At 46.3% G+C, this 57,671-nt stretch carries 38 protein-coding genes, 1 pseudogene and 1 CRISPR repeat array; of the genes and pseudogenes, 17 read left to right on the forward strand and 22 right to left on the reverse strand.

The genetic code is table 11. The annotated features are described in order from the left end of the window. Nucleotides 1-741: 741 nt before the first annotated feature. Nucleotides 742-4,053, forward strand: a complete 3,312-nt coding sequence (gene carB / locus QUA58_RS17190; protein ID WP_333253234.1) for a carbamoyl-phosphate synthase large subunit — start codon at nt 742-744, stop codon at nt 4,051-4,053. A 221-nt stretch (nt 4,054-4,274) separates the two neighbouring features. Here carB and QUA58_RS17195 read toward each other — a convergent pair whose 3' ends face one another. Together QUA58_RS17195 and QUA58_RS17200 are read right to left on the reverse strand one after the other, a co-directional pair. Continuing rightward, nucleotides 4,275-4,514: a DUF6737 family protein gene (locus tag QUA58_RS17195; RefSeq protein WP_194009231.1), complete on the reverse strand. Its 240-nt coding sequence runs from the start codon at nt 4,512-4,514 to the stop codon at nt 4,275-4,277. 53 nt (nt 4,515-4,567) lie between these two features. Then, nucleotides 4,568-5,170 (reverse strand): Uma2 family endonuclease, encoded by a 603-nt coding sequence (locus QUA58_RS17200; RefSeq protein ID WP_333394998.1) that lies wholly within the window; start codon nt 5,168-5,170, stop codon nt 4,568-4,570. 247 nt (nt 5,171-5,417) lie between these two features. Between QUA58_RS17200 and QUA58_RS17205 the strand changes: the two genes are divergently transcribed. The 6 genes from QUA58_RS17205 to QUA58_RS17230 all read left to right on the forward strand — a co-directional run bounded on the left by QUA58_RS17205 (nt 5,418) and on the right by QUA58_RS17230 (nt 13,245). Then, nucleotides 5,418-6,080 (forward strand): VWA domain-containing protein, encoded by a 663-nt coding sequence (locus QUA58_RS17205; RefSeq protein ID WP_333253210.1) that lies wholly within the window; start codon nt 5,418-5,420, stop codon nt 6,078-6,080. A gap of 212 nt (nt 6,081-6,292) precedes the next feature. Next, nucleotides 6,293-7,066 (forward strand): PP2C family serine/threonine-protein phosphatase, encoded by a 774-nt coding sequence (locus tag QUA58_RS17210; RefSeq protein WP_333395000.1) that lies wholly within the window; start codon nt 6,293-6,295, stop codon nt 7,064-7,066. A gap of 38 nt (nt 7,067-7,104) precedes the next feature. Beyond that, nucleotides 7,105-7,902, forward strand: a complete 798-nt coding sequence (locus QUA58_RS17215) for a hypothetical protein (RefSeq protein WP_333395001.1) — start codon at nt 7,105-7,107, stop codon at nt 7,900-7,902. A 150-nt stretch (nt 7,903-8,052) separates the two neighbouring features. Then, on the forward strand, nt 8,053-8,745 hold the full coding sequence (locus QUA58_RS17220) for a hypothetical protein (protein WP_333395002.1): 693 nt from the start codon (nt 8,053-8,055) through the stop codon (nt 8,743-8,745). 351 nt (nt 8,746-9,096) lie between these two features. Beyond that, complete coding sequence (locus QUA58_RS17225) at nt 9,097-10,863, forward strand: NACHT C-terminal helical domain 2-containing protein (protein ID WP_333395003.1); 1,767 nt, start codon at nt 9,097-9,099, stop codon at nt 10,861-10,863. A 264-nt stretch (nt 10,864-11,127) separates the two neighbouring features. Further along, nucleotides 11,128-13,245: a DNA-binding protein gene (locus QUA58_RS17230; protein ID WP_333395004.1), complete on the forward strand. Its 2,118-nt coding sequence runs from the start codon at nt 11,128-11,130 to the stop codon at nt 13,243-13,245. 279 nt (nt 13,246-13,524) lie between these two features. Beyond that, nucleotides 13,525-18,757: a CRISPR direct-repeat array (repeat unit 37 nt; unit sequence GCCGCAATTAACCAAACTCCCTATCAGGGATTGAAAC). Nucleotides 18,758-18,863: 106 nt separating this feature from the next. On the opposite strand, the gene QUA58_RS17235 is transcribed toward QUA58_RS17230, so the two are convergent. Beyond that, nucleotides 18,864-19,970: a precorrin-8X methylmutase gene (locus QUA58_RS17235; RefSeq protein WP_333395006.1), complete on the reverse strand. Its 1,107-nt coding sequence runs from the start codon at nt 19,968-19,970 to the stop codon at nt 18,864-18,866. Between the two features lie 292 nt (nt 19,971-20,262). Here QUA58_RS17235 and QUA58_RS17240 point away from each other — a divergent pair, with 292 nt between their 5' ends. From QUA58_RS17240 to QUA58_RS17255, 4 genes and pseudogenes are all read left to right on the forward strand, one after another. Beyond that, on the forward strand, nt 20,263-21,351 hold the full coding sequence (locus tag QUA58_RS17240) for a flagellar assembly protein H (RefSeq protein WP_333395007.1): 1,089 nt from the start codon (nt 20,263-20,265) through the stop codon (nt 21,349-21,351). Between the two features lie 349 nt (nt 21,352-21,700). Beyond that, nucleotides 21,701-22,886, forward strand: a pseudogene (locus tag QUA58_RS17245) (RNA-guided endonuclease InsQ/TnpB family protein). 212 nt (nt 22,887-23,098) lie between these two features. Next, nucleotides 23,099-25,012, forward strand: a complete 1,914-nt coding sequence (locus QUA58_RS17250; RefSeq protein WP_333395008.1) for a heavy metal translocating P-type ATPase — start codon at nt 23,099-23,101, stop codon at nt 25,010-25,012. Between the two features lie 297 nt (nt 25,013-25,309). Beyond that, complete coding sequence (locus QUA58_RS17255) at nt 25,310-27,370, forward strand: elongation factor G (RefSeq protein ID WP_333395010.1); 2,061 nt, start codon at nt 25,310-25,312, stop codon at nt 27,368-27,370. Nucleotides 27,371-27,428: 58 nt separating this feature from the next. On the opposite strand, the gene QUA58_RS17260 is transcribed toward QUA58_RS17255, so the two are convergent. The 8 genes from QUA58_RS17260 to petP form a co-directional block, all read right to left on the reverse strand. Continuing rightward, nucleotides 27,429-27,833 (reverse strand): HEPN domain-containing protein, encoded by a 405-nt coding sequence (locus tag QUA58_RS17260; RefSeq protein ID WP_333395012.1) that lies wholly within the window; start codon nt 27,831-27,833, stop codon nt 27,429-27,431. A gap of 1 nt (nt 27,834) precedes the next feature. Next, nucleotides 27,835-28,215 carry a peptidase gene (locus tag QUA58_RS17265; protein ID WP_333395014.1) on the reverse strand — a complete coding sequence of 127 codons (381 nt, stop codon included), beginning with the start codon at nt 28,213-28,215 and terminating at the stop codon, nt 27,835-27,837. Between the two features lie 100 nt (nt 28,216-28,315). Continuing rightward, the gene (locus QUA58_RS17270) at nt 28,316-29,647 is read right to left on the reverse strand and encodes a hypothetical protein (protein WP_333395015.1); all 1,332 of its coding nucleotides are present in this window, start codon (nt 29,645-29,647) and stop codon (nt 28,316-28,318) included. A 160-nt stretch (nt 29,648-29,807) separates the two neighbouring features. Next, nucleotides 29,808-30,233, reverse strand: coding sequence for a hypothetical protein (locus QUA58_RS17275; protein ID WP_333395016.1), 426 nt, complete (start codon nt 30,231-30,233; stop codon nt 29,808-29,810). A 6-nt stretch (nt 30,234-30,239) separates the two neighbouring features. Continuing rightward, nucleotides 30,240-31,829 (reverse strand): CHAT domain-containing protein, encoded by a 1,590-nt coding sequence (locus QUA58_RS17280; protein ID WP_333395017.1) that lies wholly within the window; start codon nt 31,827-31,829, stop codon nt 30,240-30,242. After that, a complete protein-coding gene (locus QUA58_RS17285) occupies nt 31,826-33,190 on the reverse strand; it encodes a tetratricopeptide repeat protein (protein WP_333395018.1) in 1,365 nt (454 codons plus the stop codon). The genes QUA58_RS17280 and QUA58_RS17285 overlap by 4 nt, the downstream gene beginning before the upstream one ends. A 213-nt stretch (nt 33,191-33,403) precedes the next feature. Further along, a complete protein-coding gene (locus QUA58_RS17290; protein ID WP_333395019.1) occupies nt 33,404-34,498 on the reverse strand; it encodes a Get3/ArsA fold putative tail anchor-mediating ATPase NosAFP in 1,095 nt (364 codons plus the stop codon). Nucleotides 34,499-34,753: 255 nt separating this feature from the next. Beyond that, nucleotides 34,754-34,954: a cytochrome b6f subunit PetP gene (petP, locus tag QUA58_RS17295; RefSeq protein ID WP_172186826.1), complete on the reverse strand. Its 201-nt coding sequence runs from the start codon at nt 34,952-34,954 to the stop codon at nt 34,754-34,756. Between the two features lie 100 nt (nt 34,955-35,054). On the opposite strand from petP, the gene QUA58_RS17300 reads away from it, so the two are divergent. The 3 genes from QUA58_RS17300 (at nt 35,055) to QUA58_RS17310 (ending at nt 38,780) form a co-directional block, all read left to right on the forward strand. After that, nucleotides 35,055-35,399: a hypothetical protein gene (locus tag QUA58_RS17300; protein WP_333395020.1), complete on the forward strand. Its 345-nt coding sequence runs from the start codon at nt 35,055-35,057 to the stop codon at nt 35,397-35,399. A gap of 225 nt (nt 35,400-35,624) precedes the next feature. After that, the gene (locus tag QUA58_RS17305; protein ID WP_333255074.1) at nt 35,625-36,731 is read left to right on the forward strand and encodes a FecR domain-containing protein; all 1,107 of its coding nucleotides are present in this window, start codon (nt 35,625-35,627) and stop codon (nt 36,729-36,731) included. A 234-nt stretch (nt 36,732-36,965) separates the two neighbouring features. Beyond that, nucleotides 36,966-38,780 carry an adenylate/guanylate cyclase domain-containing protein gene (locus QUA58_RS17310; protein ID WP_333255072.1) on the forward strand — a complete coding sequence of 605 codons (1,815 nt, stop codon included), beginning with the start codon at nt 36,966-36,968 and terminating at the stop codon, nt 38,778-38,780. Between the two features lie 241 nt (nt 38,781-39,021). Here QUA58_RS17310 and glsA read toward each other — a convergent pair whose 3' ends face one another. Further along, nucleotides 39,022-39,948: a glutaminase A gene (glsA, locus tag QUA58_RS17315; RefSeq protein ID WP_333255070.1), complete on the reverse strand. Its 927-nt coding sequence runs from the start codon at nt 39,946-39,948 to the stop codon at nt 39,022-39,024. Nucleotides 39,949-40,523: 575 nt separating this feature from the next. On the opposite strand from glsA, the gene QUA58_RS17320 reads away from it, so the two are divergent. Then, nucleotides 40,524-40,865, forward strand: coding sequence for a hypothetical protein (locus QUA58_RS17320; RefSeq protein WP_333255069.1), 342 nt, complete (start codon nt 40,524-40,526; stop codon nt 40,863-40,865). Here the strand turns inward: QUA58_RS17320 and QUA58_RS17325 are convergent. Both QUA58_RS17325 and pap read right to left on the reverse strand, forming a co-directional pair. Then, a complete protein-coding gene (locus QUA58_RS17325; RefSeq protein WP_333255068.1) occupies nt 40,862-41,932 on the reverse strand; it encodes a YdcF family protein in 1,071 nt (356 codons plus the stop codon). The genes QUA58_RS17320 and QUA58_RS17325 overlap by 4 nt on opposite strands. Before the next feature lie 272 nt (nt 41,933-42,204). Then, entirely contained in the window at nt 42,205-43,692 is a 1,488-nt protein-coding gene (gene pap / locus QUA58_RS17330) for a polyphosphate:AMP phosphotransferase (RefSeq protein WP_333255066.1), read from the reverse strand. 753 nt (nt 43,693-44,445) lie between these two features. Here pap and QUA58_RS17335 point away from each other — a divergent pair. Beyond that, a complete protein-coding gene (locus QUA58_RS17335) occupies nt 44,446-45,429 on the forward strand; it encodes a GNAT family N-acetyltransferase (RefSeq protein WP_333395022.1) in 984 nt (327 codons plus the stop codon). A 144-nt stretch (nt 45,430-45,573) separates the two neighbouring features. On the opposite strand, the gene QUA58_RS17340 is transcribed toward QUA58_RS17335, so the two are convergent. From QUA58_RS17340 to QUA58_RS17370, 7 genes are all read right to left on the reverse strand, one after another. Then, nucleotides 45,574-46,473: an ABC transporter ATP-binding protein gene (locus QUA58_RS17340; protein WP_333395023.1), complete on the reverse strand. Its 900-nt coding sequence runs from the start codon at nt 46,471-46,473 to the stop codon at nt 45,574-45,576. A 126-nt stretch (nt 46,474-46,599) separates the two neighbouring features. Then, on the reverse strand, nt 46,600-47,373 hold the full coding sequence (locus tag QUA58_RS17345) for an ABC transporter permease (RefSeq protein WP_333395025.1): 774 nt from the start codon (nt 47,371-47,373) through the stop codon (nt 46,600-46,602). A 512-nt stretch (nt 47,374-47,885) separates the two neighbouring features. Beyond that, nucleotides 47,886-48,950, reverse strand: a complete 1,065-nt coding sequence (locus QUA58_RS17350; RefSeq protein ID WP_333395026.1) for a hypothetical protein — start codon at nt 48,948-48,950, stop codon at nt 47,886-47,888. A 500-nt stretch (nt 48,951-49,450) separates the two neighbouring features. After that, nucleotides 49,451-50,194, reverse strand: coding sequence for a hypothetical protein (locus QUA58_RS17355; RefSeq protein WP_333255054.1), 744 nt, complete (start codon nt 50,192-50,194; stop codon nt 49,451-49,453). Between the two features lie 68 nt (nt 50,195-50,262). Then, nucleotides 50,263-50,430, reverse strand: coding sequence for a hypothetical protein (locus QUA58_RS17360; RefSeq protein WP_333395028.1), 168 nt, complete (start codon nt 50,428-50,430; stop codon nt 50,263-50,265). After that, on the reverse strand, nt 50,399-51,424 hold the full coding sequence (locus QUA58_RS17365) for an ABC transporter permease (protein ID WP_333255050.1): 1,026 nt from the start codon (nt 51,422-51,424) through the stop codon (nt 50,399-50,401). Before QUA58_RS17365 ends, QUA58_RS17360 begins: the two co-directional genes overlap by 32 nt. Before the next feature lie 207 nt (nt 51,425-51,631). After that, the gene (locus QUA58_RS17370) at nt 51,632-51,976 is read right to left on the reverse strand and encodes a hypothetical protein (protein WP_333255048.1); all 345 of its coding nucleotides are present in this window, start codon (nt 51,974-51,976) and stop codon (nt 51,632-51,634) included. 818 nt (nt 51,977-52,794) lie between these two features. On the opposite strand from QUA58_RS17370, the gene QUA58_RS17375 reads away from it, so the two are divergent. Then, nucleotides 52,795-56,187 carry a PAS domain S-box protein gene (locus QUA58_RS17375; RefSeq protein WP_445301884.1) on the forward strand — a complete coding sequence of 1,131 codons (3,393 nt, stop codon included), beginning with the start codon at nt 52,795-52,797 and terminating at the stop codon, nt 56,185-56,187. 374 nt (nt 56,188-56,561) lie between these two features. Here the strand turns inward: QUA58_RS17375 and QUA58_RS17380 are convergent, their stop codons facing one another. Beyond that, the gene (locus tag QUA58_RS17380; RefSeq protein ID WP_333255044.1) at nt 56,562-57,629 is read right to left on the reverse strand and encodes an ABC transporter permease; all 1,068 of its coding nucleotides are present in this window, start codon (nt 57,627-57,629) and stop codon (nt 56,562-56,564) included. Between the last annotated feature and the right edge of the window lie 42 nt (nt 57,630-57,671).

Here is a 57,671-nt window from a genome sequence, read left to right on the forward strand (position 1 = left end):
ACATGGTCTTCAACAGTTTGAAGCTATCTTCATTGGTTGGAAAACCGCTCTAGCTGGACTTGTGTGTACACGGTAGCCTTAAGAAGGGGAGTAGGGGTTGACTTTGAGAAGACTCTTGTCCCCCCTTTCTTAAGGGGGGCTAGGGGGGATCTAGATTTAATGGTCAAACAGCAGTCTCTGGCTGGGTTTGACCTTAAGTTGACACCAATGGACACGGCAGTGCCGTGTCCTCCTTTTGGGGTAGGGACACCGCACCGTGCCGTGTCCTCAATTCCCGCACATTGCTGGATCTAAGATTGTCACATCCTCCGAGGCCGATGGCTGGGAGCTTGCAGCCCGTGCTACGGGAAATTTCATCATCCAACCCGGTTAATTCTACCCGTTCCCCACAGTCAGGACACGCCTTGGCCGAAGTCTCTACAATGATTAATCCGGCGGAATACAGGGATTGTGTATTTTAGAACACGATTTGACCGCAACACTTAAAATAGTCTTGATTTACCGATCGACTGCACCCTTTTCTCATCAATATTTCTGGTTAGCTGGGGGTGTCTGTCAGCCCCAGTTGCGAGGTTCTACTTCCAAAATGCTGATAATGGTGCACAATTTCAAATTAACAACAAAACTTGCACTATTTTGAGTAAGCTTTTGGTGGAACAGCTCAGAAAGCCTGTTTCTAAGACTGATGCTGCCAAATATCAAATTAATCCTCAACCTTGTCCAATTACTAATTACGAACCTATGCCCCGTCGTCAAGACTTAAAAAAGATTCTTCTCATTGGTTCCGGCCCAATTGTTATCGGTCAAGCGTGCGAATTTGACTATTCAGGAACACAAGCTTGCAAAGCTTTGCGAGAAGAAGGCTTTGAAGTAGTGTTGGTGAATTCCAACCCGGCAACAATTATGACCGATCCGGAAACTGCCGATCGCATTTACATCGAACCTCTAACGCCAGCCATCCTCGAACAAATCATCGCTAAAGAAAGACCTCAAGCAATTTTACCGACAATGGGCGGTCAAACGGCGCTAAATTTAGCTGTGGCAGTCGCTAAAAATGGCGTTTTAGAAAAGTACAACGTCGAGTTGATTGGTGCTAAGTTGCCAGCAATTGAAATGGCAGAAGATCGCCTATTATTTAAGGAAGCGATGGCGCGAATTGGGGTCGCAGTTTGCCCTTCGGGAATTGCCAACACTCTCGACGAAGCCAAAGCAATTGGCCACCAAATCGGCAGTTATCCGTTAATTATTCGTCCTGCTTTTACAATGGGCGGCACGGGAGGCGGCATTTCTTACAATCAAGAAGAGTTTGAAGAAATGGCGCAAGGCGGGATTGATGCCAGTCCAGTATCGCAAATTTTGATCGAACAATCTTTGATTGGTTGGAAAGAGTACGAACTCGAAGTAATGCGGGATTTGGCAGATAATGTAGTGATTATTTGTTCGATCGAGAATCTCGACCCGATGGGCGTCCACACCGGCGATTCTATCACCGTCGCCCCGGCGCAAACTCTCACAGACAAAGAATATCAGCGTCTGCGAGATGCTTCGGTGAAAATTATCCGCGAAATCGGAGTTGAAACTGGCGGTTCCAACATTCAATTTGCTGTCAATCCAGTCAACGGAGATTTCATCGTTATTGAAATGAACCCTCGGGTTTCCCGTTCCTCCGCGTTGGCCTCAAAAGCAACTGGTTTCCCGATTGCAAAAATGGCGGCAAAATTAGCGGTAGGTTACAGCCTAGACGAAATTTCCAACGATATTACCAAGAAAACTCCGGCGTCTTTTGAGCCGACAATTGACTACGTGGTGACGAAGATTCCCCGATTTGCCTTTGAAAAGTTCCCCGGTTCCGAACCGACTCTGACAACGCAAATGAAGTCAGTAGGAGAGGTAATGGCGATCGGGCGTAGCTTCAACGAATCCTTCCAAAAAGCGCTGCGGGGATTAGAAACCGGCCGCGCAGGTTTCGGGTGCGACAAACCGGAAAAGTTGCCGAGTTTGGAACAAATTCGCGCCGGATTGCGGACGCCAAATCCCGATCGCATTTTTACAGTTCGCCACGCGATGATGATGGGAATGTCGGTGGAAGATATCTTCGAGTTCACAGCAATCGACCCTTGGTTTTTGGATAAAATGCAGGAATTGCTGGAAACTGAGAAGTTCTTGAAACGAACGCGGTTGCAAGAGTTGACAAAAGAGACAATGTTTGAAGTAAAGCAGTTGGGATTTAGCGATCGCCAAATTGCTTACGCCACAAAAACATCGGAAGATCAAGTCCGCGCTTACCGCAAACAGTTAGGCGTAATTCCAATTTACAAAACAGTCGATACCTGCGCGGCTGAATTTGAAGCATTCACACCGTATTATTATTCCACCTACGAAGCGGGAGCGGCAATTTGGGACTTGGGCGATGAAGAAAAGAAGATTTCGCCTGTAGGCCACAGTCTAGCGCCGGAGTCGGAAGTTTTGCCTTCTAGCAAACGAAAAGTGATGATTTTAGGTGGCGGGCCGAACCGAATCGGACAGGGAATTGAGTTTGATTACTGCTGCTGTCACGCTTCCTATTCCCTAGGAGAAGACGGCTTTGAGACAATTATGGTCAACTCGAACCCAGAGACGGTTTCGACGGATTATGATACGAGCGATCGCCTGTATTTTGAACCCCTAACAAAAGAAGATGTTCTCAACATCATCGAAGCCGAAAATCCCGAAGGAGTAATCATTCAATTTGGCGGACAAACGCCGCTGAAATTGGCGATTCCTTTACAAAAAGCCCTGGAAAATAATCCTGACGTACAAACAAAAATCTGGGGAACTTCGCCGGATTCCATTGATACTGCTGAAGACAGGGAGCGATTTGAAAAGATTCTGCGGGAGTTGGATATTCAGCAAGCTGCTAACGGTTTGGCTCGCAGTTTTGAGGATGCTTTAATAGTAGCTCAACGGATCGGTTATCCGGTAGTGGTGCGACCAAGTTACGTATTAGGCGGGCGAGCCATGGAAATTGTTTATTCCGATACGGAATTGGAACGTTACATGACCTATGCCGTGCTGGTAGAACCCGATCATCCGATTTTAATTGATAAGTTCTTGGAAAATGCGATCGAGGTGGATGTAGATGCGATCGCCGATATTACTGGCAATGTGACGATCGGCGGTATTATGGAGCACATCGAGGAAGCGGGCATCCACTCCGGCGACTCGGCTTGTTCTATCCCTTACCAAACCCTTCCTGAGAAAGCGGTGGAAACAATCCGCCGCCAGACAATAGAACTAGCAAAAGCCCTGAAAGTAATCGGGTTGATGAACATTCAATTTGCCGTTCAAGGGGAGGAAGTTTTCATTTTGGAAGCTAACCCACGGGCTTCTCGAACGGTACCTTTCGTGTCCAAGGCGATCGGAGTTCCCCTCGCAAAAATCGCGTCGCGAGTCATGTCGGGTCAAACTCTAGAAGCTTTAGGTTTTACTAAAGAGATTATACCAATTCACGTTTCCGTGAAAGAAGCCGTGCTACCGTTTGCTAAGTTTCCGGGAACTGATACTTTGTTAGGGCCAGAAATGCGATCGACCGGCGAAGTCATGGGAATTGACACCGATTTTGGCAAAGCCTTTGCCAAAGCTCAATTAGGTGCCGGACAAATGATGCCGTTGTTTGGAACCGTGCTGGTTTCGATGCGCGATCGGGACAAACTAGCAGTTGTACCCGTTGTCAAGGAATTCTTAGAATTGGGTTTCAAAGTAGTCGCAACCCACGGGACACGCAAAGTTTTGCGAGAGCAAGGTTTAGAGGTAGATTTGGAATTGAAACTGCACGAAGGGCGGCCGAATTTGTTGGATTCGATCAAGAATGAGAAAATTCAACTAATTATCACCACACCTTCCGGCGAAGAATCCCGAGCCGACGGAATCTTTATCCGCCGCACAGCTTTGACTTACAAAATCCCGATTATTACCACAATAGCCGGCGCCAAAGCGACAGCAGCGGGAATTCGATCGCTCAAATCCAACCCGATGAAAGTGAAAGCAATTCAAGACTATTACCCGCAAGCGTAGAGTTATTGTAGGGCGCGAAACACTGTTCGATCGTTAGGCTATCGATCTCCCTGGCGCGCCCTTCTTAAGGGGAGACAAGAAATGCTCAAATTCTCTCTCATTAAAGGGGAGATAGGAAAGGCTCAAATTCCCCCTTTTTGAGGGGGATTTAGGGGGATCGAGACTTTGCTATAAATTTAGTGTAATTATAGGCGCACCCACAAACAGCGCACCACCAAAACCTAATCTGAATGAGAATCTAAAGCACCGCTAGACACCATCAACTTCGGCCAAACCAACAAGAAAAACCCCATCCAAGCCAATAAAGGAATCGCGACTAAAACAGTTATCCAAACAGTTTTTAACACAAACCAACTACCGCCAATCAGACTCGTGCCAGTCAAAAGAATTGACCAAGGCTGACACCACCAAGGTTTGTAGTCCCAAGCACTAATAGCTTTTTTTTCAGAAACAGATTTCATATTTTCAGTAATTTTGTATAGATTGGCGATCGGGCTATATAGAGGAAAGCAATTTAAACGTTCATCACCTCTTCTGCTGTCAGCGTTAATTCAGGAAAAGTCCGCGATACAATTCGTTCGTTGCCTTTGAACGCGCTTCTTTGATAGTTGCCCTCTGCATCCAAAAGATGGACAAATATAGTTGGAACTTTGGGATTTCCCAGAAATTCCCTGCTACCAATTGCTAAGTAATCGACAATCCAATACTCAGGAATTTCGAGGCGCTGGTACTCGTCCAGTTTGTCGATATAATCGTCATCCCAATTTGTTGATGTTACCTCCACCGCCAATTGAATTGGTTCTCGCAAAGCAGCATAAGCCGAACGGTTCGATCGCCATAAATCGCGAGCGATTACGCTGACATCCGGTCTCCGTCCTTGTTCAACGCCGGCTTTACTTACAGTTCTGATAACGGCTGTATTGTTGACGACATAATTCAAATTCAATCGCCGAATTTCATCGTTGAAGTCAAATAACAAGACATTAGCAACATCATCATGATTTCTGGTGGAATTCATTTCTACAATTTCTCCATTGACCAGTTCATAGAGTCCATCTTCTGGACATTCTACAAGGAATTGGTCAAAGGTTAATTTTTTTGTGACTGTTGCAACCATAAGATTTATCCTTATTTTGCAGTAATACTATTAGTCTACATTACCACAGGCAGGAATGAATTTGTTTTTTTGACTGCAGATATCTAATTATACAATCAAAAATATACAATCAAAAATCTCAAATCGATTCAGGTAAATGGTAAAATACGATCGCCAGCCGGCAGATTGAGTTAAATATGTCACCTACTGGCTAGGGTAGAAAGTAACAAACCTAGAAATCAAGCCACTCCAAGGTCAACCCCGAACCATGAGACTAGACGAAGCCGTAGAATTTGCCGAAAACCCAGAGCCACGCTGTCCCTGCGTCCTCCTGCTGGACACCTCCGGCTCCATGCAAGGCGCACCCATAGATGCCTTGAATGAGGGGCTGGAAATTTTTAGGAATGACCTAATTAAAGACGAACTAGCTAAAAAGCGAGTCGAAGTCGCGATTATTTCATTTGACAATCATATCAAAGTCGTGCAAGACTTCGTGACCGCCGACCAGTTCGAGACACCACTGCTGACAGCTCAAGGACAAACCCACATGGGCGCAGGCATTCAGGTAGCGCTAGACACCATTGCGGCCCGCAAATCCGAATACCGCAACAACGGCATTACCTATTACCGCCCGTGGGTATTTATGATTACCGACGGCGAACCTCAAGGTGAATCAGACGATGTTGTGGAAATAGCAGCACAGCGGATTAAAGAGGAAGAAACTAACAAGCGCGTGGCATTTTTTGCAGTCGGAGTGGAAGGTGCTAATATCACCCGTCTAGCGCAAATAGTCGAGCGCACGCCTGTAAAATTGAGAGGATTAGACTTTAGAGAGATGTTCATCTGGCTATCGGCTAGTATGCAGAGAGTTTCTCACTCAAAAATTGATGAACAAGTAGCACTGCCACCACCGGGATGGGGAACTGTTTAGTCATTAGTTGGAAGTCATTGGTCATTAGTTATTAGTCATTGGTCATTAGCATTTGGTAGGGGCGGGTTTAGCTAAGGATCTATGATACAAATGACTAAAAAAAGGGCAAAACCCGCTCATCTCATCCCCATATAAACAGTAAGGTGCGCCCATAAGCACCCTACAGGATAAATAGTTGTGAATTTACGAAGTTTTGAGTTAAAGAGTTATTAATGCAGAATTCATCCTTTAATTGGCAAGTTGTAGCGGCATCGGTGATAGGTACGAGCCACGAAAAAAGATCGCAGCCCTGTCAAGATGCCCACTGCTGGCGTCTCTTGCCGAACGGTGTTTTGGTGGCAGCAGTTGCCGACGGCGCGGGCTCGGCTGCACTGGCAGAAGTTGGGGCAAAAATTGCTGTAGAAGCGGTTGTCGAAACGATTTGCCAGCAACAGGAAAGGCTGCCTCAAAATGACGATGAATGGCAGGTATTCTTGACAGCATCACTGCAAGTTGCGCGGGCGCAGGTGGAAGCAGAAGCGGCTGTGCGGGAAGTGGCTGCGAGAGATTTAGCCTGCACTTTAATTGCGGTTGTTGCTACGCCGGAATTAATCGCAGTTGCTCAAATCGGCGACGGTGCGGCGGTAGCAGGTGATAGTGCAGGAAATGCGATCGCCCTGACAGTACCTCCCTGCGGCGAATATATCAATGAAACTATCTTTTTGATTTCGCCGAATGCCATTGAAACAGCCCAATTTCAGGTACTGCGGGAAAAACTGCCCCACTTAGCGGTGTTTTCCGACGGCTTGCAAATGCTAGCTCTTAAAATCCCAGAAGGCACGCCGCACAAGCCGTTTTTTGCGCCTTTGTTTCGGTTTTCTGGCGAGTGGAAAGAAGAAGAAGATGCGAAACAGCAGTTAGAGTCATTTTTGCGATCGCCCCGGGTTTCCGAACGCACCGATGATGACTTAACATTATTGTTAGCAACTTTTTCGAGCAATGTCTAGTCTGTTCAAATCTACTTACAAAAAGCGGAGCAAAAATTATGACATATCCACGAATTAGTGCCCCAAGCTTGTTGCGAGAAACATTTGCTGTTGTGGGATCTGTATACCCAGATCTGTTGAGGATCAACTCTCCCCATTTGATATGGTTCGTGCTGAATACTTTTGGGCCAGATGCCCTCAATCGCATCATTGAGATCATTGACACAAGTTTCTCCGAACATCCGGGCGCCGGAACTTTTTCGGTGAAGCCTATCTACTTTTGGTTGGGGACAGTTCCTTTCTTGATCTACTGGTTGGTGGCAGTTCCTTTATTGTGGGGAGCTACTACTTTCTACACTTATCGAAGTTTGACAAAAAACCAAGTAACTGCGAGCGATGCTTTTATTCAAGCAAAAAGAAGATTTCTACCACTCCTTTTGGTTTATTTCCTGTCTGTGGGGCTGCTTTTCGCGATTAGGTGGTTCTTGTGGTCTTTTGTTTGGGTAAGCTTCCTGGTACCAATAATAATAATTCCTGCGCTTTATGTGTTATACCCCTTAATATTTTCAGCTTATGCTACCGTCATTGATAACTCTTCGGTGCCGGACAGTTTGGGCAGTAGTTGGAAATTAACTAAAGGGCGTTGGTGGTTGATATTTCGCTCAAATTTACTGATGGCTTTTGTGTTTTTTGTGCCAGCCATATTGATTTCTGGATTAATCGGTTCAACATTGGGGAATTTGCTAGCATCTCAGCTTGTGGGTCAGGTACTCGGATTTATAGCCGGAGTGTTAATAAATGTTTATTTGATTTTATTGTACAAGGCTCTGCGGGAATCGGCAGCAACTATTGAATAGACCTCTCATAAAATAAAGTCCAGGGCTGTTAGGATACTTACTCTACAAAAATTGTTAGCGCTGTCTCGCGATCGGTGAAAATTTGGTGCGGTTCTATAATAAAATCGAGGTGTCAACAATTCTGCTTTAATTTGTACAGTAGGTCGTCATTTGCAAGCACAAGAGATTAAGGATCAGCTCAACTCCCTAATTAGCGACGCAGATCTAATAGATCCGAGTTTGGCGAGAAGATTGGATGAAATCAATCGCTGGGTGAAAGATGTTAAACCCGGTTCGCTAACTGCTAAGAAATTTGTGATGGCTTTTTTGCTACAGCTTATCCGAGATTCTCAGGTTTGGCTGGCAGTTCAATCTCTACCTTCGGAAATAGAAAAACAAGCGGCGTTTGAGTTAATGACGCCGGGGGAAAGGTATTGGTACAGCTATCTATTTCCTAAATGGCTGAGCGAAAACGATCGCAAATTTTACATCTGGAAACAAAAACTCAAGGCCGGCAAATTCGATCCGGCTGACGATGGCGTCATTCGTGCGATCGCCGCCCGAATTGTCGATCGCCAAGGCACTGTTTTGTATCGATATGTTGCAGATCTTTCTATGGCAACCGATTCGATCGTTAGCAACCGCCAACAGCAGCCCCTCTGCATTCAAGTCACAACTCTTTCGGATGAATTCTCTGAACAAAAATATCAGAATTGGCAACAAACTCTTCAAGATTGGGGGATTGACAGAGGATTATTTTTAAGTTATGATAAAAACGATGCAAATTTCCTGAACCAGTTAGTTAACATTGCATTATATAATAGCGATAATTTGCCCGCAGGTCGTTACCTCAAGTTCCCGTAAATCAAGCAGATCTGCTGCTGAGAATAGTTCGACTGCTCCAAACTCCGTGAAAAAAAAATTTGACTAACTCACATATTGCACAATTCTCGACAATGCCAAAAAACTAACCCCCAGCCTGCTTCTGGAAAAGGGAAAACAGACCAAGATTTTCCTCCCCTTTTCTGTCTCCGGGAGGGGTATGCCAGACGGTGGCAACAGGTGCTTGATACGAAGGCTAAGTAACGGGAAGATTTACCGCAGCAATCAATAAGAGTGAAATAACTAGCAATTTGGCCTAAATTGAATTGAGATTTGATTTAATCGCCGTAGAGTTGTTGGAAATAAAATCAAATTACATCAAAATCAAATACTATGACAGTACAAGGTACACACACCGTTGAAAATAACTTGCAAAAAGTCTGGGAAGAACTGGAAGCAGCCAGAAAAATGCAGGATGAATGGATGAATTACGGGGTAGATTTTGTAGATTTGTATGTGGAAGATGCGGGCGGTGATTGGTTGGAAAAGTGGGGTAAATGTGAAGAAGAATTAGAGCGAATTAAACATAAAAATGTAGATATTGAATCAGTCAAAGCAGCGATCGACATTCCCAGCTTTCAGCAGACAAAACTGCTGGAAATCGCCTTAAATTGCCGTTACTCAACCAGCTACTACTCCGATCGCCCCGAGGAGTCTCCCGCTTGGCAAGAGGTTAAGTACAAACGGCTGTCACTATTAGGCGGAGCGATTTTTGGTGCTGTTGTTACCGATTACCTCTACCGTGAATATCCAGAACTCGATCCAGATGCTATTTCAACCTTAAAAGCTCGTTTAGAAGATCCGAAAAAACTTGAGAATTTTGCACAAAATTTGAAATTAAACGAACTTAATTGGCGCGTATGGAATGGGAGAGAAACAGAAAAAAGCGAGTACAATAGAGTTTTTTCTGAGACTTTTGAAGCTTTGTTTGGCGCGATTTACTTGGAGTTTGATCGGGATTTTTTCCGTGGGGGAAACTGGCTGATTCAGCGCTTGATTGAACCAAATGTTAGCCAGCATCGTGATCTAACTGGGCGGCGAGAAATTGCGCTAGAAAACGAGGTGAAACGGCGGGAAATCCTGGGTGCGGATATTCTAGATGCGATCGCGATCGACTATTTGTACAACCGCTTTCCCGAACGCAACGCCATCCAGCTAACTCGCTGGAAAAATATGTTAGTGGCTAAAAAGATTTTTCCCAAAGACTTTAAGGCAAAATTAGGCAGTCATTACCTGGAATTGGAGAGCAATTTCTCGCGTACCCGCGACTGGTTGGTGGATAACTTTATCAAAAGCGCAGTTGACGAACTGCTAGAGGAAACCCACACTCAACCAGAATATCTGATTGACAGTGCGAACCCGGAATCGCTGCCAGAATTGGTCAGCCGGATTACAGACAAAAAGTGGAAAAATGAATTTGTGAGAGTTGTCAGCATTTTGCAACCTGCTGACGAACTTTTGCTGCTGATGCAACAAAAAATTGATAGTATGGTGGCTAAAGATGAAACCTTGCAGCAGTTGCTAATCTGGGCAAATCACAAGTCTCAGTTAGTACAAAGGAATTTTAAACCAGTCGAAATTCGCGCTTTTTATGTTGCTTTAGTTTGCGTGCTCGATTTGACTTTGACTCGCGTCCTCGATCCGAGTCTGAAGTTTGATAGATCGAAAGTTCGCAAGTTGCGGACTTGTTTGGCAAAGGCTGGAAAAAATGTAGAATTTGCGGATGTTAACGAGTCTCTGAAATTGGCTTTTGATAATGATGTGGCGGGTATTTTGGTTGGCATTTGGGCGCTGGATATTGAACCAGAACTTAAACAACTGCTGGCACAATTTCAGACTGAAATGCCTGATTTGCAAAACTGGAAAAAGTGGCGCAAAGAATTCGGTGGCTGTTGGCTGGCAAAATTCAAAACTGCGATCGGCTACAATCGAGACTTTCACCCCCAACAGAAAACTTTGCTGAAACAGTATTACTATGCCCAAAGCTTGCTGGTGGAATGCCTCAACAGCGATAATTGTCAGGTGACACCGGCCGTCAGACAAAAAATTGAGGATAAAATGTTGTTATTGTCGGTGGATTTGAAGCTGGTTCACATTTAATTTTGATAGCGCGGAGGGGCGGGATGCCCATCCCACTAATGGATGGAGGGGCGGGATGCCCATCCCACTAACAGCAACAGGGCTTACCCACTCCCACCCAAGAAATCGGGTTTTTTACCGAATCTGCGGGCTGCAACCCGTCTTTTGGTGAAAAACCCGGTTTCGACGCATCGGTGCCTAAGTCCTAACAAAGGTAAGATTTAATGGGCAAGTCAAGTTTATTGAGTGATGGCTTCCAAATCCTGTATCCCATAACCGAATTCTATGCAGTTGCAGCGCCAATTTAGCGGACAACTGATTGCGATCGACACCAAAACCGCGATCGCCAGTGGGGGTGAAGGTCGCATCTACCCGATCGCCCAAGACTCGTCCCTTGTAGCAAAAATCTACCACAAACCGACAGACGAAGACGGCGACAAACTCACAGTCATGTTCAGTATGCCGCCGGATGCGCCGATCGCGGAACCGGGGCACGCTTCCATTGCTTGGCCGATCGATTTGCTGCATACTGTGGGCGGGCGAGAAAAAATCGTCGGTTTTGTGATGCCGCGCGTCAACAAAGTGATGCCGGTACACACTTTCTACACTCCCAAAACCAGGCGCGAACAAAAACCGCTATTTAGCTATCTTTACCTCCACCGCACCGCCCGAAATCTCGCCTCGGCTGTCAACGCCCTCCACGTCAGGGGTTACGTCATCGGCGACGTGAACGAGTCGAACATTTTGGTGACGGATACAGCTTTGGTAACGCTGGTAGACACCGATTCGTTTCAAGTGCGCGATCCTTATACGGGTTACGTTTATCGGTGTCCCGTGGGGAAGCCGGAGTTTACGCCGCCGGAGTTGCAGGGACAGACTTTTCGCGATATTGATCGAGCTCCAGAGCACGATTTGTTCGGTTTAGCGGTATTAATTTTTCAATTGCTGATGGAAGGTACGCACCCGTTTTCGGGAGTTTATCTCGGTAGCGATGAACCGCCGCCTTTGGAAGCGAGAATTCGATCGGGCCATTTTCCTACAGGTACGAAGCGGATTCCCTACCGCCCGATGCCGGCGGCGCCTCCTTTTGAGATGCTGCATCCCCGGCTGCGGCAGATGTTTATCCGCTGTTTTGAGGAAGGGCACGGCAATCCTTCGGCGCGCCCGGATGCGAAAACTTGGGTGAATGCGATTCGGGAAGCGGAAGATGCTTTGGTTACTTGCAGCAAAAACACTCAGCATAAGTACGGAAATCATCTCAGTCGGTGCCCTTGGTGCGATCGGGCAAAACTCCTGAAAGGGCGCGATCCGTTTCCTTCGCGGCAAGCAGTTAGCCACGGATTGCACTTGCAGCCCGCGAAAACCAAGCGTAAAAAGCCCCAACCACCGCCCGTCGTGCCCAAGCCGGCAATGCGTCGGCAACAGCCCTCCACGGGGCTGCCACGCCCCCTCGGCCAGTACGCAGTGCCCTTGCTACCGATGCCGATGTCTTCTCGGAGTCGGACTCCTGCGCCTCAGCTTCCCGTGGGCAAGTTTGAGCGCATTTTTCAGGATGCTGCTTGGGGAGGTGTTTGGGGTAGTTTGTGTTTGGCGGCGATCGGGGGGATTTATTCAGCAATAGCTGAGGGCGGCGGCGCTATTTTGGGGGCGATTTTTGTTGGTTCGATTTGGGGCTGTTTTTTTGGGGTGATGTGGGGGGTTTTTACTTTGCCGCCGAATCAGATTTGGCGGAAGTGGGGCGGAGTTTTGGTGGGGGCGTCTTGGGGGGCTTTTTTGTTGGCGGCGATCGGCGGTGCGGTGTTTGGGGCGATTAATAGCACTCCGGGGATCGGGGAGAGGATTTTGGCTGGGGCGGTGGTTGGCGCTGTCTGGGGCTGTGTTTGGGCAACTTTTCAGCCTCCTCTGGCGCTGCCAGTGGGGAGGGTGTGGGGCCGGCGGGGAGGGTATTTGGGGGCCGTCTGGGGCTCGTTTGTGGGGACTCTGGCTGGTGTTTTGTTGGGGGCTGGGCTGGTGGTTTGGCAGCAATACGGTGGCCAGATGCGACCGGTGAATGAGTTTGCGGGTTTGTTGCTGGGTGTGGCGATCGTGGCGGCTGGTGTGGGTTCTGTTGGGGGTGTGGTTTCTGGGGGTTTGTTGGGTTTTTGCGGGTTTGCGCCGAAGTTGCCGATTTCGTTTCAGCCTTCGGGTGTAAGTGGTGGGACTTTGGGGGCGATTTGGGGCAGTTTTTTGGGGACTTTTGCGGGTGCTGTGTTGGGGGCGGGGGTGTCTGCGATGTTTCCGGCTGTTAGCGCTGGGGTGCCGGTGGAGTTGGGGCCTGTGGCGGGGGCGATCGTGGGGGCTGGTTTGGGGGCGATTTGGGGGGTGGTTTCGGGTACTGTTTGGGGGGCTTTGGGGAAGTGGTGATCGGGTTGATGTGTATTTTTGGGTGGAAAATGCGTCTGTGAGTGGGTGTTAAAATCGAGGAGTTAATTTTGGGGGCTATAATGTATGTGCTGTCAGGCTTAGACGTACTTCGACGAGTAAGATGGCAGACGCAATCGCTGAAATCTATGCAGGATAAAGGTTTGAGGGATGTATGAAAAGTTGGGTATTGACAAGTCGAAGGCTGAAATGGTACTTTTGTTTTATGCAGACGCAAATGAACGTTGAAAACCAAATACAGCAAGGCTTCTGGAACGGGCTGCCGCAATTAACCAAACTCCCTATCAGGGATTGAAACGAAGCTCGATCGCGTGTAATGGGCTTAGGCGACAGCGGACTAGCCGCAATTAACCAAACTCCCTATCAGGGATTGAAACGTGGCAAATTCGCTCAAACTGGGCGTTTTTGTAGCGCCGCAATTAACCAAACTCCCTATCAGGGATTGAAACTTGGTTTGTGACAGCTTCGGCGCTGCCAGCAAGTGCCAGGCCGCAATTAACCAAACTCCCTATCAGGGATTGAAACATCTGAGAGACGATCGAAACCCAGCAAACCTAAAGCTGGCCGCAATTAACCAAACTCCCTATCAGGGATTGAAACCCTGCCCCTTACAGGGTTTCGAGATTTGACGACGCCGCAATTAACCAAACTCCCTATCAGGGATTGAAACTGATCCGCACACTGTCGTGGATGTACTTTCTTCTTCAAGCCGCAATTAACCAAACTCCCTATCAGGGATTGAAACCTGAGATGACACATCCCAGGAAATGAGTGAGAAGCCGCAATTAACCAAACTCCCTATCAGGGATTGAAACGAATCTCGATACCCGGTAAGGCGCTGGCACCCAGCCCAGCCGCAATTAACCAAACTCCCTATCAGGGATTGAAACTTTTAAAATCTCGACTTTTGCGCCGATCGCATAAAACAAGCCGCAATTAACCAAACTCCCTATCAGGGATTGAAACTGGGAATTGTGAGCCGACAACTGCCAGCGCCAAAACGCCGCAATTAACCAAACTCCCTATCAGGGATTGAAACTTGCGCCAGTCGATTCGCCGTTTGAAGTTCATATCTTAGCCGCAATTAACCAAACTCCCTATCAGGGATTGAAACTTGTTTGGGATTGTTTCTCAGCAATTTCACATATGCCGCAATTAACCAAACTCCCTATCAGGGATTGAAACCGAGGCCAGTTAAGGAGGAGGGCAGCTCCCCACCCTAAGCCGCAATTAACCAAACTCCCTATCAGGGATTGAAACGTAATCCAAGGACCAGAAAACCCTATAACACCAGTAGGCCGCAATTAACCAAACTCCCTATCAGGGATTGAAACAAATTTATCGAGCCCATCAACCGATAAAGCACTGCCGCAATTAACCAAACTCCCTATCAGGGATTGAAACCGATATCAAACCTTCAGATTGTCCCCAGTTCCCGGCCGCAATTAACCAAACTCCCTATCAGGGATTGAAACAACAGCTAAAATCTGAGCCTGAGCCGCCTTAGCTTTGCCGCAATTAACCAAACTCCCTATCAGGGATTGAAACTCATCCTATATATTCGCAAATTCCTAATTATTTAGGCCGCAATTAACCAAACTCCCTATCAGGGATTGAAACGTATTAGGTACTTGCACTTCGACTAATCGGGGAAGCCGCAATTAACCAAACTCCCTATCAGGGATTGAAACCCACTTTGGCACTGCTTTGTATTACCGCTCGGTCGGCCGCAATTAACCAAACTCCCTATCAGGGATTGAAACGAGGAGCTTTAGCTAATTTAAGCCAAGCTAAAAGACCATGCCGCAATTAACCAAACTCCCTATCAGGGATTGAAACGCTATTATTGAGCATGAGTTGGCAGCATCAGCACGCCGCAATTAACCAAACTCCCTATCAGGGATTGAAACGCCCGCAGAATTGAGGAAGCTAACACCGCTCAAGCCGCAATTAACCAAACTCCCTATCAGGGATTGAAACAGAACCCGCTCCTAGTAAGGGTTCCAAAGCATCTCAGCCGCAATTAACCAAACTCCCTATCAGGGATTGAAACGAATATCCACGCCATTTGTGAGGCAAAAGATGAGCCAAGCCGCAATTAACCAAACTCCCTATCAGGGATTGAAACACAGAGATTGATATTAAGAGTGCTTATGCTCAAGCCGCAATTAACCAAACTCCCTATCAGGGATTGAAACTCGGGTGCTGTCGGTTCGTTGCCCGGTTGTTGGCTGCCGCAATTAACCAAACTCCCTATCAGGGATTGAAACCAGTGCCAGCATAAGTAGCAGTAGTAGTATTTAGCGCCGCAATTAACCAAACTCCCTATCAGGGATTGAAACTTTAAATTATTAAAGTAATGTGGGCAAGCAGCCTTGCCGCAATTAACCAAACTCCCTATCAGGGATTGAAACCGAAAATATTTCAAAATCCAATAAAGTGTATGGCGCCGCAATTAACCAAACTCCCTATCAGGGATTGAAACGCAAAAATCCAGAAGTCTTCCACGGGGTACTTGGTGCCGCAATTAACCAAACTCCCTATCAGGGATTGAAACATTTTTGATAGCCATGCGGGCAAATTTTTCGTCAAAGCCGCAATTAACCAAACTCCCTATCAGGGATTGAAACTACGCCGGCTCATTACACAAGCTCGCATCAACGAGCCGCAATTAACCAAACTCCCTATCAGGGATTGAAACTTCTATTGGTAAGTATTAGCGAATCGGGATAATTCCGTTAGCTAGCCGCAATTAACCAAACTCCCTATCAGGGATTGAAACAAGATTCGACTTGACAATCGTAGCTGTGTTGTCTTCGCCGCAATTAACCAAACTCCCTATCAGGGATTGAAACTTCCCAAAACAATCTCCCCAAAATACTACCTTTTGCCGCAATTAACCAAACTCCCTATCAGGGATTGAAACAGAAGTGGCGCGGATGGGAGTTAGCATGAATAAGCCGCAATTAACCAAACTCCCTATCAGGGATTGAAACTGAATCGAAGTCTGGCTTTGGTCGCAAATCTTCCGGGCCGCAATTAACCAAACTCCCTATCAGGGATTGAAACTCAGTATTTCCACACGGGTTTCTAGATCGTTTATATGGCCGCAATTAACCAAACTCCCTATCAGGGATTGAAACATTACATCACGCTCCTTTTTTGTGTTGGTTTAAGGCCGCAATTAACCAAACTCCCTATCAGGGATTGAAACTTTAACGATTGCGCTTATCTGTACTCAGGGACTGAGGCTTTGCCGCAATTAACCAAACTCCCTATCAGGGATTGAAACTCAGCTATGTCTGATATTTGCTTTTGACGTGTCGCGCTAGCCGCAATTAACCAAACTCCCTATCAGGGATTGAAACTACACGGCTGATGAGTTGGGAAATGTGACTGACGCCGCAATTAACCAAACTCCCTATCAGGGATTGAAACTGCTCAAATCTAATTGAAACGGAATTTGCGATGCCGCAATTAACCAAACTCCCTATCAGGGATTGAAACCGGGCACGTCGGTAACGACATCAACAGCAGAACGAGCGGCGCCGCAATTAACCAAACTCCCTATCAGGGATTGAAACATTTACCAGGTACATACCAGAGGAAGCAAACGGCGCGCCAGAGGCCGCAATTAACCAAACTCCCTATCAGGGATTGAAACTGCCGTTCAAGGCGGGAAACGCGATCGGTAATTGGCCGCAATTAACCAAACTCCCTATCAGGGATTGAAACGAGAGGGATGCCATGTATTTCCCATTCAACTTGCCGCAATTAACCAAACTCCCTATCAGGGATTGAAACTCGCTCAGCAACTTTTGGTAATCCTTCCTCTATCAAGCCGCAATTAACCAAACTCCCTATCAGGGATTGAAACTTTTCCATTGGCAGTATTTTCAAGCGACTCGTACACCAGCCGCAATTAACCAAACTCCCTATCAGGGATTGAAACCTCAACCAACCCCATCTCTTTAGGTTGCTCCAATTCGGGCCGCAATTAACCAAACTCCCTATCAGGGATTGAAACATTCTACCGACAAAGTAAAATTGACGACGTGCAAAGCCGCAATTAACCAAACTCCCTATCAGGGATTGAAACTGCCCAATTTGTGATACCAGTTTTACTTACAAAAGCCGCAATTAACCAAACTCCCTATCAGGGATTGAAACCCTATCTACAGCGAGTTGGGGCGGATGGAAAACAGCCGCAATTAACCAAACTCCCTATCAGGGATTGAAACGGGAACGGAAACCCACAAACCCACTGGAAGCGCTAAGCCGCAATTAACCAAACTCCCTATCAGGGATTGAAACTGAAAACAAGGCAAAGGCTATTCTCAATCAGTTAGGCCGCAATTAACCAAACTCCCTATCAGGGATTGAAACATATTTATGGGCTTAATCATAGATTGGTCTCCGCTCGCGCCGCAATTAACCAAACTCCCTATCAGGGATTGAAACGCGTACTCGCAAAAATCCAATTGTGAAAGAAGAAATAGCCGCAATTAACCAAACTCCCTATCAGGGATTGAAACGTCTGGGTCTGGCGGTTCAATGCCTTCCCATTCCGCCGCAATTAACCAAACTCCCTATCAGGGATTGAAACGAAACTTTTTTTGTGTGCCGGCCATGCCGGAGGCAGGGACGGCCGGCCGCAATTAACCAAACTCCCTATCAGGGATTGAAACCTCGATGCGACCGTCGGCATGGATGATTTTCATTCGCGCCGCAATTAACCAAACTCCCTATCAGGGATTGAAACTATTGATTTATTCTCTTCCTGGAATTGCCACCAGGCCGCAATTAACCAAACTCCCTATCAGGGATTGAAACTGACACCCGGTTATGCCCGACTTGGCTTAGGGATTGACAAAGCCGCAATTAACCAAACTCCCTATCAGGGATTGAAACTCCGACTTAATTGATCCTTGCCTGAGACATACTTCAGCCGCAATTAACCAAACTCCCTATCAGGGATTGAAACAAGGCTGAGCTATTGCCGATCGTTATCACAGAGGGAGAAAAGCCGCAATTAACCAAACTCCCTATCAGGGATTGAAACTTTGAGGTTAACTAGCTCTTTCTCTACTTCTAAATAAGCCGCAATTAACCAAACTCCCTATCAGGGATTGAAACGACTACAATATAACCAGCCATTAAGTAAAGGTAAGGCCGCAATTAACCAAACTCCCTATCAGGGATTGAAAATTATAAAATATAAAAAACTGAGTGACAGACTCAACAGTGCCGCAATTAACCAAACTCCCTATCAGGGATTGAAACATAGACTGAAAAGGTAGAAACACCCCAAAACAAGCCGCAATTAACCAAACTCCCTATCAGGGATTGAAACTTTTGAAAACGAATTGTCCGAGTAGGTACGAATGCCGCAATTAACCAAACTCCCTATCAGGGATTGAAACGAAGTAGATGGGGGCAATTTCCCAGATCGTATCGGCCGCAATTAACCAAACTCCCTATCAGGGATTAAAACTTTCGGAAGTATTCACCAGAGGAGGAGACAGGAGGAAAGAGAGTATTCTTCTCCAGATTCCTGACTCCTGACTCCTTCTTCGCCACAACCAACCTAAATCCCATCTTCACTTAAAATGACAGTGACAATTCGGCTTTTCAATCAAAGACTCAACCAAAGCATTCAAAGCAACCGCCGCCAACAACCCGCCGCCAAAAGTTCCCACAGTCGTAATATAAGCAACGCCCGATCGCACTAACCGCCGTTTCGCCACCGGAGAATGACTAAAACCGATCGGCATACCAATTACCAAAGCCGGTTGCAGTTGCCCACACTCGATCGCATCGCAAACCGCCATCAGCACAGACGGCGCATATCCTATCACTAATATACATCCTTTTTCGAGTTTCAACAACTTATCAAACCACTCACCCTGCTGCCAGAATTCCTGTTCCGCTTCCGCCGCAGCATTGATGTGCGGATCATCAATTAAAGTTGCAATACTTGTTCCCAAATGCGCCAATCTAGTCCCATCCAAAGCCGCAAAAACAGGCGGCACATCAGCCACAATTTGACACTGATTTTTCAAAGCTTCCCGCGCCGATTTAATCGCCGTTTCGCTCAACTTCACAAACGGCAGCAGCGAACAATCACCGCAGGCTAACACCAGTTTAGAAAGCAAGTCTACCTCAATTTCCGAGCGATCGCTCAAATCCGGCAACAAATGCTGCAACGACTCCCCAAAATCCTCCGGGTGAGTGTGCGCCCCCGCATCCCAACCCTCCCAAAGTTGTTCCAACTCATCCAACCCCCCCTCAGTTTCCGCCTGCAACAGCCTTAATTGCGCCAGGGCGTCCGCTTGCACCGCTTGACAGGAAATATCCCGCCCCAGCAATCCTTCCAGCGCCGAAGCCGTTTCTCTGAGGCGAACAATTTGCTGAATAACCGACAGATATTGCCGTTGCAGAGTCGCCATCAGCGCGTCAGGCGAAGCATCCGCGTCTGTTTCTAATAGTTTGCGGATATGAGACAGTTGAAAGCCTTGCTGCTTGAGTGCGACTATTCTTTGCAGTCTTTGCACATCGCTGCAGGTATACAATCTATAGTTAGAGGTCGATCGTACGGCCGGAGATAGCAGCCCCAAAGCGTGATAATGCCGCACCATCCGAGGCGTAATTGTGCCTTTTACCGCTTCAGTAAGTTGTTTAATTGTTAGGTATTGTTGCTGCATCATACCAATTCTGAAAACTAGGACTAAATCTTCTAAATTATACCCGATATCTGTAGGAAAACGGCAATGCCGTGTCCGGCGCGGGACTATGCAATTTTTATAATGAATATTCTTATTTGAGAGAGTTTAATTGTTGATACAAGTCAATTTTCATAATTGTCATTGCGAGGAACGAAGCAATCTAAGTCTTGGCGATTGCTTCCTTCGTCGCAATGACAGAAAACCTAAAGTATTGCTTGAAAGCGTGATAAAATCAACTGATGCAGTGAATCTAAAATCTAAAATCTAAAATCGAATGACTCGATTAATTCACGATCGCTTTGCCAAAGAATACCTAGAAGAGATGCTGTCTCCATTAGGAACAGTCAATATCGGTCGCGATGTCACTTCCGAAGTGCGAGAAATCGATGTTTACTTTACTCATGAAGCCACAGTCCCAGAACATATCAAAAACTTAGGATTGTTGGGGCAACTAGCAACTGCGACGGCAATTTTTGAACCGTTCCGCAACCCGGCAACTATCAGGGAAGTTGTCGGTTGCATCAGCAAATTGTTTGATATTCAGAGCGAATTAGAGCGAGAAGCCAGAAGAGACAATATTCGACTTAACGAAAATGATTTTCCGAAATTGTGGATTCTCACTCCCACAGCGTCAGAATCGCTGTTAAACGGGTTTCGCGCACAACCAGACGAACCCAATTGGATGCCGGGAATCTATTTTTTGGGGGAATATTTGCGATCGGCAATTGTGGTAATCCATCAGTTGCCAAAAACTCCAGAAACCTTGTGGCTGAGGATTTTGGGCAGAGGAAAGGTGCAGGAAAAAGCAGTTGCCGAGTTGATCGCCTTGGCTACAGACAACCCCCTGCGAACTAATGCGTTAGAATTGCTGTATCGACTGCAATCAAACTTAGTAGCAAATTTAGAACAGCCCATAGAAACAGAAGACCGGGAGTTAATTATGACTATCGCACCTCTCTTTCAAGAACAGTTACAAGCAGCACAGGAACAAGGATTAGAGCAAGGATTAGAGCAAGGAAGACAAGAACAACAGCGCTTAATTTTAGAGAACTTTCTGCGAGTGAGATTTGGAGAACTAGACTCGTTGATGATAGCATTTCTCTCTCCTGTGTCCAGGATACCTGCTGCCGATTTTACGGTGATTTTACTGGCGATATCTATGCTCGCGGTGGATGCTGCAGGCAGGCAAGAAGCGGTGAGATTGTTAGCAGAAAATGTCTTGGGACTGCGGTTAAATGAATTTGGCGATAGTTTACCTGCAATGGTTGCTAATTTGTTGGCTTTACCTGTCGCAGAGTTGACATTGTTGTTGGAACAATTGCCTCAGTTATCGGCTGATGAATTGATTTCCCGATTGGGATAGATATAGTCTTTCTCAAAAAGATGAGGTACTATCCGGCATAGGGCATAGGGCATACCTCACTTTTTAGAGAACCGCTATATAGTCTTGGACGCACGGGTGGTCAGAAACCGGGTTTTTAGGAAAATACTTGATTGTAGCCGACAGATTGGGTAAAAAACCGGGTTTCTTTGGCTTGATGTGTCCAGGACTATGTTTGTTTGTCCAGGAGATGGCAATGCTGTTTTCTTACCAGAAAGTTGGGTCTAAAGCCCCGTCTTTATAGGACGGCTTTAATTATAAAAAGTGTGAAGACTTGTTAACTCTACAGATTTATAAGTAAAAGTTTTAGCAAAAGTGATAAACTATTCTAATGATAGTTTTAGAGTTTAAGTTGAAGGGCAAAGCGAAGCAATATCGAATCATCGACGACATGATTCGGACGGCTCAATTTGTCAGAAACAAAACTCTTAGACATTGGATAGACAACCAAGGAATTAAGTTAGTAGACCTGTACAAACAATGCGCCGTTATGGCGAAATAATTTGAATGGGCAGGCAAGCTTAACTCAACGGCACGCCAAGCGATGGCCCAACGTGCTATTTTTGCTATCCAACGTTTCTTCGCCAATTGCAAAGCTAAGAAACCCGGAAAAAAGGGCTACCCGCAATTCAAGAAGTACACTCGTTCCGTCGAGTACAAACAATCCGGCTGGGCGCTTTCTAGCGACAAAAGATGCCTAACATTTAAGGATGGCTTTGCTGCTGGAAAATTTAAGTTAATTGGCAGTCGGGACTTGCATTTCTCGGCACCCCATGAAATCAAGCGAATTAGGGTAGTGCGTCGTGCCGACGGCTATTATGCCCAATTCTGCATCAACATCGAACGAAAAGAGGAACCCATTTGTACTGGTAAAATTATCGGCATAGATGTTGGATTAAACCACTTCTATACTGACAGCGACGGCGAAACAGTTCCTAATCCTCGGTATCTCCGCAAAAGCGAAAAAGCTCTGAAGAGATTGCAGAAGCGAGTTTCTCGGAAAAAGAAAGGCTCCCAAAGCCGGAAAAAGGCAATCAACAAGTTAGGAAGAAAGCACCTAAAGGTTAGTCGGCAGCGCAAAGACTTCGCCATTAAGACGACACCCGGCGTAGTGAAATCTAACGATTTTGTAGCCTACGAAGACCTTCAAATGCGTAACATGGTTAAAAACCATAAACTCGCTAAGTCGATTAGTGATGCTGCGTGGTCACAAACTTGATCATTATTTGGAGTATTTTGGAAAAGTGTACAGCAAAACAGTTATCGCTGTTCCACCACAATACACATCTCAGGAATGCTCAAACTGTGGCAATCTTGTTAAGAAAACTTTGTCAACCCGAACGCATATTTGCGGTTGCGGAACGATATTAGATCGCGACCACAACGCTGGAAGAAATATTTTAGCAAAGGGTTTGAAAGCCCGTGCAGGAATCAATTTAAATACGGTGGGGCACACCGGAATTCACGCTGGGGGACAGACCGATCTCTACTCGCTGGTGGCGACAAAACAGAGATAAGTTCGACTGGTTGATCCAAGAATCCCCTCGCCTCGATAGCAGGGGAGTGTCAACAGATTTACCGACAGTTTATCGCGATTTGCGATCGCCCGAAATACAGGAAACGGCAGTGTCGTTTCCCTACCAGCAGGGAATTTAAACAAAAAGCTTGACATTGACATTAATGTCAATGTTTATGATGCAGGAGTCATTCTACCAAGTCAAATTTTCCCATGACTCCCAATTCCCTCCCCACCTCGCGCCTGTCGCGCCTCGCCGAAGAACATCCAGATGCTGTGACTGCCGCCCTGTGCGGAATTCTGGTAATTTTGGGTTCGATCGCCCTACAAGTCGGTTGGCTGGGCTTAGCGGTGTTAATTTTGCCCGCTGCTTACGTGATCGGCGGCTATTCCAGCACCCGCGAAGGCTTGACTACGCTTTTTCAAGAACATGAATTAGATGTAGATTTGTTGATGATTGTTGCTGCTTTGGGCGCGGCTGGTTTGGGGCTGTGGCGGCAAGAATATCATTTAATTGTTGACGGTGCGGTGCTAATTTTAATTTTTGCTATTAGCGGCGCGCTGGAAGGTTATGCGATGCAGCGGACTGAACGCAGTATTCGCAGTTTGATGAGTTTGACGGCGGATACTGCTAGGGTGATAATGTATGGAGATGAACGGTTGGTGGCGATCAACAAATTGGCAATTGGCGATCGGCTTTTAGTCAAGCCCGGAGAAATTATTCCTACAGATGCGATAATTATTGAAGGCTACAGCACCCTCAATCAAGCCTCGATTACGGGCGAATCGATGCCCGTGGAAAAAGTTGCTGGCGATGAAGTCTTTGCAGGTACGATTAACGGTGCCGGCGCGCTACAATTGGAAGTTCACAAAACTCCCGAAAGCAGTTTGATTCAGCGAGTGATTCGGCTGGTACAACAAGCGCAAACAGAAGCGCCTCCTTCTCAGCAATTTGTGGAAAAGTTCGAGCGCGGTTATGCTAAATTAATTGTCGGTTTAGGCTTGTTGTTGGCAATTTTGCCGCCTTTTGTTTTAAACTGGAATTGGGAAGATACCATCTATCGGGCGCTGATTTTCCTAGTAGTCGCATCCCCCTGCGCGCTGATGGCTTCGATTATGCCGGCGCTGCTTTCGGGTATGGCTAACGGGGCGAAACAGGGAATTTTGTTTAAAAGCGGCGCGCAATTGGAGATAATTGGTAAAGTCCGGGCGATCGCCTTTGACAAAACCGGAACTCTCACCACGGGAAAACCTGAAGTTGTCAAAATTGTACCAGCAGCCGGATATACTGAAACAGAAGTTCTGCAATTGGCTGCAGCCCTCGAAACTCATTCCGAACACGCGATCGCCCAAGCAATTGTCCAAGCCGCCCAGCAGCAACAGTTATTGTTGTCAAGTGCGATCGACGTACAAGCAAAAATCGGTCGCGGAATAGTCGGCAAAGTTAACAATCAAACGATTACCATTGGTAAAGCCGATTTTGTGCGAGCAACTTCGGAGTTGACTCACATCAGCCAACAATTGCAAGCAGAGGGAAAAACAGTTGTTTGGGTAGCAAAGGGCGATGAACTTTTGGGCATCATTGCAGTAGCAGATACAGTCCGCCCTGAAGCAGCAGCCACAGTAAAACGCTTGCAAAATTTAGGCGTAGAACATATCATAATGCTGACAGGCGACAACGAACAAACCGCTCAATACATCGCCCGACAATTAGGCATCAATGAAGTGTACGCCGAACTTTTGCCGGAAGACAAAGTGCACCTAATTAAGAAGCTGCAAACCCAGTATCCAACCGTCGCAATGGTAGGAGACGGCATCAACGACGCACCAGCCCTCGCCCAAGCTTCCGTGGGAATTGCGATGGGAATTTCCGGCAGCGATGTGGCTTTAGAAACTGCTGACATTGTATTAATGGCAGATAAATTAGAACAACTAGGTAAAGCAATTAGTTTGGGCCGCCGCGCTCAAAATGTGGTCAAACAAAACATTGTTTTTGCACTCAGTTGCATTGTGCTGTTATTGGCGGCTAATTTTTTCGGAAATATCACCATGCCTTTCGGCGTCATCGGTCACGAAGGCTCTACAGTAATAGTCACATTAAGCGGTTTGCGACTCCTTAGAAATTAGACAAATCGAGACAGAGGAAGAGTGATATCAAATCCGCTCTTCATCAGAATTATTAGTCTCTCTCTTCTCTTCCTCTGCGTTCTCTGCGTTCTCTGCGGTTAAAAATTCCAAATATTAAGAAAAACTACAATTTGTGTTTTGTTACTCAAAACACGTTAGGGTCAAAAGTATTAAATCATACCAAAACCTGAAGTTGCTCGAAAATGCAATAAAAATTAACCTAGAAAAAGTCTAGAAAATGGTATAGAACTGATTGCACCAAGAGCAATGGAAAACAAGTTTTCTGTTGGAGGCAATATGAACGAAAAAGTCCTTGGGGCCACGCGGAACGTTGCAATTGTTGGCCCTTATTTAAGCGGTAAAACCGCACTGCTCGAAAGTTTGCTATCGGTGACAGGGACAATTACCCGCAAAGGAAACGTCAAAGATGGCAACACAATAGGTGATAGTTCGCCGGAAGCGCGCGATCGCCAAATGAGCGTAGAAGTAAACGCCGCCACCGCTGAATATGAAGGCGTCCGCTTCACATTTCTAGACTGTCCGGGTTCGGTAGAATTTGCCCAAGAAACTTACAATGCACTCATCGGTGTCGATGCAGCAGTCATTGTTTGCGAACCCGTTGCCGATCGCACTTTAACCCTCGCACCCCTGTTTAAATTCCTCGACGATTGGGAAATTCCCCACCTAGTTTTTATCAACAAGATCGATCGAGCTTGCACAGACGAAACTACTTGCGGCAGCAACTTCACCGACGTGCTCGACGCGCTCAAATCCGTTTCCAGCAGACCGATCGTACCTCACCAATATCCGATCGGCAAAAACGAACAAATCATCGGTTTTATCGACTTAGTAACCGAACAAGCTTACCACTATCACCCCGGCGCACCCGCAGATCCCGTCCCGCTTCCCGAACACCTCAAAGCACAAGAAAGCGCCGCGCGGCAGCAAATGCTCGAAGAATTAGCCAATTTTGACGACCATTTACTCGAAGAATTGCTCGAAGAAATCAATCCCGATGCTGAAGAGATTACCCGCGATTTCAAGATGGAATTAGGCGCGGATTTAATAGTGCCCGTATTCATCGGTATCGCCGAACAAGATTTCGGCGTGCGGCCTCTGCTGGAAGCTTTGCTGAGGGAAGCGCCCACACCGGAAACTACAGCCGATCGTCGCAGCATTATACAAAGTGAAAACAAAGTTCTGGCTCAAATCCTCAAAACCTATTACACACCGCAGGGAGGCAAACTATCGTTAGTGAGAATGTGGCGGGGGACGATGGCAGACGGAGCAATTTTGAACGGGGTTCGAGTTAACGGTTTGTACCGCTTGACCGGCCAGCAAACGCAAAGTTTGCAGTCTGTCAGCGCCGGGGAAATTGTGGCTTTGGGAAGGCTAGAAGGCTTGAAAACAGGCGATGTGTTGGGATCGGAGGAATTATTGCCAAAAGCCGAAATCATCTCCCCTGTCTACGCACTGGCGATCGTCCCCGAAAAGCGCAACGATGAAGTTAAGCTGAGCTCCGCTTTAGCTAAATTGCTCGAAGAAGACCCATCTTTAGTCTGGGAACAGCACGGAGACACCCACGAAATTATACTTTGGGGTCAAGGCGAAATCCACCTGAAAGTAGCTTTAGACCGATTGCGCCGCAAGTATAATTTGCCGATGGTAACTCACTTACCGCAAGTACCCTACAAAGAAACTATCCGCAAAACCGCATCTTCCATCCACGGGCGTTACAAACACCAAAGCGGCGGACACGGACAGTTTGGCGACGTGTATCTCGACATCGCACCGCAGCCTCGCGGAGAAGGTTTCAATTTCAGCGACAAAATAGTTGGCGGAGTCGTACCCAAACAGTACATTCCCGGCGTGGAAGTGGGAGTGCGCGAGTATTTGGATCGCGGCCCCTTGGGTTTCCCGGTGGTAGATGTATCGGTGACGCTGACAAATGGTTCTTACCATTCGGTTGACAGTTCCGAACAAGCTTTCAAGCAAGCGGCGCGTTTGGCAATGCAGGAGGGAATGGCCAAGTGCGAACCGGCATTGCTGGAGCCGATCGCCAAAGTTGAAATTTGCGCTCCGAACGAGTGTACATCAAAGGTGTTGCAGTTGGTCAGCGGACACCGCGGCCAAATTCTCGGCTACGAAAGTAAACAAGACTGGAAGGGATGGGATGCTGTTTCGGCTTATTTGCCGATCGCCGAAATGCAGGATTTGATCGTAGAATTGCGATCGCAGACAATGGGAGTAGGATTTTTTCATTGGGAGTTCGATCGATTGCAAGAAGTGCCGGAACCTTTAGCGAAACGGGTTTTGCTAACAACTGGCGGCAATGGCAACGACAACGGTAAAAGTTAAGCTGTAGGGGCGGGATCAGGGCATCGCCCGCCCCTACCGATTTGAATTATAATTCAGCTTATTGAGTTAACTCATTTAACGCTGAAATAATATTCTGAGCTAGCATTAAAGCATTTTTTACAGCATTTTGTAAGTTATATAAAGTGTCTTCATAATCAGCTTTATTCCTAAGTTCTCTCAATCTGCTTAAGTTTTCACCTATTTTGACCAGATTTTTCATTTTCGTTGGGTGGTATATAAATTCCTCGGCTACATATTGATGTTCGTTGATATCGCGATTCTTACGAGAAAGTCTTGGGTCTTTTTCAATGTCGCGCAAGTAATTTCGCGCTAGGCCAAATGTCGAATAGTATGCTCTACTTATCGCCGATCGCAACTTGGCTTCTCTGTTAGGTGAACTGTCACTATTCGTGGCAGCTAACTCTTGAGCTAAATTCAAATATTCAGACCAATCAAATCTCATTTTACTCCCATTCAAGGCTAATATGTAAATCATTTTTGGGGGCAGCTATTTTAGCTTCGAGCCACCAACTATCATCAAGGATGTTTAACTTTGCAAAAGCTTCATCGACTTCGAGTTTAGTGTAGATAGCAATCCACAGCGATCGCCAGTTGGCAATTTCTGGATCGGTTTTCACTTCTAAGCCCAATCTTTCCGTAGGAAATAGTTCTCTAATTTTAGAGTGAGCTTCTAAAATTAAACTTATCATCACTTCTTGGTCGATGATTAACTTAAAGGCTTCTAGAGGTTCTTCTACTGTGTAGAGACTTCTTATTTTATTGAAATCGGCGATTAAATCGTCAAAGGGTGTCGTTTTAAGGGTTGGCTCTTGGATGGCAGTCATAATCGTTGATTGGAAGTGCTTTGCTTGTTAATATTTTAGCAACTACGATCGCTATTTTGTCAGGACGTGGGGCGCGATCGCGATTATGTCGTCAACCTAACTAACGCCGAAAAATGCGCGGCCACACAGCTATAATTATCGCTGTCAGCAGACTAGCGGCTACCCCTGATAGAATGCTAAATCCCATAATCACCCTCAATCCCGAACCCGGATCGAAAATTGGCACTAGCGTATTTATCGCACTATTGATAGTAGGATTTGCTTCGATTTCCGTTTTGAAATTAGCAGCCGCCGAAGCTACCGTACCGCCAGTTGAAAGCCCGACTCCCACAATGCCGACTACTGCTTGAAAAGTGCGATCGCTCTCAGCTTTCCTAATCTCTACCGTACCTCTAATTGTATCAGTCAGACTCCGCAATATTTCCAAACAAGGACGAAAATTGTCAATATCTTTTTGGATTTGCTTGGGATAGTGTTGTTTAGCCCGATCGCAAAAATCCTGCAAAAACTTCAAATCGTCAGTAGGTCTAGCCTTGGCTTGAATTTCGGCCAGCTTAGCCTCATACTTCTCCAGATTAACATTAATTGTACTATGTTGCAACTCCAAATAATTAAGGTCGATCGCAAACTCCGACAATTTTCCCATCGCCTCCAGCAGTTTCTTGAGATTGAGTCGAGAAGTATTCCTCATCCCCACAATTTGGTTGTAATTACTCACCAACCGTTCTTTTAAAAGTAGACTGTTCTCATAAGCCCAGATAATTTTATGGCGGAAGCACAGCAAATCCAGCCAACTAACATAAAAATCCCTAGCCCATTCCTGACAAGCCGCTTCATCGGGATACAAAATTACCAGCAGTTGACAATTATCCTCAATCTTCTCGCCCCAAAACTCAGCTACTTTCCCACCTAAAAACAGACCGCTTCCTTGAGAAACACCATCTTTTTTAAACAAACACTTGTAAACCTGTTTTGCAAGTTCTGCAGCTTCCAAATCAGTCCCAGATTCCAGCCAACCCGAAAGCATCCAAGTTTTGCCAATATTTTCCAACTTCGGTGGTTGGGGAATTAAATATTGCAAAATTTCAATCAGTTTAATAACTTTGTCAGGTTGATACTTATCATCAACGTAGCCGTTAAATAAAAGTTGATAATTATCGCTAACATTCCAGCGGCGGTAGCAGCCCTTAACTTGATGGTAAGGACTCCGGTTTCCTGTAAAAGGTAAATCGGCTACTCTTTCCTCATGTAGCGCCAGAAACTTTTGTTTTTGTTCAGGGGTAAAGGAAACATTCAGCTTTTTGTGCAATTGTGCAGACAAACTCGCTAAAAATCTGCGGTAAACTTTCCGAGTTTCCGGTTCGCCGACACCCAACCCTTGTTTGAGAGTGTAGCTAAATAAATTCAGGGTAGGGTCAACTAATTTGATCATAAAATATGTGATAAATGTCGCTTGTTGTCGAGTCTCGATCCCCCTAAATCCCCCTTAAGAAGGGGGACTTTGAGAACACTTTTATATCCCTCTTACAAATCATGACTTGGAACACTCTTGTCCCCCCCTTCTTAAGGGGGGTTAGGGGGGATCGAGAGGACTAAAACCTCAATCGATAAACCCGTTCAACCAAATCACTAGCCTTTCCCAATAACCTCTTCGCCATACTCTGCGGATTAGAATTAGTCAAAGGAGGAGCCAAAAAGTTATTATAATCATCAGTCTGCCGCGAAGGAGTATTTTCATCTAACTCAGGAAGAAACTTATTCTTTTCCTCCGACTCATCAAGTTCCTGCAATTCCTTGTAAGCCTTCTTAAAATCTTCATAAAAAACAGCATCTTTTTGAGCTATACTAATAAGTGCAGACGCTTTTTCTAACTCGCCACTGGCCAAAGCCTCGCCAACTTCATTCACTTCTGCTATCAACTCAGGTGAAAGAGGTTCTTCAACTCTGGCAAGGGAGATTAAAAAAGCTTTGGGCGCAAACAGCTCAAATCCTGATAAGGTAGATTCTTGATAAGTCATGTTAGTTTAGCCGTTGCCGGTGATGGTGAAAGCAGCCCAGTGGTAGGGATGGTTATAAGGTTTCTCTTCTATTTTAGCTAAATTTTCTTGCAGGCGCGAAGCTTCCATTTCAAAGAAGAATATGCTTTTAAAATTAGCCTCTCTCAGCAAAGGCAACAACTCTCCGGCGTACCACTCGCCTAGCTTACCATTCGTGAGTTCTCTGAGCCAATCTTTTGCTTGTTGCAGGGCGAACGGCGGCTGGATGCCCTGCTTCCATAACTGGTAGAAATAAATCATTAACAAAGCGCTAGAACGTTCGTCCACTCGCCACAATGTGCTGATAATATAATTAGTCTCCGGCAAAAAGCCGCTGGCTATGCCGACGAATTCATCGATTAACTCGCCTTTGTTGGTGATGCCGGTTTCGCAAGCGCTGAGGCAGACTAGGTAATAATTGACTAATTTTAACTGTAAAATGTCGGTCAATGTCAATTCTTCCTCTTTGGCTAACATTAACGCCGAAGCCTCGGATTTTTCGGTGTTGTGGTAGGCGTGACCTGTATAATGAAAGATGCCGCTATTGGCTTTTAGTGCTTCAATAATTGCGGTTTTAGTGGTTGCATTGGAGGCGCGCTCAGTCTGGTTAATTTGACTGATGGCTGCTGCTTCTATTTGGGTGAATTTTAAGGCGCTTTTGCCTTGTGAGTGCTCTACCATCAGCATTGAATTTGGCGCAATTTCCGTGGGGTTTTGCTGTTGCTGCTGGATGGCAATTTGAGCGCTGGGGAGGCGGGTGATGGTGCGGATTTTGGGGGCAACCACGGGGGGATTGCCCCTACCAGGGTTTTGTAGGGGTAGTGCCCCCGTGCCTACCCCCTCCACTGGGAAGGGAGGAAAAAACAGAGAATCTAGGGGTAGCAGGTGCAAGTCGCGGTGGGGAATTAAGATTAAGTGTTGGGTATTGGTGAGGTGGGTACAAATTTCGGGAATTTTGAGGATGTCAGCGAGTTCTTGCAATTGCGCTGTCATTGACTCGCGCCAGGGATGGGATTCTTTGCTTTGCTGTTTGCTAGTAGTTTTGCCGTAATTTTGATAACAGGTTTTCCAGTTTTTTAGCCATTTTTCTAAACTCTGACTGTCGCGCTTTGCGAATAAATCGGTGACTGGTGTGGCGATGACTTCAAACTTTTCTAGGGTAATGATAAAAGCAGTCAGGGAAACTGGGCTGAGATGCCAGTAAATAATTGCCGTTTCGGTGTTGTTTGCCAGTAAGTATCGGATTTGCAGATAAGTCGGGCTATCGGTGCGGTTTGGCGAACCTGGGCGCATCCATTGCAGGCAAAAGTTTTTTCTGGCTTCGGCTTTTTCTAGTGCATTTATCTTCTTGCCAAACTCGACGAGGGTATCGACTTCTAACTGGTAAAGTCCGGCAAATTTGCGCTGGAGTCGCAGTTTGATTTCGGGGTGAGTTTGATTGTCTAACAGTAAATTTTCTAAGACGGTGGTAGCTTCGGTAATGTACTCCCTGGTTTTGGTATCTCCCAAGCTGTGGCAGACTGTAATTAAGCCTTGCATTACTTCTAAATAAGTTTCTGGAATCAGGGGTGATTTCAAGAATTCGCGGGCTTGTTCGTAGCTGGCTTTGGCTTTGTAGAAAGATTCAAAATAGGTAGTTTTTTTTTGCCATATTTATAGTGTGCGATGCCTTTATACTGGTGAAATTTTCCACAAGCGAGGCGATAGTCGTGGTTGCTGAGCTGATATTTCTGTAAGCCTTCATCCCAGTTTTCAATGGCTTTACTGTAGCGCCCGGAGGATAAAAATGCCCAACCTCGATTTGCCCAAGCTGGGGCATATTGATCGCCTGTAATTTCTAAGGCTTGATTGAAGGCTGCGATCGCCTTACTGTAGCGGCGCCAATATTTTAGGGTGATGCCCAGCCTGTTCCAGGCATCGACGTATTTGGGGTTAATTTCTAAGGCTTTCTCGTAGGCTCCGATCGCTTCACTGTAGTGACCCAAATCATTTAGGGCCCAGCCCAGCCCGTTCCAAGCATAGTGGTATTTGGGGTCAATTTTTAAGGCTTTCTTGAAGGCTGCAATCGCGTCACTGTTTCGGCCCAAATCATTTAGAACCCAGCCCAGCCCGTTCCAAGCATAGTGGTATCTGGGGTCAATTTTTAAGGCTGTCTCAAAGGCTGCAATCGCGTCACTGTTTCGGCCCAAATCATTTAGGGTATCGCCCAGCCCGTTCCAGGCATCGACGTATTTGGGGTCAATTTCTAAGGCTTTCTCACAGGCTGCGATCGCCCCTTGTAAATCTCCTGCATAATAACATTTTTTCCCTTGAATGAATAACCTTTCTGCCTCTTTATTGATTACTGTTCCTAGAGATTCTGACGGCCAGGTTGGTTTATATTCAGTAGCTACAAATTCAGGTGTAGGAAAACTAAAACTCTCCCTTGCCACCAATTCACTAACAATATTTTCACTAGCTACAAATTCAGGTGTAGGAAAACTAAAACTCTCCCTTGCCACCAATTCACTATCCATATTTTCACTTACAACCACTGACACATCCGCAGGAGCCGGATTCAAACTCTCCGGCGGCAACAATTCCCTACCAATATTCCCAGCAACCTCACTAATTCTCCCACAATTCATCTCACCCAGCCGCACCATCCGCCCACCCAACTCTAAATGAGTTTCCGGCGATACCAGCAACCTTTCTCCAAATTCTTGCAGCCAGTTTACCCACTCAGCATCTTTGATTTTGCTGCCGATTAAAAAGCCTTTAATTTCGCCCCGACTCCAGCCTTGTTCAACACCCTCTAACAGTGCCATGAATTTCTGTTCGTATTCCCCAAAAGTGCGAATCGGAGTTGGCTTTGGCGGTGGGGGTGCAGGTTGTTTGCGGAAGCGCCGCTGAATTTGCCGCCACAGGTTGAGGATGCGTTGCCAAATTTGTCGGATCATTGGCTGGGTGGGTGATGTGTTGTTGGAGATTGTAACATAAGCAACGGAGGACAGGGCAATGCCGTATCCCTACCCTCGATTAATTGTAGGGAAACGGCACTGCCGTGTCCTGACTTTGGCCGCGGAGGATACGGCAATGCCGTCTCCCTACCCACATAATTTTCGGGAAACTAAGGACTTTAGTCCTTACTAGAAACGATCTTGTTCCTTACCCTAAAAAGAAATAATCAAGTAACCATTCAGGAACTTAGCACCAGTAACAGATTTCCCAGTTAGCGCCGGAGGCAGCAAAATATTGCGCCGCTGATCGCCCGCTTCGATCGTCACTTCCGGCCCCGATTGAATCAATTTAATTTCTTTCTTGTCAAACCCAGGCAAAAACAAACTAACTTGACGCTGTGCAATGTTGATGTTAATGGGTTGAGGAGCTTTTGCGGCCTGAGAAAAATCGGGCAAAGCATCAATTAGTGGCTGCCAGTTATTGTCACTGTGCGCCGGAACCGAAACAGCCGTCAAAGGATCAAACTCGGCAGTAATAGCTTCTGTAACCGATGCTTGATTAACAATGACACCACCCACAGTCAAACCAACTTGTTGAGAACTTCCCCAAAGATAGCGGGCAGTTGCGATCGCACTTGCATCCCCAGTCGTCACCAAAAAAGCCGCCGTGCGGTTCGGATCTGCCAGCGCTTCCTTACCCTTATCCAAAAGATTATCGACTTGCTTAGTAGATTGAAAAGCATTGTCTCCCGACAAATCCACCGTCAACACCGTACTGACAACCGGTTGAATAAAAGGTGAAAGCGCTTTCCCCAAATCCGAATCTACCAAAGCTTGACGGAACCTGCGGATGTACCAACTCAGAATTTCCGGCATTCCCAGCATCCGCAGCGTATCCATGCCGCCATTGCCGTCATAAACAATTACATCGTATTGTTTGCTGTCCTCGTATTCCCGAAGTTCGTTCAACGCCAGCGCGCTGTCCATTCCCGGTAACACCCCTAATTCTTGACCGTAAATCTGCTTGAAAAACGGAGTACGGACATATTGAGCTTCTAGTTGTTTAACTTCGTCCCACCTGCGTTCTAGCAGCGGCGCGCTTTGCACCTGAACTGCTTTGAGGTTGGGGGCGATTTCCTGGGGGCTGAGAGTCAGGGGAGTCCCTAGCAGAATACCCAATGCAGGGCCAGGATCTTGGCCGAGCAGCAGAACTCGCTTGCCTTGAGCGGCATATTTTTTAGCTGTTGCGATCGCGATCGTGCTGCGGCCAGTGCCGCCTTTGCCCAAAAATGTCAAAATCAAAGCCATTTTCTGTTCTCACTGCCAAAGCTTACTCTTTAACATTTAAGCGCAACCTTCAGCCAGAGTGGGGGAGGAAGAGGAGAGTGGAGGAAGAGGAGAGTCGGCGAGTGGGAGAGTGGGAGAGGGGAAGAATTGGGAAAATTTTTCCTCTTCCTTCTTCCATCGGACTGACATCCGTTACATCCGTTACATCCGTTACATCCGTTACAGAATCCGTTGCCGAACTTCCTTCTTCCTTCTTCCTTCTTCCTTCTACATCTGTTAAACGGGTTCTAGCTCATCTTCAAAGAACCAAGTCGCAAAACCGTCAAACTTGACAACCACGCCTACTCCGCTACCGTCAACCATTCTGAATCCGTCAACAGTGCCTACTGGATTCTCCTTTATCTTGCCCACTATATTTGCAGGTATCCGATCTCTGAGACGGCGCACCTTCACTCTCTGACCTACTTCTATTGCCACTGAAATTGTTCTCCTGCTCTACAAAACCTATATACAAGCGTCCATTTTACAGTTTGGCGTCTACTTCGGAACAGCAACACCAGCGGGCCGATCGCTCGCTATGATTTTCCCTCGAAATTTCGACCAACTTTCCCTAAAAAACGGTATTCTAGTCGGAGTTGGTCGATCGTCTACCATGATTCGCTTGGGTTTGCTTCATCAGGTTCCACAGCGGCAAGCTCCACTGGCAGAGGCTGTTCACCACTTAGATAATTATTTTTTATTGATTCGCAAAAAGAATCTTTTTATTAATTGCCACAACTACAGGATTTCTCCCCAATTAGTCATCCTTCAGGCAGAAGCCAAAAAGCATTCAAAAGCAGTAATTAATTTTATGTTTGCTATATATAAATCTGCCCTCTCTGACGTTGACAACGGCGAATTTTCATGCTGTAAAGGACTTTGAGTCTGGTTGGCCAAATTTCCCGAAGGTCAGATTTTAGTAAAGTGCCATGTTGTAACAGTTTACTAAAATCTGACCAAAAAAAGAAGTTTTAATGGTAAACTTTCAGGCTGATAAAGTTTATTTTTGCTGCTGTTTTACGGCAGAAAAAATGGAACGATTTCCGGATTTGGGGCGCCTGCTAGAGGAAATGAAGTCTACAAACTTCAATATGACAAAATTGAAATAATGAATAAAATTTTTACGTGTGGGCGATCGACCAAAATTCCGCTCCTAAGTTTGTCCTTAGCTATGTTCGCCTGTCTGTCGCCCTTTCGTGGGACGATCGCCAGTCCGCTCTCTCCATCCCCCACACAGCCGTCGAACGCTACTAAAATTATCTCAGTTGATCGACCGCCAGCACTGCCAACAGCCTCAAAATCTCCCAAAAATCCGGCAACTGTGGCGGCGAATCCATCCCCAGCAGAGACGATAAACGCTCAGGGAACAGCGGCCGGACGATCGCTCGAAATCAAAGAAATTCGCGGTACAGTAACCTTTAAAGGGCGGCCGGCGGTTGTGGGCGATCGGTTACTCGCCCCCGGAGACGAAATCATCACCGGCCCTGATTCCACAGCCCGTTTAGGCATCGACAACAACGCCGGCATCGTGGAAGTTGCCGAAAAAACCGCAGTCAGAATATCCAATTTGTCAAGCAGTGCAGGCGGCGAAAAAGACACAGCGATTTTTGTCAGCAGGGGGCGAGTCAGGTTGTCGATCGGCAAAACTGCTGCAACAACTCCCGCAGCCAACACCTCAACAATTATCCCGCCGAACCAAATAGCCGCCCTCAATACCTTCAGCGGACTCGGCAAATCCAGTCAAATTGCCCAACGAAAAAGTTCTGCCAGAACCGCCCCAGTCAGGGTTGAAACCCCAGAAGGCGTTGCCGGAGTCCGCGGCACCTCCTTTGGCGTCAGCGTCGGCGACGGCAAAACCGCAGTCGAAACTATTGAAGGTGCAGTCGTAGTATCTGGCAGCACCGACTCAGAAGTAGTTGTCAACAGCGGCAACGCCACGACAATTTTCCCTCAAACCTCGCCCGTGGCGCCCTCAGCCAGCCCTCGCCTAGCTAAACTCAAAGTCCGCAGGTTGTTGAGACTCAGCGGCAATATTTATAGCCTCAGCGGTCAAATTAACCCGATCAACATAATTTATGTCAACAACGAAGAGATTAAGATCGATCGAAAGGGCAACTTCAAAATCCAAGGAATTTTACCTCCAAGTCGCCGCCTCAAAATCGTAGTGCGAGGCCCGTCAATCACAGAACGGCATTACAGCCTCGCAGTTCCCTAAACAACCTATCTAAAAGTAAAGTGCGCGGGCAGTCTCTGAGGACGTAAGTAGATCGTAAGTTTTATTTGGGTTGATTATTTCCTGGAGGGGCGAAGCATTTTGGGGTGAATGTCGGTAGTCAAAATCAATAATTTTTGCGCCAACGCTTCGCCCTTACGGTATTGTAAAACTTCATGACTCGCACTCCTCTCGAAGGTCGGACTCGGATGTCAATTATTGCGTCAAATTAATTGCATGAAGTTCAAAGAATGGATCGAGCATCTCAAACAAAATCAACTGATCGGCATCCGGCAATATATAACCACAAATCCTCCCTGGATGACAGGAGCAGTAGTAGGTATAATGTCTGTAACCATGCTGCAATTTGGAATGTGGAAACCCCTGGAATATTTGGGATACAAAACCCTATTTCAAATTCGAGAATCGGGAATTTTGCCAAATCAGGGGTGGGATGACAGAATTACGGTAATTGCGATCGAACCCCAAAGCTTGCAGGAATACGGTAAATTTCCTTGGCCTCGCAACCGCTACGCCCAACTGCTAGAAGCACTGAAAAAATCCCCCCCCACAGCCGTTGGTTTTGACATTCTTTTCCTCGATCCAAGTCCGAAAGATGATATTTTAGCCGCTGCAATTGCCACCAACGGCAAAGTTGTACTCCCTAGAACCATCAAAGAAGAACCCGTAGCATCTTTAAAAGCAGCCGCCGCAGGTGTCGGCCACATCAGCCAAGAAGCCGATAGCGACGGTATTACCCGCGAATCAAAAATCTTTCTCAACGGGATTCCTAATTTCGGTTTAGTAATGACTCACAGGTACAATGCTGCTAATCCCCAAGATCCAGTATTGCTCCCACAGTCAAAAAATAAGCAGGGAAAAAAAGTCTGGGTTAACTGGCCAGGGAAAACAGAAAATCTACCTACCTATGCTTTTGTTGATGTCGTAGAAGGTAGAATTCCCGCAGATGTTCTGACCAATAAGTTAGTTTTAGTCGGCATAGTTGCTACCGGTTTCGACCCCATATCTTCACCTCTCAACAAGACTACGGCTGGGGTTTATTTATATGCAGCGTTGATTGACAATTTGCTCAATCAACGCTTGCTGCAGCGGCTGCCAATACTGCTAGAAATTTTGTTATTGTTGGGGATTGGCCCGCTTACCACTTCGGTTCTGTGCAACCGAGGTGTTAAAGAGAGAATTGCGATCGCTCTCGGTTTGCCTATAATTTGGATTGCGGCGGCTGCTTTGTTATTTGGCTTATTTTTTTGGTGGGTTCCGATTGCCGCACCTATCGGCACCCTCATTTTATCTGGCACTGCTTTGCAACTGCGGGAACAGTACGAAAAGCAGCAGTTGATGAGGTTATTTGAAAAGCACGTCGCTCCAGAGACAGCTCAGCTTATTTGGGAACGTAAAGCGGAGATATTTGAACAGGGAGAACTCGAACCTCAAGAACTTACAGCAACGGTGCTGTTTATGGATATTCGCAGTTTTACTTCGATTTCAGAAAAAATGCCGCCGCGAGATTTACTCACCTGGTTGAACAATTATTTGGAAGCGATGACTAACTGTATTATGGATCACGGCGGCGTTGTAGATAAATACATCGGTGATGCAATTATGGCAGTTTTTGGGGTGCCTTTTTGCCATACCAAATATGCAGAAATTCAACAAGATGCTTTGAATGCTGTTGCGGCTTGTATTGCCATGCACGAACGGTTGCACGAAATTAACCAGCAGCTTAGAAGTGAACGTAAACCTTTAATTAAGTTTGGCATTGGTTTGCATACCGGACAGTTAGTTGCTGGTAGCGTGGGCGGTTCCCGGCGTTTGAATTATTCTGTGATCGGCGATGCTGTCAATGTTGCTGCTAGATTGGAGGCGATGAATAAGGAAATTGTTTCTGACAGTCCTTTTAATTTGTTGGTGACGGCGAGGACTTTTGCTTACGTGCGCGATCGCTACGAAGGCCAAAAAGTAGGATCGATTCAATTGCGCGGCAAAAAAGAAGAGACTGTGGTTTATGCTATTTTGGGCGAAAAGCATTAATCATTGGGCATTGGGCATCTTGCCCGCTCGCGAAGTCGAAGGGTGGGCATTGGGCATTGGGCATCTTGCCCGCTCGCGAAGTCGAAGGGTGGGCATTGGTCATCGGCGTTAATCTGTGTTAATCCACCTTAATCTGCGGTTTGCCGATCGCTCAAAAATTTAGGCACTCTTGTCTACCGATTACCTGACAATTGATTAGCCAAATTACCAATTCCCAATTCCCCCATGCCCAATTCCCAATCTAATCAAATACGCTCAGCCGCAGAAATTTAGCTATTTGTTCCAACAGAAATAAGCCGCCGACAGAATTTCCCTCTTTATTCAAGGGCGGACTGTAAGATGCGATCGCACCCTGGCCCGGAATTACCGAAAGCATTGCCCCGCTAACTCCCGACTTGGCAGGCAGTCCCACCCGCACCGCAAAGCGACCGGATGCTTCATACAAACCGCAAGTTGCCATCAGTGCTTTGACAGTGCGGCAGTTTTCCCAGATTTCGCGATCGCCACTATTTACCAAAACCATCCCCAGCTTAGCTAAATCCTCCACATTTCCCGACAAACAGCAGACGCGATTATAGGTTTCTAAAGCAATTTCCGCATTTTGAATATAACCGGATTCTACCATTCTTAAGGCGAGATTCCAATTATTTTGATTCGGGTTTTCCTTCACTGAATCGAGCATTAACTCGTCAACAAATAACTGACTGTTTGCCTGTTGATTTAGCCAAGTTCGCAAGTTTTGACAGCGCGCCACAGCATTTTCACCGGGAATCAAAGACGCTAGGGCGATCGCCCCGCTATTAATCATCGGATTTCTCGGCTTCCCTTTATCTATTTCCAGTTGAGTTAAGGAATTAAAAGCCATTTCCGAAGGATCGCAGCCCACGCAATCAAAAACCGCTTTTTCGCCCAACTCGCACAGCAAATAAAGCAGTACAAACGGCTTGACTACACTCATCATCGGGAATGTTTGAGCAATGCTACCCCAGCTCAAAATTTGACCGTCAATTGCCCGCACTTGCACGGCAAAGCCTTGTCTGTCTGCTTGTGCAAGGAGAGGTATATACGCGGGAATTTGACCGGATTTACTGCGATTTATTGCCTCTTTTGCCCAATCTGCCAATTGTTCGGGTTGCAGGCAACATAGTTTGCTGGTGGATATTTTCACGATCGATTATTTAGATTATTTTAAATTTTAGATTGGCATTCCTGGCGCGATATTGTGCCAGAAACCCCCTTTATTAACAGAATTGCGTCACTTGAACCCGCTGCGGGAAGAAACTGGGCTTCTTCGGGGAGATAAACCAAGCTAGAACTTCAGGCTATTAGACCTCTTACAAAAATAATTAGGACGTTGCTCTGAGCATCGTCCCACAATTTTTTTTTCTTGTGGGACGTTGCTCTGAGCATCGTCCGAAAATTTGATTAAAAGGACTTATGCAAGAGGTCTATTGACGTTTCGGCCCGCTGGGAGCAAATAAATTTTTCATAAAAAACCTGTACTTTGCATAAAACTCTCCCCTTCACCCAGATAGGTAAGTAGCAGCTTCAAGGGAACGCTGCTAGCCAGAACAAACAAGCACTAGCTTGAAATGCCTTCAGATTCTGATGTTTAAGCCCCAGTAAGGGGCGGGGTGCATATTTAACTTAATTCTTTCAGAGTTCGCCAAATCCTGTCCGGAAAACCCCCGAACCTTTAAGAATGTACTATCCAACCGGATTCACCAAAACCAGGATAAAAAAATGGCAGATGAAGTGAAAGCAGAAGCACCGAAACCAGCTCCCCTGACTTTTAAGGGTATGTGCAGCGACGGAGTTCTCAAAGGCAAAGAAATTGAAGGCAAACTAGATATCAAAGTCAACGTCGAATCTGTCACAACCCCAGAAGCAAAGCCCAAAAAATCCGAGTGGGAGCCAGTTATCTTTTGGGTATTGTTTGTAGTCATGGCAAACTTAATTGTCGGCGACCCCGCCGGAATGAGAAAATACAGCTCCCCACAAAGGTCTTCTTCTCATCAGATGTTAAACCAATCTGGGGAGCAGTCGCTGTTGCCTAAGAAAAACACCAGCAACTCGCCACTTTAAGCCCTGGGAGCCTGCCAGCCGCGCAAATAGTAATAGAAAGACCCGAAATATTCATCGAATACTCGCGTCGTAGTTACCAAAGCTTCTGCACTAGGCAAAAAATCTCCCGCGTCTAAGCGGAATCTGGATTTCCCTCCTGACACGGGCTGGTAAGTGTAGAAGTCGGTAGCTCTGGGAATTACTTGGATGCCCATATTTGCAAAAGCTAGGCTGGCACGGCGCATCTGAATCGCAGATGTGACCAGGATTACTTTACGCCCAACGCCGCGGCTGTCGAGGATCTTTCTCACTTCCTCGGCGCTGGTGCGTATGTTGCGGCCGTTATCGTCGAGAACGATACTGTTACGCGGCACGCCCATGTTGCTTGCCAGCAAAGTCTCGATATCCTTTGCTTCGCCAGTATAATTCTGTAAATCTGCTCTGGGCCCGGCGGTAACAATCACCAAAGGTGCTAATTGTTTTTTGTACAAAACGGCAGCGTAGGGCAGGCGATTGCCTGTGTCTGCCATTTGAATCCCTTCTTGGTTGGCGGTGTGGCCGTTAGTGGTTCCCTTGCCGAGGAGGACGATCGCCGCTGCTGTTTCGTCGCAGCAAACTGTGCGAGCCGCGGCATCCCGTTCAGCTTGATCGGCGAACCAGTAAGCGACAACTGGCATACTCGAAAGGATCAAAACTAGCAGTGCTGCCAGGATCATTCTCGGTGCCGGGTTGCGGATGCCCCCGTTGGTGATCAGCGCCGATGCAATCACCAGCAGGGTGATCGAAAAACCCAGCGGCTTAAAGAAGAAGGCTATGAGGCCGAAAATCGCTGCTCCGACTGGCGTGTCTGGCGCGAAAAAAGCCAGGAACAAAAGGCTGATCAGCAGCAAAACGCGCAGCCGGTCTATTAACGGATTGTCTTTGCCTCCTGATTGATCCCACCACGATTTGATCAGTGAGAACAGGAGGAATAGAAATAGAATGCGAGCTAAAAGTTCTGGCATCTTGCAATATTCTGTGTCTTCATAAATTAGTACAGAAGTTTTGGAAACGAGCGCTAATTTAACTGCGGTAGGAAATACGGGCATCGGTGGGTTTTTAACTTTCGCGAATAACGCAGTCCGATCGCATTTACCCTAATGCTCGCTTCCGGTCAGCTATCAACCATTGGTTGCAGGCGGCAAGCCCGCTACTTCCAGTCACCGATTGCTGACAGTTAATTGGTCATTGATAACTGGTAATGGTTGATTGATAATTGGTAATGAATCGAGCACGCCGCAGGTGAAATTGGCAATTCAAGTCTGCTTTCTGTCGCCTGCTTTTTTTCCTCATTACCTGTTACCGATTCAGCAATCCCAATTTATCGGCGCTTCAGTTGATTCCGAATTGCCTGCGTTACCGTTTGAATTACTTTAACACGAGCATAATACTTGTTATCGGCCGCAATTAGCGTCCAGGGAGCAGCCGGCGTGCTGGTGCGCTGAATCATTTGATTCACCGCCACTTCATAATAATTCCACTTTTCCCGATTTCGCCAATCTTCCTCGGTGAGTTTGTATTGTTTAAATGAATTGTTTTGTCGGTCTGTAAACCGCTTTAGTTCCTCGTCGGGACTGATGTGCAGCCAGAATTTAACTAAGATACAACCGAAACTGGTGAGTTGCTCCTCAAATTCGTTGATTTCCTGGTAAGCTCGACGCCATTCGAGTTCGGTGGCAAATTCTTCGACTCGCTCGACGAGCACTCTACCATACCAACTGCGATCGTAAATGCTGATTTTACCAGCAGTCGGCAACTCCCGCCAGAACCGCCAGAGGTAGTGGTGAGCTTTTTCTTCGTCCGTCGGCGCAGCAAAGGCATTGACGGTGTAACTGCGGGGGTCTAGGATGTCCGTCAAACGTTTGATTGCTCCTCCTTTACCGGCGGCGTCCCAACCTTCAAACAGCACTAATACGGGGATTTCCTCTTCATAGATGCTTTGTTGCAGTTTCCCAAAACGGGTTTGTTCCTCGCGAAGTTGCTGTTTGTATTCGTCGGGCGACAGCGATTGAGTTAAATCTACTTGGGCCAGCAAGTCTGGTTCGGTGGGTTGCAAGCTTTCTTGAGGCGGCAATTTCACAGGTGCAGATTGCATCGGCAGTCTGTCTAAGGCTTCTGTAATTGTCGCTGCCATTTGCGTTAAAACTTTGACTCTCGCCCAGCGTTGACAATCGCCTTCTACTAGCGTCCAAGGTGCGGGGCCCGTGCCGGTTTGGGCTACCATTTCTTCTGCCAAAGTTGTGTATTCTTCGTATTTTTTGGCTTGTTTCCAGTCTTCGGGCCGCACTCGCCAAGCTTGTAAGGTGTCGTCTTCTAGTTTTTTGAGCCGATGCTTGAGTTCTTTTTTGCTCAGGTGAATCCAAAATTTGGCAATTGCCGCGCCGTCATCTACCATCTGCCGCTCGAAGGCGTTGATTTGCCGGATAACTGTCGGTACTTCTGCGTCGGAGACTCGATCGAACAATCGGTCTTCTAAAATGTGAGTGTACCAACTGTGGTAGAAAAAACCAATTTTGCCGCGGGCGGGGAGTTTCTGCCAAAACCGCCAGAGGAAAGGATAGCCCATTTCTGCATCTGACGGCGGCCAAATCGGGTGGACGGCAAACCCCCGCGGGTCCATGTACCCCACCATTTTTTTGACCAGCGCGCCTTTACCGGCGGCCGCCCAGCCTTCGAGGACGATGATTGCGGGCAATTTTTTTTCCCAGCAGGCCAGTTGGAGCGATCGCAACTGTTTCATTAAAATTTCTATCTTGGCATCATAGGTTTCTTTATCCAGGGAAATATCTAAATCGAGGTTGTCGAGCATATTTACCTCATATTAATCTGTAAAAAACAGTTTAACGTTAGTTTAACGTTTGGATAAAATTAAATCCTAAAGCCCGGAAAAAACGTTATAAAAACTACAGTTACGGCCGGTTAAAAGCGCGGTGCTTCTGCCGAATCCAGGCTCCCGTTAATAGTAACAGAACTTCTATTACATCAAACTTGCAAAAAAGAAACGCAGCGGTTATAGTTGAACTAGGCAACTTTTTAATAGGTTCAACTTCTCCCCTCCCCCAAGCGGGCGAGTTAACAGGAGGAGCAACAAATCCCTGAAACAGGATTTATTGTCAAACATAGCAAAAGTAAAAACCAACTACCCAGTGGGGGTGACAACTTCTTTACTTAGCTTCATCAAATTTATTTAAACAACAGTTAGTCAAGCACCAGCCTTGATAACTTTGAGGAGGCTGCTTGCGAACATTGGGCGCTCCTTTAGTCTGAGACTCACATACAAAACTAGCCCAAAAAGGCAAACCAATTTTTATGATTGCGCTATGAGATAAAACCTGAAAGCCTGGGTGATATAAACAGGTTTCTGAGTTTTATCTACACCATTTTCAAATACTAAAAACAGTTTAGATGCGGGCTCGCTTGCCCGCCCCACAAGAGTATTTATTTCTTGTGGAACAGGCATCTTGCCTGTTACTGACGTTTGTCCAAAATGTCTGAATTACTGTACTTGTTTGCCAATACTACTTAAGAGGAACAGTCCGAAATTACGGATTGCAAGTTTTTTATGAATATCTTAACAACCCGCTCCTACAAGGGCGAAATTGACTGGTGCGCGATCGCAAATTTGATCGACGCTTGCGAAGCAGTGGATAGACTTGGCGAAGAAGTCTCAGCAACTGAACTCAAGCTAATACTTGATGCACCCAAACTCGACCAAGCCCGCGACGTGCAGTTGTGGGAAGATGGTAACTACAAACTGATCGGTTTAGCACTCCTAGATATGCCCGATTCTCCAGAGGAAATAGACGCTTGTCTCTGGTTTTATGTGCATCCAAATGTCCGTGGCGCAGGTTTGGAAAAAGATATCATCAGATGGGGCGAAAATCGACTGCGCGAAGTCGCGAAAGAACGGAATTTGCCGGCAAAATTGCGTACCTACAGCCGGGAGGACAAAACCGATGAGATGCGACTGTTAGAAAAACAGGGCTTTGAGGTCGATCGCTATTTTTGGACAATGGCCCGATCGCTCGCCGAACCGATTCCCACACCCGAATTCCCCGCAGATTTTGCTCTGACTCACGTATCCGGAGAACACGACATCCAACCTTGGGTAGAAATGTTCAACCAGTCATTTATCGATCACTGGAATCACCACGATTTAACTGCGGAAACCGTGCGCTACTGGATGCAAGACGCCAATTATCGGCCGGAATTAGACTTAATTGCTGTTGCGGGCGATTCCCTGCGGGATAGCTTCGCTTCACGCAAATTTGCAGCTTTCTGCGACTGTCAAATCAAACCCCAAAAAAACGCCCGCAGCAGCACAAAAGACGGTTGGATTGAATTGTTGGGTACGCGGCGCGACTTTCGGAAAATGGGTTTAGGAAAAGCGATGCTTTTAGCTGGTATGCACTCCTTAAAAGCGGCGGGCGCAAACACAGCTAAACTCAGCGTCGATGCTGACAGTTTGACAGGCGCTACAAAGCTTTACAAATCAGTCGGTTTCCGCCCGATAGAAACTTGGATAGAGTGGGCTAAGACTGTGTAATATCAAATCCGGTTAGATATCACATCTTGCACCATTGGCAATAAGTTTTTCAAGAATAGGCAAGATGCCTGTTCCACAAGACATTAAGTTTATTGTGCAACAGGCATCTTGCCTGTTCGCAAGAAGCGAGACGCTCGCACTATATCATTGTTCGCTTTGTTTCGTCACCTCAACATAAATATGTTCTAAACGCACCGGATACCGAGCAATTGAGTCAATAGAAATCCCGTCGAACAGCAAAATAATCTCTTTTAATTCTAAACGTTCCGGCAGCCAAAAAGCTAAATCGCTACCGTAGCGGCGGGGGATGAAACTGTATTGTTTAGCGCGGGCGATGACTTCAGCTTCTTCGTCGGTTTTTACCACGATAATTTCTTGAGCCGGAATCAGTTTTTGCAACTCCTCCAAACTGCCCTCAGCCACAATACTGCCATTCTTTAAAATCCCAATTCTGTGACACAGCCGCTCAGCTTCATCCAACAAGTGAGTTGTCAGCAAAATTGTAATTCCTTCGGATTGCAAGCGCTGAATTAACTCCCAAATTTCATAGCGAGCCTCAATATCTAAACCCGTTGTCGGTTCATCTAAAATTACTAATTTAGGCTGGTGTACCAATGCTACCGCAATATTCAAACGTCGCTGCATTCCTCCGCTCAAAGTTTCTACTGGGCTGGTAGCTCTATCTGTCAAATTTACTGCTTTCAAACAGTGTCTTACTTGATAGCGGCGCTGTTTGCGCTCTAAGCCGTAAATTTGAGCAAAAAAGTTGAGGTTTTCCTCGCAGCTAAGGCTTTTGTAAAGCAAATTTTCTTGGGGCGCTACCCCTATTAACAATTTTGTAGCTTCGGAAACAGGTTCGCCATTAATAGAAACTTTGCCGCTGTCGGCATTTAGCAAATTACATAAAATATTGATAGTTGTAGTTTTGCCCGCCCCGTTTGGCCCGAGCAAACCGTAAATTTCTCCAGCTTGAATGTGCAGTGTTAAATCTTTAAGCACTGAACGCTCGCCATAGGACTTATTTAGCTTTTCTATTTGCAGCACTGCTTTAATTCTCCGTATTATTTTATATATTTACGGTTGTTTTTGAACGATTAAACCGCAGAGAGCGCAGAGGGCGCTGAGTCAGAGAAGAGAGAGATGAATAATTACGACATAATGAGATCAGTTTTAAAGTCTTCTTTCTACTCTCAGCATCCTGCCATAAGAAAGCCATCCACCTGCAATCATGGCAATAGAAAATATGAATAAATACCAAAAGTGTCCGGCAATATCAGCCAAATCTTTGCCCTCAGCCCACACGCCCATCAGCGCTTCGTTCATGTGATAAATTGGATTGTACTGGGCGAGTTCCAGCAGACTTTTGGGAAACAGCGAAGTCGGCAAAAATGCGCCTCCTAAAATTAACAAAGGAACGCCGAAAGCTGCTACTAGGGAGTTGACATCTTCGGTGCGCCTCGCAAACTGCGTGCCAAGAATAAAGCCTACACCTACATAAGATACAATACTGAGCAGAATAATCGCACATCCTAACAGGATAGAGCCTTGAAATTGTGCTCCTAAACAAGAGGCGATCGCATATACTAAAATTACCTGACCGATGCCGATGCAACTATGAGCCAGGAAAATTCCTAAAAAGTAGGAAGTGCCGCTCAGCGGGGAAATAAACAAGCGTTTGAGGGTATGCTGTTCTCGCTCTGCTACTACTGTTGCTACGCTACCACCGAGACAGCTAAAAAATAAAGCTGCTCCTACTAAGCTTGCAGGTGCAGCAGTTTCAAAGGCTTTTGCTGTGGTGAGATTCGCGCGTTCTTTTAAAATTAAACCGTTAATTAGCAAGATAGAAACTGGAAAAATACTCCACAAGACTAAGCTGCGTCGCCGCCTCCCCAATTCAATTAAAATTCGCTGTGCTACTGCAAGCGTTTCGTACCAGTATTTCATAAGAAATCTATTAATTAGTATTGTGAGAATTGGGAATTGGTAATGACGCCACCGGATATCATACCATAGAAATACAAATAAGTTTAACTCTCAATCAAAAACCCGCAGACGCGGGTTTTATGATTTTAGCAAGATAGATTTTAATACCAGTTTAAAAGAAGAATAGACTTGCATTGCAAAAGTTCTTTTAATCAAATTTTGGTGCAGGCGGGACACCCCACAAGAAAAAATGATTTTTGTGGGATGGGCCACATATCCGCCATAGCTATTTTTGCAATAGACAAGATTGCCAAAGTCATAAGCTATTCAGGAAAAGCATCTGCGTTAATCGGTGTTTATCTGCTTTTAATCTGCGGTTGCTCTATCAATCAAAGATTTATGAAAGAAGTCTAATCTTGTCTAATGGAACTGTAGGGCCGCGACCCAAAACGATATCGAATCAGTCATTCCCAATCACAAATCGCAAACCAAAAATCGCAAATGGTATAACTTGTCGGCGTCTGTCGCTGAATTCAATTAATACTAAAGTTTGTACCTCTGTAGCATCCTTGAAAGGAAGTTAAACTTGTGCGATTTCTCTGTTCCAATTTAGTCACGAGGGAAGAAGTATTGCTACTTTCAGCGGTAGCACCCCATTTGTAGATAAAGTCGCCGAGAGAGTCTCCCGTTTCTTCGTAGCTGTGCTCTTCTACCGGAATTCCCAAAACTCCTGAAACAGTTTGGTTGTGGTATCCGTTAACGATGATTTTTTCGATAATTGCGCCCGGTTCTGCGGTAATGTTCCATTGCACGGGTTCATAGGCTGAAAGTGCGAGAATTATGGGCTTGTTTCGGCGTTCTACTTTGATTTCGATCCTCTGCGAGGGCTTCGCTAACGCACTTTTTGATAAATCTCGGTTCCCGTGATCCGCATTGGCTTCATAAACGCCTATTACATGAAGTTCTTTGTTTCCGCTTGAGGAACCGATATAAGCTGAAAAATCGTCGGAACCGCCAAGCCCGCAGTTGGCTGCAGAACTAATTGGGGAAATAAAAGCCGCTTTTTCGGCGATTTTCTGCTGCACGGCTGGCACTACCCACAATCCGGTTCCGATGCCCAAAGCACCTATCAAAGCGGCCGCGATACCGAAAGGAAGGGCAGTTGTCAGGTGGCGAACAACTGGTTTGGCTGTTAGTTGAGATAGGGTTTGCTGCCAAGTTTCACCAGTTTGTCGATCGGCATTCCCGCCATCGAGACAGGCCAATAAACCTAAACTTTCCGGCTGTTCGAGCAGATTCTGAACTATTTTCCCTTCGCCGACGTAGAGATTTCTAGTTTCTGTGTCTAAAAGCAGCCAGTAGCGATCGCCCTCGCCGAGGTTGTACTCTTGTACCGCAGGATCGACTAAATCGTGCTGCAAAAACACCAGCCAAGCCATATTATTGCCAGTGCCGACTGTTTTGCCGTCGCTGGAAATAAGTTGGTCGATGTCGGGTTCCCAGCGCCAAGCTACCCAGCGACTATCTCCTCGATAGCCGAGGGATTTTTCAAGTTGCGGATGAGCGGTTATTTCTAAACGTTGAACTAAGTTTGACACTAGATGTCCTCCTCAAGTGCGATCGGGTCTAGAGCAATTTTGTTGAAATTTAAAACAAATATTTTGCTCATAAATAGCCTCAGAATAATCGGGTTAATTTGGTCTCGCTAATGTTATCAGTCGGTACTTTCCCAACCACACTGGCTTAACAAAAATATGCCTGTTTAATGGTTTAGCTTGGGAACTTGGAGCTGGCGAGCACCCGCCTGGTAATAATTTTAACCTGTGCCGATCGCTAATCCTGTTACGGATTAAAGCTAGCTATCTATCACTGCTTCTACCTGGTTGTCCAGTTTTGAAAGAGTGCTTGGCCCATAGGGTCTACAAATTCTTAGCTTAACTTTTATTTCGCTATTCTGCTACAAAATATGCCGATCGCACCTAAGAGCAATATTACGCAGGTAAATAAATATTTCGGCTTTCTCGTGGGTGAACAATCCCTGAAAAAGAGATGGTTTCAGAGAAACCCGGTTTCTGTGAAAGTTCTCACACTTCGCCGATTACTGGCGGGGGCCATCAATCGCATCTCTAGTCGGTGCAACACCTCCAGGGCCAAAGGAACTCGGCGGCACTCTCGGAAGATTGAGATTGGGATTGGGAACTAAATCGCTGTTGCTGTCGCCAGCAGTTCCACCCGTGGGAGACACACTGTTATTGGGAGTGGTATAAGGCGCACTTCCCGGATTGAGATTATTGGGATTGGTGGTTGGCGAAGTTCCCGGATTGACATTGTTGGGATTGGTGGTTGGCGAAGTTCCCGGATTGACATTATTGGGAGTACCTGCAGGCGAAGTTCCCGGATTGGCATTGTTGGGAGTACCTGCAGGCGAAGTTCCCGGATTGGCATTGTTGGGAGTACCTGTCGGCGAAGTTCCCGGATTGGCATTGTTGGGATTGTTGGGATTTGCCGTGCCGGCAGGAGTAGTTATCGGCGTGCCGACAGCATCTCTGGTGATGGCGTTGGGGTTCGGGGGAGGAGGCGGAGTGCTTGCATTGGGGTTATTTGCAGGAGCATTGCCCGCAGCCGGAGCAGCGTTTTGGGGAGCAGCATTGCTGCCACACAAGCTGACTAAATCAAAAGTTGTGCCGCCTGGAGTTTCGATGAAGCAAACCGGCACATTTACTTGGGGATTTGAGGCTCTGGGAAAATCGGCTGTTCCCGGCATGGGACGGCTAAAGACAGCTTCAGCCATCAGTGGGGTCAAGGCCGCCGATAGAGCGGCGATTGTTCGCAATAATCTCATCAGCGTTTCCTCAAATGTTGAAGTTTATTTTCTCCAGTATTGCCCATAAATCGCCAAGTGTCGTCACTCTAAAAGCCGATCTTTTTGACAACTGCTTCTACAGGGCCACCGCTGGATAAAACATCTCGCGCCGACAGAAAGTACAGGTAGAAAAAGCCGAGAGTGCCACAGTCGCGCATCCGTTGCCCTTCTTCCTTAATATTTTTAGTACCGAATTCGCGGGTCAATATAAGCATTCAAAATATCAATTACAATGCTGGCAATTACGACAATTGCCGCAAAAAACACCACAATACCTTGAACAGTTGGATAATCCCGCAAGCTAATCGCTTCGTAAAGGCGATTTGCCAGCCCCGGCCAAGAAAAAGTAACTTCTGTTAAAATAGCGCCGCCCAACAGTGCAGCAAAAGTCAATCCTAAGACAGTAATCACTGGAATTAGTGCATTTTTCAGAGCGTGAGCCCATAAAATCTGCAATTCGGGAATGCCTCTAGCTCTAGCTGCTTCGACATAATCTGCTTGCAAAGTTTGCTTGAGATTCACCCTGACAATGCGCTCGAAAATGCCACTCAAAAGAATCCCCAGCGTCAAACTCGGAAGTGCCAAATAATGCAAAGATGTGAGAAACTGACCAGGGTTAGCGCTGAGGAGACTGTCAATAGTGTATAGTCCTGTGTAGCCTTCGGGGGCGGGGAATGTCACGGGAAAGCGAGTTCCCAAGGGAAACCATCCCAACTGCACTGCGAAAATCAATTGCAAAACCATACCAGCCCAAAAAGCCGGCAGCGAGTAAGTGATAATGCCAAACAAACGGCCTGCAGCATCGAAAATAGTGTTGGGGCGAGATGCTGCTAGGGAACCGATACTGATGCCGACAATTAAAGCTATGGCCATGCTACAAACTGCTAATTCCACTGTAGCGGGGAAATAATCTCCGATAATTTGCCACACGGTTTGTCCGCGAGTGGTGATGGAGGTTCCTAAGTCCAGACTGAATAAGTCTTTCATGTAGTTGAGATATTGCTCCCACAAGGGTGCGTCGAGGCCGAGTTGAGTTCGCATTGCTTCTTTGGCGGCTGCGGGAGCTCGTGAGCCGAGAATGGCATCTATGGGGTCGCCCGGAGTGGCCCGCAGTAACAAAAATACTGCTGTGGTGATTGTCCACAACATTAGCGGTGCGAGGAGCAAGCGGACAAAAATATAAGATTGCAGGGCTTTGGAACGAGACATAATATTTGGGAATTGCCAATTGCGAAGTCATTAGTCATTAGCCAGATGTTGAAGGCATCAGGCAGATGGAAGGTAGAAGGTGGAAGAAACAGCTTATTGTGTATGCGACTTCCGTGTCGCGAATCAGGGGAATTGAGAATTGCGAATAGACAGTTGAGTTGATTTTTGCGAAAAAGTCGATCGACTTTTTCGCAATTCCCGATTTTCCTATTCGCCCAGCAGCGATTCAAATGCAGCTTGCAAAGACTTGATATCGCCTACTCTGGCTACTAACAAGTTTTCGCTGCCGGCATCCTGCAGTCTGTGCTTCCAATAGTGGATGCTATCGGAGTTGTTCATCCAGAAACTAATCACAGTGTCTACAACTCGATCGACATCCCAGCCGCGATCTGGAGAAACTGTCTCCACGGATGCCACAAACGCATCGAGAGTACACTTCCGGTTTGCCAAGTATTCTACACCAGACGGCTGCTGTTGTTGCAGCAATTCCTGCTGCTGGTTAAAAAATGTTAAAGTTGGAGATACGCCCAGGATTTCAAATGTATAGTTCATGTCATCCTCCAGAAGTATTATTTTGCCAAAATGTCGCTCGTCCAAAAAAGCCAAAAACGCTTTACTTTGCTGGCGTTGATGAAATGCAGGTGCTTCAATTATCCTCTTTGTAGTCGATGGCTTACGCCCCGCTACGCTACGGGATTTTGGCGGCTTATCTTATTAATAGCAAATTTTTCAACACCAAATTGTCACAGAATTTACATTTGTCCTGGCACTGTAGAAAAAAATAAAATAAAATTTTTATTAAGCCGGGGTAAGGTGGGCAATCCGCACGGGGAGGAAGTGATAGGATTTTAGATTTTAGATTTTAGATTTTAGATTTTAGATTTTAGATTTTAGACTGGGAATGATTGATAAATTAAGGGTTTGGAGATTACCTACTGTTATATTCTTTGTTTACCAGAAATAATTGGTTTAAAGCCTCTCCCATAAGCGGGAGAAATTAAAAGAAGACTATTCATTACTCCAATCCTCTTCCTTCCAGGTAGAGGTAGCTATCAACTGTCAACTGTCAACTGTCAACTGTCAACTGTCAACTGTCAACTGGTGTGACTTTTTGACCGGGAAACCCCAGAGCGATCGCCACATTCAGGCAAGTAGTGGCATCATTGATATTACAAGTTTTTACAGTAGCGGTGGAAACCTTAGCCAAGTGTTGAGCGACCGGTCACCGCACTTCAGTCTTGCTATGCGACTTTGTAACTTATATCAAGGGCATCTTTTAAACGACAAACGATACGCAAACCCGGTAGGTGTCACAATATTGATGTTATTAAAAAGTCTGAGCAGGTTGTCTGATGAAAAGCTCGCCCAAGATGTCACTGAGCCTAGTTTTGTTGATACCGCTGGTGGTGCAAATCTCCGTAGCAGTCGGCGTGACTGGATGGCTATCGTTTCGCAACGGCCAGAAAGCCGTCAATGACCTTGCTAGTAGGTTAAGCTTGGAAGTCGCAGCGAGAACTAAAGAAAATTTCCGCAGTTTTGGGGATGTGTCTCATTTATTTCTGCAAATGAATACTGCTGCGATCGCCTCTGGAAACTTAGATCCCGAAGACTTCCCCAACTTAGAGCGTTATTTGTGGAACCAGACCAAGCTGAGCGATCGAACTACAACCATTTACTACGGCGACGAACAGGGCAAATTCCTTTTGCTCAAAAGAGAAGCAGAAGACTTAGTATACATCAGAGACGAATCAACCGCTCCAAACCGCCAAATTTATCGCCTGGACAGCCAAGGAAATCGCACTGATATCATCCAAACCGCCGCCTATGACCCCCGTACAAGACCGTGGTACCAAGCTGCCAAACAGTTAGGAAAAGCCACTTGGTCTCCCATCTACGTCTTCACGGCCTCGCCAGTGCTGGGGATTACGCCGGTGATGCCTATTTACAATGAAACAGGAAACCTGCGGGGGGTACTGGCAATAGACCTGACTCTTTCTCAAATCAGCGATTTTCTCAAAAGCATCAAAATTAGCCCGTCGGGACAAGTTTTTGCGATCGAACGCAGCGGGGAAATAGTTGCCAGTTCCACAGACGAACTGCCCTTTGTCACCGACAAAGACGGACAAAAACGGCTGTTGGCGACTAGGAGCAAAAATTTGCTCATTCGATCGGCCTCCACATACTTGCAAAAACAATTTGGCAGTTTTACACAAATTAACAGCCAAGGACAGTTTACCTTCGATCTAGACGGCAAACGTCAGTTCATTACGGTTGCTCCCCTGCAAGACGGCCGTGGCCTCGATTGGCTGATTGTAGTCGCAATCCCGGAAGCAGACTTTATGGAGCAAATTAATGCCAATACTCGCATAACTATTTTATTGTGCTTTTTTGCCTTCGTACTGGCGATCGCACTCGGAATTTTCACGTCTCGCTGGGTTGTCACACCAATTACCCGATTGCTAGAAGCTTCCAAAGCTTTAACAAAAATGTCCGAATCTGCCGACTTCACATCCTCCGCAGAATTAGACGGCGAAGTCGAAGTTAAAGGCGTCAACGAACTCGGCCTCCTGGCTCAGTCTTTCAATCAAATGGCCCGACAATTGCGATCGTCTTTTGTTGCCCTAGAACAAACAAACTCTAGTTTAGAACAGCGAGTAGCAGAGCGGACTGCCGAACTCGAAGCTGCAGAAGCAGAATTGCGGGCTTTGTTTGCAGCTATGAACGAATTAATTCTAGTTGTGGACTCCACCGGTCGCTATTTAAAAATCGCGCCCACCAATCTTTCCCTACTCTACAAACCAGCCGAAGAATTAGTTGGCAAAACAGTCGGAGAGGTGTTTCCGCAAGCTACAGCCGACAATTTTCTCAACCACATCCGAGCTGCTTTAGATACTCAGCAAACTGTCAGCATCGAGTACGATTTAACCATTGACGACCGTGAAGTTTGTTTTGCCGCCAGCATTTCGCCGCTTTCAGAAGAATCCGTCATTTTGGTAGCCCGCGATATTACCGAACAGAAGCGAGCCGAATCCGTGCGGCGCCAAAGGCAAAAACAATTGCTCAAACAAAATACGGTTTTGGTAGAATTGGCAAGAAATAAAGCGCTATATCGAGGCAATTTGCAAGTAGCTTTGAGGCAAATCACCGAAGCGGCAGCTCATACCCTAGATGCAGAACGAGCCGGAGCGTGGTTGTATGATGAAAGCCGATCGAAACTGCAATGTCTCGACCAATTTCACCGCAGCAACCCGCAGCATTCCCAAGGTACTGAACTCGCAGCAGCAGACTATCCAGCTTATTTTAAAGCTTTGGAAGAACACCGGACGATCGCAGCCGATGACGCTCTCTCAGATGTTAGAACCACAGAATTTGCCGAATCTTACTTTTCAAAAGTGGGTACTACATCAACCTTAGATGCGCCGGTGCGGCTGGGAGGACAAACAGTCGGAGTCATCTGTATCGAACAAGTGGGAACTCCTCGTAACTGGACAGTAGAAGAACAAAATTTTGCTGCTTCCCTCGCAGATTTGGTATCATTGGCGATCGAAGCCAGCGAGCGCGATCGTACACAAAGCGCTCTGCGTCAAGCAGAACAAAAATATCGTAGCATCTTTGAAAATGCCGTTGAAGGCATTTTTCAAAGAACCCCCGAAGGCCACTTCTTGAGCGTAAATCCAGCTTTAGCCCGCATCTATGGCTACGCCACTCCCGAAGAATTGACATCAAATCTCACAAACATCAGGCAGCAAGCTTACGTCAATCCTCAGCAGGGCGACAAGTTTATGCGGGTGATGGAAGAATTCGGAGAAGTTTCGGGGTTTGAGTCACAAGTTTACCGCGTTGACGGCAAGGTAATTTGGATTTCTGAAAGCGCGCGTGCAGTGTGCGACGCCAATGGCGAGGTACTCTACTATGAAGGCAGCGTCGAGGATATTAGCGATCGAAAAGTCTTTGAATCCGCCTTGCAACTCGCCGCAGAAGCAGCCGAAGCCGCTTCCACCGCAAAAAGCGCATTTTTGGCAAACATGAGTCACGAACTGCGAACACCTCTGAATGCCATCATCGGCTACAGCGAAATGCTCCAAGAAGAAACCGAAGAATTGGGCTACGATGAACTCACCCCAGATTTAGACAAAATCCGCACTTCCGGCAGACACTTGCTGTCGCTAATTAACGACATTCTCGACATTTCTAAAATCGAAGCCGGTCGCATGGATCTTTACTTAGAAACCTTCGACATCGCCGCCTTGATTAAAGAAGTCGCCTCCACCGCCGTGCCACTAATTCAGAAAAACGGCAACACTCTCAACTTACACAAAATTAGTAATATCGGCACTATGCACGGGGACATTACGAAAGTGCAGCAGATTTTATTGAATTTGCTGAGCAATGCCGCCAAATTCACTCAAAACGGTACAATTACCCTCACAGCCAGCCGAGAAAAAATTGCGGGCGACAGCAGCGAAGCAAAACAAGAAAACACTTCTGAACCTACGGCGAATTCTCAATCTTCAAGTGCTAGTAAAGAATTTTTAGTTGTTAATTGTACAGATACAGGAATTGGGATGAATTCAGACCAATTGCAGCATATTTTTCAACCCTTTGCCCAAGCAGACGCTTCCACCACCCGCAAGTACGGCGGCACCGGTTTGGGACTGGCAATCAGCCAGCGTTTTTGCCTAATGATGGGCGGCAATATTTCCGTAAAAAGTCAAGAGGGTGTTGGTTCTACTTTTACGATCCGCTTACCTGTTAATACTTAAACAAGCAATTCTCAAGTAATTTGTAATTTGTAATAGCAATTATGAAAAATTATGCAACTATCGTGTAAGGTGCGGATACATGAGATTGTCGATTGAATTTAGGGATTTTTTTATAGCGACGCACCCTACAAATACCAAGATTGGTATTTTTGATGTATTCTTGTATTAACAAATTTCGTAGGGGCGGGTTCACCAACCATCTTTGATTCACATCCAAAATATTAAAAAACCCGCCCCCCCCCCAACTAACCCTGATTAGGGAACAGGTTTTTGGGGTTTTGCGATGGGTGGGGGCGGGTTTTTTAGTTCGGGAATTTGGCGATCTAAATTTGGGTGAACCCGCCCCTACAAATATTTGAATTACTAACTCCCAATTACCTTTGAATGCTGCGCGGATCGAGAGCATCCCGCAACCCATCCCCCAATAAATTAAACGCCAAAACAGTCAAAATAATCAGTATCGCCGGAGGCCAAACCAACCAAGGCTGCAACACTAAAATTGAAGCATTAGTAGACAGGGATAGCAAATTTCCCCAAGAAGGATCTGGCTGTTGAATTCCCAGTCCAATTAAACTCAAAACCGACTCCGCCACAATAAAACCCGGAACAGACAAAGTAGCAGAAATAATTACATAAGTAGCAGTTTGTGGCAAAACGTGGCGGACAATAATATAAATTGGATTGGCACCCATTGCCCGCGCCGCTTGCACAAATTCTCGTTGTTTAATTGAGAGAACTTGGCCGCGAATCACCCGCGCTAAACCCGCCCAACTGATAAATGAAGTAATCAGCACAATCAATATAAATCGCTGAGCACTTGTCAATTCCGGGGGCAGCACTGCTGCTAGCGCTACTAATAAATAAAGACCGGGAATCGTCATCAATACTTCGGCGAAACGCATTAATATACTATCAATCCAACTGCCGAAATAACCAGATATGCCTCCGACAAACAATCCCAAGGGAAAAGAAATTGCTATTCCTACTAAGCCGATGCTGAGGCTAATTCTGCTGCCGTGTACTAAGCGACTGAATTGATCGCGAGCTTGTTCATCCGTGCCTAAAAGATTAATTTGGCCTTCTCCTGTAGTGCCAAACAGGTGCCTGTCGAAAGGCAAAAATCCTAAAAATTTATAGGGGGAAGCTTTGACAAATAAACCAACAGCAGAGGGTTTTTGCCAGTCTACAATTACCTCACGAGCGCCGGTATTCGCATCCACCGAGCCCTGAGTAGTCGGATAAACGTGGGGGCCGATAAAGCGCCCGTCTTGGGTGCTTAAATAAATCCGAGTCGGCGGCAGCAATGAACCGTTTAATTGAGAGTCGTAGGGGTCGTAAGGTGCCACAAATTCAGCGAAAAGTGCGACTGTATAAAAAATTAACAGCAGCACTGCTCCCAACCGAGCCAGAGGATTCTTTTTAAGATTTTGCCACCATTTCATAATTTTTGAGGTTTGAGATTTTAAGTGGTTCGTAGTGAGGAA

Source organism: Microcoleus sp. N9_A1 (assembly GCF_036701795.1).
GTDB lineage: Bacteria > Cyanobacteriota > Cyanobacteriia > Cyanobacteriales > Microcoleaceae > Microcoleus.

What these genes read in the sequence shown, in the direction of transcription:
- QUA58_RS17240 (WP_333395007.1), top strand. Translation starts at nt 20,263, where the DNA reads ATGACTCGATTAATTCACGATCGCTTTGCCAAAGAATACCTAGAAGAG.
- QUA58_RS17305 (WP_333255074.1), top strand. Translation starts at nt 35,625, where the DNA reads ATGAATAAAATTTTTACGTGTGGGCGATCGACCAAAATTCCGCTCCTA.
- QUA58_RS17355 (WP_333255054.1), bottom strand. Translation starts at nt 50,194, where the DNA reads ATGAGATTATTGCGAACAATCGCCGCTCTATCGGCGGCCTTGACCCCA.
- QUA58_RS17255 (WP_333395010.1), top strand. Translation starts at nt 25,310, where the DNA reads ATGAACGAAAAAGTCCTTGGGGCCACGCGGAACGTTGCAATTGTTGGC.
- QUA58_RS17200 (WP_333394998.1), bottom strand. Translation starts at nt 5,170, where the DNA reads ATGGTTGCAACAGTCACAAAAAAATTAACCTTTGACCAATTCCTTGTA.
- QUA58_RS17335 (WP_333395022.1), top strand. Translation starts at nt 44,446, where the DNA reads ATGAATATCTTAACAACCCGCTCCTACAAGGGCGAAATTGACTGGTGC.
- QUA58_RS17215 (WP_333395001.1), top strand. Translation starts at nt 7,105, where the DNA reads ATGACATATCCACGAATTAGTGCCCCAAGCTTGTTGCGAGAAACATTT.
- QUA58_RS17250 (WP_333395008.1), top strand. Translation starts at nt 23,099, where the DNA reads ATGACTCCCAATTCCCTCCCCACCTCGCGCCTGTCGCGCCTCGCCGAA.
- QUA58_RS17310 (WP_333255072.1), top strand. Translation starts at nt 36,966, where the DNA reads ATGAAGTTCAAAGAATGGATCGAGCATCTCAAACAAAATCAACTGATC.
- QUA58_RS17275 (WP_333395016.1), bottom strand. Translation starts at nt 30,233, where the DNA reads ATGACTTATCAAGAATCTACCTTATCAGGATTTGAGCTGTTTGCGCCC.
- QUA58_RS17235 (WP_333395006.1), bottom strand. Translation starts at nt 19,970, where the DNA reads ATGATGCAGCAACAATACCTAACAATTAAACAACTTACTGAAGCGGTA.
- QUA58_RS17270 (WP_333395015.1), bottom strand. Translation starts at nt 29,647, where the DNA reads ATGATCAAATTAGTTGACCCTACCCTGAATTTATTTAGCTACACTCTC.
- QUA58_RS17285 (WP_333395018.1), bottom strand. Translation starts at nt 33,190, where the DNA reads ATGATCCGACAAATTTGGCAACGCATCCTCAACCTGTGGCGGCAAATT.
- QUA58_RS17195 (WP_194009231.1), bottom strand. Translation starts at nt 4,514, where the DNA reads ATGAAATCTGTTTCTGAAAAAAAAGCTATTAGTGCTTGGGACTACAAA.
- QUA58_RS17375 (WP_445301884.1), top strand. Translation starts at nt 52,795, where the DNA reads ATGTCACTGAGCCTAGTTTTGTTGATACCGCTGGTGGTGCAAATCTCC.
- carB (WP_333253234.1), top strand. Translation starts at nt 742, where the DNA reads ATGCCCCGTCGTCAAGACTTAAAAAAGATTCTTCTCATTGGTTCCGGC.
- QUA58_RS17365 (WP_333255050.1), bottom strand. Translation starts at nt 51,424, where the DNA reads ATGTCTCGTTCCAAAGCCCTGCAATCTTATATTTTTGTCCGCTTGCTC.
- pap (WP_333255066.1), bottom strand. Translation starts at nt 43,692, where the DNA reads ATGCTCGACAACCTCGATTTAGATATTTCCCTGGATAAAGAAACCTAT.
- QUA58_RS17300 (WP_333395020.1), top strand. Translation starts at nt 35,055, where the DNA reads ATGATTTTCCCTCGAAATTTCGACCAACTTTCCCTAAAAAACGGTATT.
- QUA58_RS17230 (WP_333395004.1), top strand. Translation starts at nt 11,128, where the DNA reads ATGCAGTTGCAGCGCCAATTTAGCGGACAACTGATTGCGATCGACACC.
- QUA58_RS17260 (WP_333395012.1), bottom strand. Translation starts at nt 27,833, where the DNA reads ATGAGATTTGATTGGTCTGAATATTTGAATTTAGCTCAAGAGTTAGCT.
- QUA58_RS17370 (WP_333255048.1), bottom strand. Translation starts at nt 51,976, where the DNA reads ATGAACTATACATTTGAAATCCTGGGCGTATCTCCAACTTTAACATTT.
- QUA58_RS17380 (WP_333255044.1), bottom strand. Translation starts at nt 57,629, where the DNA reads ATGAAATGGTGGCAAAATCTTAAAAAGAATCCTCTGGCTCGGTTGGGA.
- QUA58_RS17290 (WP_333395019.1), bottom strand. Translation starts at nt 34,498, where the DNA reads ATGGCTTTGATTTTGACATTTTTGGGCAAAGGCGGCACTGGCCGCAGC.
- QUA58_RS17360 (WP_333395028.1), bottom strand. Translation starts at nt 50,430, where the DNA reads ATGCTTATATTGACCCGCGAATTCGGTACTAAAAATATTAAGGAAGAA.
- QUA58_RS17205 (WP_333253210.1), top strand. Translation starts at nt 5,418, where the DNA reads ATGAGACTAGACGAAGCCGTAGAATTTGCCGAAAACCCAGAGCCACGC.
- QUA58_RS17265 (WP_333395014.1), bottom strand. Translation starts at nt 28,215, where the DNA reads ATGACTGCCATCCAAGAGCCAACCCTTAAAACGACACCCTTTGACGAT.
- QUA58_RS17325 (WP_333255068.1), bottom strand. Translation starts at nt 41,932, where the DNA reads ATGCCCGTATTTCCTACCGCAGTTAAATTAGCGCTCGTTTCCAAAACT.
- QUA58_RS17345 (WP_333395025.1), bottom strand. Translation starts at nt 47,373, where the DNA reads ATGAAATACTGGTACGAAACGCTTGCAGTAGCACAGCGAATTTTAATT.
- QUA58_RS17320 (WP_333255069.1), top strand. Translation starts at nt 40,524, where the DNA reads ATGGCAGATGAAGTGAAAGCAGAAGCACCGAAACCAGCTCCCCTGACT.
- QUA58_RS17210 (WP_333395000.1), top strand. Translation starts at nt 6,293, where the DNA reads ATGCAGAATTCATCCTTTAATTGGCAAGTTGTAGCGGCATCGGTGATA.
- QUA58_RS17225 (WP_333395003.1), top strand. Translation starts at nt 9,097, where the DNA reads ATGACAGTACAAGGTACACACACCGTTGAAAATAACTTGCAAAAAGTC.